Raw genomic sequence first — 56,854 nt, forward strand, 5'->3', positions numbered from 1 at the left:
CAGTCATCACCGGAAAGCCTCAACGAGTAGCTGACCGGATAGACGTCGCCATTGGTGGCCACTACCTCCATGTCGACGCTGGCCTGATCCTCGTAGCGCTGGGCACTCTGCGCATCGAGAACCCGCAACTCGCGGTAGTCGAAGGTCACGAGTCCTTTGCTGTAGGTATCGATCAGTGTCTTGCGAAACACATCGACGAACCGCGAGCGCTGCTGGGGAGAGGCATTCTGGAAGTAGCGCCCCATCACACTGGCGCCGATATAGCGAAAATCGGCGATCTCATCGAGATTCTCATCGACCAGCGCCTCGAGCTCGTCGATGTTCTCGGCAAAATAATCGCGGCGACCCTCGATCTTGCCGGTCAGCTCATCGACGCTGTCACGAATCATCTGCTCCGGGCTGCGTTCCGGATTGGCCTGGGCCGTGAGGCTGAACAGCGCCAGGCAAAGGCCGACCACCAACGCACGCAGGATGGCCGCCTTCTGATACAAGGGCTTGAAAGTCATGTCGGTTATCTCCTTGTCACAAGGACGTTGCGCCGCCGTGAAGCGACGCGGCAAGTCATTCATTGACCATATTGGACACGAATTGCTGGATCAGTTCTTCGAGCACCACGGCCGATTGGGTGTCGCGGATGGTATCACCGGCTTGCAATGTCTCCGGGTCGCCCCCCACCGAGAGTCCGATGTACTGTTCACCGAGCAGCCCCGAGGTGAGGATCGCCGCCGTGGTATCACGTGACAGCTTGCCCTCGAGCTCGCCATCCAGCTCAAGCACCACTCTGGCATCGTACCATTCGGTATCCAGCTCGATCTCCGAGACACGGCCAACCGTGACACCCGCCATGGTCACCCGCGCACGCGGACTGAGCCCGCCAATGTTGCCGAAATTGGCTTGCAGCCGGAAGGTATCGCTCGGCGGCTGAAGTGTCAGCCCACTGACACGTAAACCAAGGAATACCAGGCCAAGGATGCCGACCAGCATGAACAGGCCAACCCCGAGTTCCATCGTCTTGCTGCGCTTCATCGCGTGTCTCCGTACATCAACGCTGTGTTGCCGACCATCAGGAAAGCCCACCGAACATGATCGCGGTCAGCACGAAATCGAGCCCCAGCACCGCCAGGGAGGAGTACACCACGGTGCGGGTCGTGGCTCGGGAGATGCCCTCGGATGTCGGGATCAAGTCATAGCCCTGGAATACCGCGATCCAGGTCACCACGACGGCGAATACCAGGCTCTTGAGCATGCCGTTGCCGATGTCATTCACGAACTCCACACTGGCCTGCATGTTGCTCCAGTATGAGCCTTCGAACACGCCCAACCACTCCACGCCGACCAGATAACCGCCGTAGATACCCACCACACTGAACCCGATGGTCAGCACGGGCAGGGCCACGAACCCCGCCCACAGGCGCGGTGCCACCACCCGGCGCAGTGGATCGACACCGATCATCTCCATGCTGGTGAGCTGTTCGGTGGCCTTCATCAAGCCAATCTCGGCAGTCAATGCGGAGCCGGCCCGGCCGGCAAAAAGCAGGGCGGCCACGACTGGGGCCAACTCCCGCAGCAGCGACAATGCCACCATCTGGCCAAGCGCCTGCTCCGCGCCGAAATCGACCAGGATGGTATATCCCTGCAGCGCCAGCACCATGCCGATGAACAACCCCGACACCAGCACGATGGCCAGGGACAGCACCCCGACGAAATGCATCTGGCGCAGCCACAAGGTCCATCCTTCCTTGGACGGAACACCCACCGCCGACTGAGCAAGGAAGATACCGGCGCGGCCCATGGCCTCGAGCAGGTTGCAGCCACGTCGCCCAAGCGCCGTTACGTGGTGGATCATCGCACTCCTCCCTCACGGAGAATATCGGAGAAGTAATCCTCGGCCGGGTAGTGAAATGGCACTGGCCCATCGGGTTCACCGTGAACGAACTGGTTGACGCGGGGATCCTGATCGACATCGAGGGTCTTCGGAGTGCCATGGGCCATTACCTGGCCATCGGCGATCACATAGACATAGTCGGCGATCGACAGGGTCTCCCCGATGTCATGGGAAACCACCACGGCGGTGAGACCCAAGGCATCGTTGAGCCGCTTGATCAACTGCACCAGCACCCCTTTGGAAATCGGATCCTGACCCACGAATGGCTCGTCATAAAGAATCAATTCCGGGTCGAGGGCAATGGCACGGGCCAACGCCACTCGCCTGGCCATGCCACCTGACAGCTCCGATGACATCAGCTCGCGGGCACCGCGCAGTCCGACGGCCTCGAGCTTCATCAGCACCAGGTCGCGAATCATCGCATCGGGCAGATCGGTGTGCACGCGAAGCGGAAAGGCAACGTTTTCAAAAACATTCAAATCCGAGAACAACGCTCCACTTTGAAACAGCATGCCCATGCGTCGACGCACCGCGAACAACGCCTTGCGAGATAGCCGATGCACATCCTCGCCATCGATCAGCACCCGCCCGGCATCCGGTGTCAACTGGCCGCCGATCAGCTTGAGCAGGGTCGTCTTGCCGGTGCCGCTGGGGCCCATGATGGCGGTAATCTTGCCACGCGGGATCTGCAACGCCACGCCACGAAAGATATCCTTGTCGCCACGTGAGAAATGCAGCCCTTCAACCACCACGAAGGGAGATTCACTCATCGCCTGTGCGCCCCTTGAATAGTTATCGAACATTGTATCCTAACCACTGGATTGGGTACTAGCCTGCAATGTGCATCAGCTTGCACTTGGTGCCTCGAGTTCGTTTAATGTGCCGCTGGTTCTGCATGCCCCAACCCCAAGGACGGTTCCATGTTCCTTCCCCTGCTCTCCGTACTACTGGGTTTCGTTGCCCTGCTGTGGAGCGCCGACCGTTTCGTGGGCGCCGCCGCCGCCACGGCATATCGAGCCGGCATGAGCCCGATGCTGGTCGGCATGACCATCGTGGCACTGGGCACATCGGCGCCAGAGATCGTGGTCTCTCTGATGGCGTCTCTCGATGGCCTGCCTAACCTTGCCATCGGGAACGCCCTGGGCTCCAACATCGCCAACATCGGCCTCGTGCTGGGCGTCACCGCACTGGTGGTACCCATTCCCGTGCGCTTTTCCATGGTTCGCCGTGAACTGCCATTACTAATGGGCGCCACTGGCCTTGCCGGGTACGCGCTGACAAACGGGGTTCTCGGGCGCTTCGATGCCGCATTCCTGGTGGCCTTGCTGGTGTTCAGCCTGTGGTGGCTGTTTCGCGCCGATACTCCGGACGCCAGTGAGCAGTCGCAAGGAGCGATTCCCGACATGCGCCTGCCCAAGGCCCTGGCCTGGCTTGCCTTGACCCTGCTGCTGATGATCATCGGCTCGCGTGCCCTGGTGTGGGGCGGCAGCGAAATCGCCCGGGGGCTCGGCGTCAGCGAGTTGGTGATCGGGCTTACCATCGTGGCCATCGGCACCAGCCTGCCGGAACTCGCCGCTTGCGTTGCAAGCGCCCTGAAACGCCATCATGACCTGGCGGTTGGCAACGTGATCGGCTCCAACCTGTTCAACCTGCTCGCGGTCCTGCCGGTGCCAGGCCTGCTGGCCCCTGGCGCCGTCGACCCCGCTGCCGCCAGTCGCGACTACCCTGTGATGCTGGGCATGACCCTGGCGCTCGGCTGCCTGCTGCTGTGGTATCGACACGGCAACCTCGGCCGCCTGCCTGGCGCTGCGCTGGCGCTTGCCTATGCGGCATACCTGACCTGGGTTGGCCTTGGCAGCTTGTGAGTGCGGCGGTGAATGCGCGAAGCCGCTTGAGTGAAACCAACTGACAGGCAACAATCACCGCCATGACCAGAGATTCTACAGCAAGCACTGCCTCGTCCGCCCTGCGTGATAGCGCGCGGCGCACGCTGCTGCTCGAGCAACAGGCCATTGCCGGCCTTGCCAAGCACCTCGACGATGCCTTCGACCACGCCTGCCAACTGATGCTCCAGTGTCGGGGCCGCGTAGTGGTGACCGGCATGGGGAAGTCGGGGCATATCGCCGGCAAGATCGCCGCGACCCTAGCCAGCACCGGCACGCCGGCGTTCTTCGTGCACCCCGGAGAGGCCAGTCATGGCGACCTTGGCATGATCACACCCGGTGACGTGGTGCTGGCCCTGTCCAACTCCGGCGAAACCGCCGAGGTCACCGCCCTGTTGCCACTGCTCAAGCGCATGGGCGTGCCATTGATCAGCATGACAGGGCGCCCGGGATCGACCCTGGCGCGGCATGCCGAGGCACACCTTGATGCTGGCGTCGAGCGCGAGGCTTGTCCGCTCGACCTGGCCCCGACCTCCTCCACCACCGCCGCCTTGGCGCTGGGGGATGCCCTGGCCGTGGCGTTACTCGAGTATCGCGGCTTCACCGCCGAGGACTTCGCGCTTTCCCACCCAGGCGGCAGTCTCGGTAAGCGCCTGCTGCTGCGCGTCGGCGACCTGATGCATGGGGGCGCGCGGCTACCCCAGGTTCCCCTGGGCAGCCCACTGCGCGATGCCCTGCTCGAGATCACCCGGCAGGGACTCGGCTTCACTTGCGTGGTCGATGAACAGGGCCTGCTTGCCGGGGTCTACACCGACGGTGACCTGCGCCGCACCCTCGACCATCATAGCGACCTTCGAGACCTCAAGGTCGACGATGTCATGACCCGTCAAGGCAAGCGCGCCCACCCCGAGATGCTGGCCGCCGAGGCGGTCAAGCTGATGGAGGATCATCGCATCTCGGCACTGGCCGTGGTCGATGACCAGGGCCGCCCTGTCGGCGCACTGCACATGCACGACCTTCTCGCCAGTGGCGTGATCTGATGATCTCGCCCACCTCCACTTCCCGACCCGGAGCCACCATGACCCTGACCCACCCGCAGCAAGATACCCGACTGGTCGACCGGCTGCGCCGGATCCGCCTGCTGGCACTGGACGTCGATGGCGTGCTTACCGATGGCCAACTGTACTTCCAGGCCGATGGCATCGAAATCAAGGCGTTCAATGTCATGGACGGCCACGGACTCAAGCTGCTCAAGCGCGCCGGCATCGAGGTCGCCTTGATCACCGGGCGCGACTCGCCCACCGTCAGCAGGCGTGCGGCGGCACTGGGCATACAGCATGTCTTCCAGGGCGTGGAGAGAAAGCTTCCCGTACTGCGCGACCTGTGCACGAGGCTTGGCATCGAACTCGACCAGGCCGCCTATTGCGGCGATGACATGCCCGATGTCGGTGCCATGCGTCGTGCTGGGATCGGTATCAGCGTGCCCTCGGCGCCCGACTACATACAGAAGTACGCCGACTGGGTGACCGAACGCCCCGGCGGCCATGGTGCCGTGCGTGAGATCTGTGACACGCTGCTCCAGGTCCAGGGTCACTGGGACGCGGTGCTCGACACCTACCTGCACGGAACCCACTGACCCCATGAAGTGGCGGCTTCCCCGACCCGGATACCGGCTCTGGCTGGCGCTGATGCTGCTGTTGCTTGGCGGGGTGCTGGTGCTGATCGACCAGCGCGACATCCGCGAGCCGGGCGAAGTGCCTAGGGATGCCGCGGGGGAACCCGACTACTACCTGGAAGGCGCCAGACTGACACGCTTCGACGCCGCCGGGCTCGCCCATCAGCGCCTTGAAACGCCTCGCCTGGTGCATACGCCCCATGATGACGTCACGCGCCTTGAAATGCCCGAGGCCAGGCTGTTCGACAACGCCGGGCGTACCTGGTACGCCGAGGCCCGAAATGGCCTGCTCGGCGCCGGCGGCAACCCCTTGACGCTCACCGGGGACGCTCGCCTTTACGCTCCGCAGGAGCGCTGGCAGCTCGATACCGAGGTGCTGCGTTTCGATGCCGACAGCGGCCACGCCTGGAGCGAGACGCCCGCCGTGTTGCGCCAGCCCCCCCAACGCATGAGTGGCGAGCGATTCGACGCCTGGATCCATGACAATCGAGCCCGGCTGACAGACAATGTGCGCGGCTACCACCCGCCGGAGACGCCCACCGCCAATAGCGAGGACCCCGCTCAATGATGCCAACATCCCCTGCCACCCCACTTCCCCGCTCCTCGCTGCTGCGTAGACTGCTGATCCTGATGGTAAGCCTGTCGCTTGGCATCACGGCGACGCAGGCCCAGCAGAACGATGCCGAAGCCCCCATTGAGGTCGAGGCAGACAACCTGGAACTCGACGACCGCGCCGGCACCGCCGTATACACCGGCGAGGTCGACATACGCCAGGGCAGCATGCGCCTGACCGGCAATCGCGTCGAGATCCAGCGCAATGACCAGGGCCAGCTCTCGCTTGCCACTGCCACCGGCGAACGCGCCTATATCGAGCAGCAACCCGACCCGTCCGAACCCATCATTCGCGGCTGGGGGCGCACCATCGTCTACCATGTCGCCGAGCGACGGGTGGAATTGATCGACCGCGCCGAGCTGCACCAGGGTGGCGACACCTTCGACGGCGGCTATCTCGAATACTTTCTCGATAGCCGTGTGGTCCAGGCACAAGCGGAAGGTGAAGGCGTCGAAGGGCGCCAGCGCATTCGCATGACCCTGCAACCCGAACAGTGAGACCACCGATGAAGACGCTCCACGCCCGTCACCTGGCCAAGAGCTACAAGCGCCGCCGCGTGGTGCAGGACATCAGCCTGGCTATCGAACAGGGCCACATCGTCGGCCTGCTGGGCCCCAACGGTGCCGGGAAGACCACCTCCTTCTACATGATCGTGGGCCTGGTCCGTGCCGATGCCGGGCAGGTGATGATCAATGACCACGACCTGACACGCGCCGCCATGCACGAGCGCGCCCAGGCCGGCATCGGTTATCTGCCGCAGGAGGCCTCGATCTTTCGCAAGCTGTCGGTGGCCGACAACATCATGGCGATCCTCGAGACCCGCAAGGATCTTGATCGCGCCGGGCGCCACGACCGCCTCGAGCAACTCCTCGAAGACTTCCATGTCACCCATATCCGCGACAACCTCGGCATGAGCCTGTCGGGTGGCGAACGACGCCGCGTCGAGATCGCGCGCGCGCTGGCCACCGAACCCGCCTTCATCCTGCTCGATGAACCCTTCGCCGGTGTCGACCCCATCTCGGTGGGTGAAATCAAGGGCATCATCCGTCAGCTGAAGGCACGTGACATCGGTGTATTGATCACCGATCACAACGTCCGCGAAACCCTCGACATCTGTGATTCCGCCTACATAGTCGGCGACGGCCAGATCATCGCCGAGGGCAACGCCCAGGCCATTCTCACCAACCAGCGGGTCCGCGAAGTCTACCTGGGAGAGGACTTTCGCCTGTAGTCTGCCGACACCACCGAAAGCACCAGCGGGCCAACCTGTCAAGAGTACCTGCGACGCCTGCGTGAATAATCTCGACTTCAACCATCTGATACGCATGTCGTTATATGATAACGGCATGATGTTTGCGCCTGGCACGCATATTGCCTTGTTTTTCGACCAAGCAGGGTTGCAACCCTACCCGCCGCGGACTAGGGTGGAGCTTTTCGGCACAAGCAGACTACGTAGATGGCCATGAAAGCCTCCTTGCAGCTTCGCGTCGGTACCCACCTCACCATGACGCCTCAGCTCCAGCAGGCCATCGCCCTGTTGCAGCTTTCCACCCTCGACCTGCGCCAGGAGATCCAGCAAGCACTGGAATCCAACCCGATGCTCGAACTCGACGACGAGTTTGGCGAACTGGCGGTCAGCGAGGCGCCGGAGGAAGACTGGGCAAGCGAGATTCCCGATGAACTGTCAACCGACAGCGAATGGTCGGACACCTATCAGGACCTGGGCGGCCCGGCAGGCGGTTCGGAGGGCCCCGACTTCGAGCGCCAGGCCAGCGGCGAGAGCCTGCAAGGGCATCTCAGCTGGCAGCTGGCGATGCTCGAGCTCGACGACCGCGACAGGCAGATCGCCGAAAGCCTGATCGATGCGGTGGACAACGCCGGCTACCTGACTCAGCCGCTTGACGACCTGCGTGACGGCCTCAAGGCCCAGGGGCTCGATGGCCTGCGCACCCGTGAAGTGGAACAGGTGCTGCTGCGTCTGCAGCAGTTCGAGCCCACCGGCGTCTTCGCCCGAGACCTTCGCGAATGCCTGATGCTGCAGCTCGCAAGCCTGCCCGACGACACCCCGCTGCTGCCCCAGGCGCGGCGGCTGGTGCGACAGTTTCTCGAAGCGCTCGCCGGCGACGACCGACGTCTGCTCAAACGCCGCCTGGGGCTCGATGACCAAGCGCTCGACACGGTGATCGGCCTGATTCGCAGCCTGGACCCGCGCCCCGGCAGCGACTTTTCCAGCAGCGACAACGACTACGTGATTCCAGACTTGCTGGCCTACCACAACTCGCGTGGCTGGCATGTGGAACTCAATCAGCAAGCCCTGCCACGCCTGCGGATCCAGCCCGACTACGCCGCCCTGATCCGCCGCGCCGACAAGAGCCAGGATAACCAGTTCCTCAAGGACAACCTGCAGGAGGCGCGCTGGCTGATGAAGAGCCTGTCGAGCCGCAACGACACCCTTTTGCGAGTCGGCCGTGAGATCATGGCGCGACAGATCGACTTCCTGGAAGCCGGCGAGGAGGCCATGAAACCGCTGATACTCGCCGACATTGCCCAAACGGTGGAGATGCATGAATCGACCATCTCGCGAGTCACCACCCAGAAGTACATTCATACGCCTCGCGGTGTCTTCGAGCTGAAATTCTTCTTCTCGAGCCAGGTCGGCGGCAACGAGGGCAATGGCGATGCGCACTCAAGCACCGCCATCCGCGCACGCTTGCGCAAGTTGATTCAGGAGGAGCCCCCCCGCAAGCCCCTTTCCGACAGCAAGCTTGTCTCACTGCTGGATGAAGCCGGCATCAGCGTCGCCCGGCGTACCGTAGCCAAGTACCGAGAGGCCATGGGAATTCCCGCATCGAGCGAACGCAAGCGGTTGCGTTGAAGACACTTTTCCAAGCGACGCGGCAAGGGGTATGCAAGGCAGCAAAAAGGGTTACAATCGATCTACAACCCGTACGAGCAAGGAGCGTGTCATGCAAGTCAACATCACCGGCCATCATGTGGATCTGACCGACGCCCTGCGTGACTATGTGCACGAAAAGCTCACCCGAGTGGAACGCCACTACGACAACATCACCAACGTGCAAGTCACCCTGTCCGTCGAAAAGGAGCGTCAGCTCGCTACCTGTACCCTGCATGCCGCCGGCGCCGACCTGCACGCCGAAGCCCGTGAAAATGACATGTACGCCGCCATCGATGCGCTGGCCGACAAGCTCGATCGCCAGCTGGTCAAACACAAGGAAAAGGCTCAGGCCCGCGCCCAGGGCGCTGGCGCTCGCTGATCGATCATGACACTGGACGCCATCCTGCCCCCCGAGCGCACGCTTTTCGATGTACCCGGGGGGAGCAAGAAACGCGTGCTGGAGTTCTTCAGCACTTTCATCGCCCAGAACACCCCGAGCCTCGACAGCCAGGAAGTGTTCAGCCGGCTGATAGGACGTGAACGACTGGGGAGTACCGGCATCGGTAATGGTGTCGCCATACCCCACGCCCGCAGCCCGCACTGCAAGAGCCCTATCGCCAGTTTCCTGAAGCTTTCCGAACCGGTGGATTTCGACGCCATCGACGGCGACCCGGTGGATCTGGTGTTCGTGCTGCTGGTGCCTGAAGAGGCCGACGATGCCCACCTGGCGCTACTGGCCCAGGTGGCCGGACTGCTGAACGACACCAACACACGCACGAGCCTTCGCAAGTGCGAGAGTCAGCGCGAACTGCACGAACGACTCATCGACGCGATCCGACGACAGGCCTGAACGTCTCGGGCCGCCGGGGGTACCGCATTCATAACGACCAGGAGACCCGCATGCAGCTCGTGATCATCAGTGGCCGTTCAGGCTCAGGCAAGTCGATCGCGCTGCAAGCGCTGGAGGATCTTGGCTACTACGCCATCGACAACCTCCCGGCGATGCTGCTCGGCTCCCTGGTTGACGAACTCCAGAACCCCGAATCAAAGCGCTCGTCGATCGCTGTGAGCGTCGATGCGCGCAACCTTCCCGAGGCGCTGGAGCGCTTTCCCAGCCTGCTTGCCGAAGTCCGCGAACGCGGCATCGATTGCCAGGTCATCTACCTGACCACCGATGCGCGTATCCTGCTGGAGCGCTATTCCGAGACCCGCCGACGCCATCCGCTGACCCGCGAGAGCGAGATGACGCTGGCCGAGGCCATCGACTCCGAGGAGGCCTCGCTTGGCGAGATTCGCGACATGGCCGACCTGGTCATCGATACATCGCGCCTCTCGGTGCACGAACTGCGCCGGAGAATCAGCGACCAGGTTGCCAGTCATCGCCCGGACCAATTGACGCTGACAGTGGAGTCTTTCGGCTTCAAGCGCGGCGTCCCGCTAGACGCGGATATCGTCTTCGATGCCCGCTGCCTGCCCAACCCCTACTGGGACCCAAGATTGCGTGACGCGACCGGCCGCGACGCCGCGATCATCGAGTTCCTGTCGGGCTATCCGATCGTCGGCGAGATGCACGATGACATCCTGGCCTGGGTTCAGCGCTGGATGCCCGCCTACCGAGCAAGCCACCGCAGCTATCTCACCGTGGCAATCGGTTGTACGGGCGGGCAACACCGTTCGGTCTATCTTGCCGAACGACTGGCCCACCAGATGGCCGTTCATCACCCCAGCGTACGCCTGCGACACCGAGAGCTGGGCATCCATAGCTCTCTGCCTCGTCAGCATGGCCCCACCACCCCCGTGGAGTTGGCAAGCGCTGCGCCGGAGTCACCGAATCAAGGAAATTGACGCGTGCCGCAACGCCAGCTGACACTGACCAACAAGCGAGGCCTGCACGCCCGCGCCGCTACCAAGCTGGTACAGTGCTGCCAGCCATTCACAGCGAGGGTCACCGTCAAGCGCGGCGGCCAGGAAGCGGACGCCGCCAATATCATGTCACTGCTGATGCTGGCAGCCCCCTGCGGCACGGAACTTTGCGTGATCGCCGAAGGCGAAGACGCCGACGCAGCACTCGAAGCCATCGAGGCGCTGTTCGACGCCCGCTTCGACGAAGATGGGTGAAGGCGAAGCCGGGGCGGCTTCACCCCCCGGCGATGGTCATTTCGTCGATCAGCCAGCTGCCGGTATGGATACTGCCACGGGTATCGGTATCACTGCCCACACCGACAAGTCCCTTGAGCATCGCCTCGAGATTGCCGGCGATGGTGAACTCCTCCACCGGGTACTGGATCTTGCCATCCTCGACCCAGAACCCCGCCGCCCCACGCGAATAATCACCGGTCACCGCATTGACGCCCTGTCCCATCAGCTCGGTGACCAGCACACCCCGCCCCATCCGGGCGAGCAGTTCGTCACGTGAAGCAAGCGGGGCATCGATGCGCAGGTTTCTCGCCCCACCGGCGTTGCCGGTGCTCTGCATGCCCAGGCGACGGGCACTGTAGGCCGAGAGCATGTAGCTTGCCAGGCGGCCGTTTTCGATGAACACATTGTCGCGGGTCTGCACGCCATCGTTATCGAATGGTGAGCTGGCCATAGCACCGACCTCCATGGGCCGCTCGAAGAGCGAGAACCACTCGGGAAACAGCGCATCGCCGAGCCGGTCGCACAGAAACGAGGCCTGACGGTAGAGCGCACCACCGGCGATGGCCCCCATCAGCGAGCCAACCAGGCCACTGGCGAGGCTCGGGTCGAACAGCACCGGTAAACGACCGGTGGCCGGCCGCCCGGCGCCCAGCCGGCGCAGCGTGCGTTCGGCAGCACTCGCGCCGACTTGCTCAGGCGCCAGCAGGTGACGAGGATCTCGGGCGGTCGTGTAGTCATAATCGCGCTGCATGCCACTGCCATCCTCGGCGATCAGCATGCACGAGAGCGAGTGACGGCTGCCGCGCTGGCTGCCGAGAAAACCGTGGCTGTTGGCGTATACCCGCACACCCTCGCCACTCGACAGCGACGCGCCATCGGAGCTTTTGATACCCGCTACCTCACGCCCCGCAGCCTCGCAGGCCAACGCCATGTCGATGGCCGCCTCGGTGGTCAATTCCCAGGGATGGTGAACATCCAGGTCAGGCAGTTCGCTTGCCATCAGCTCGGCATCGGCAAGCCCCGAGGCCGGGTCCTCGCCGGTATGCCGAGCGATGGCCAGGGCCTTCTCGACCACCACGCGTATCGAGGCGTCACTGGCATCCGTGGAGGACGCGCTACCCTTGCGCGCACCGATATAGACGGTCACGGCAATGCCCTGATCGCGTGACAACTCCACCGTTTCCACTTCGCCCTCGCGCACGCTGACGCCGACCCCCTGGTCGACACTGGCGCCCACCTCGCAGGCATCGGCGCCAAGCGAACGGGCAAGCGCAAGTGCGGTGTTGGCACGTGTTTCCAGCAACGCTTGCTGATGGAAGGCATCGAATGCCTGTGTCATGCAATTCTCCTCGTCGACCGGCCAGTCGGCCGCAGATTCATGGGTTCATTGGTCAGCCCGCCATCACAGGCTGATATACTGTGCACTTTACTCAGTCTCAAGCGATGGAAGCGGCATGTCCCAGGAATCACCCCGTGAGTTGCTGGCCCAGATCAGCCAGCAGGATGACGAACCCGTCAGCAAGTCCCAGCTCAAGCGCGAAATGCATGCGCTACAACAGCTGGGCGAGGCGATCATCGCCATGACACCTGCCGAGCGCGCGCGCTTTCCGCTCTCCGACGACATGCTCGCCGCCGTGGAGGAGACCTCCCGCATCCGCTCCCACGAAGGGCGCAGGCGCCATATGCAGTATGTCGGCAAGGTCATGCGCCGCGAGGACCTCGCCGCCATCCAGGCCGTCTATGACGAGATCGCCCAGGAAACCCTGCGTCGTGACCATGCCTTCCACCGTCTCGAGAAATGGCGCGACCGGCTGCTGGACGAGGGCGACTCGGCTGTCGAAGCGTTCATCGATGAATTTCCCGAGGTCGACCGTCAGGCGCTGCGCCAACTGATCCGCAATGCCCACCGCGAGCGCGAGCAGGGCAAGCCGCCCACCAACGCCCGCCGGCTTTTTAAGCTGATTCGCGAGACCGCCGGGGTCTAGCGCTTCAGGACTGTGTGCCGCCGATGGTCAGCTCATCGAGCTTGAGCGTCGGTTGGCCGACCCCCACCGGGACGCCCTGCCCTTCCTTTCCGCAGACCCCGATGCCGGTATCGAGCTCCATGTCGTGGCCGATCATCGACACCCGGCCCATTGCCTCGGGGCCGTTGCCGATCAGCGTCGCCCCCTTCACCGGGGCGGTGATACGACCATCCTCGATCAGATAGGCCTCGCTTGCCGAGAACACGAACTTGCCCGAGGTGATATCGACCTGGCCACCGCCAAAGCTGACCGCATAGAGGCCGCGCTTGACGCTCTTCAGGATGTCGGCGGGGTCGTCCTGGCCGGCCAGCATGCAGGTATTGGTCATGCGTGGCATCGGCAGATGGGCGAACGACTCGCGGCGCGCATTGCCGGTCGGCGCCATGCCCATCAACCGGGCGTTGAGCTTGTCCTGCATGTAACCGGTGAGGATGCCATCCTCGATCAGCGGCGTGTACTGGCCAGGCGTGCCTTCGTCATCGATGCTCATCGAGCCGCGGCGGTCGGCAAGGGTGGCATCATCGACCACGGTGACGCCGGGTGCGGCGACCCGCTGGCCCATGCGTCCGGCGAAGGCCGAGCTGCCCTTGCGATTGAAGTCGCCCTCCAGGCCATGGCCAACCGCTTCATGCAGCAGAATACCGGGCCAGCCCGGGCCGAGTACCACCGGCAACTGACCCGCCGGCGCATCCACCGCCTCGAGGTTGACCAGTGCCTGACGAACCGCCTCGCGGGCATACGTCTCGGCGACGTTCTCGTCGCGCAGCCTCGCCATCGCAAAGCGACCACCGCCACCGGCGCTGCCGCGCTCACGCCGACCATTCCTGACCGCGATGACGCTGACATTGAAGCGCACCAGAGGGCGAATGTCCGCCGCCAGCGTGCCGTCGCTGGCGCGCACCAGCACCACTTCATGCACACCGGAAAGCGACGCGCTGACCTGGGATACCGAGGGATCCGCCGCACGCGCTACCCGGTCGGCCAGCTTGAGCATGGCGATCTTGTCCTCGGCGGAAAGTCCCGACAACGGGTCGATACCGCCATAGCGACTGTCACTGGTCACCACCAGCCGCGGGGCCACACCCAGTTGCTTGCCGGTGCGCACGATACCTGACGCGGTCCGCCCGGTCTCGGCCAGAGCCTCGCCGGATATCTGGTTGGAATAGGCGAAGCCAGTCTTCTCACCCGCCATGGAGCGCACACCGACGCCTCCGTCGATGTTGTAGCTGGCTTCCTTTACTTCGCCGTCCTCGAGCACCCAGCCCTCATGCCAGCTGCGCTGGAAATACAGATCGGCGTAATCGATGCCTGGACCCAGCGCGTGGGCAAGACCGGCATCCAGGTCATCGATGCCAAGCCCACCAGGGGAGAGCAGGATCTCGCTGGCTTGGCCCAGCAGGTCATGATCGCGCGCAGATGATTGGCTTTGTACTTGGCTTGGTAAATGGGGAGCAGTTGATGTCATTCGGCACTTTCCACTGAGATATCAGGCGAGGTCCAGGGACCACGCACGCGATAATGAATTCGGGTCACGCTGTCGATGGCATCACCGAACAGCTTGTCGGCGATGAACAGTGCGCCGCCAACCACTGGTGCCCCGGCAATTACCGCTGCCAGCGGCAGGTTGCGGCTGATAGGCACTGTGACGCCCAGCCGCTGATCGAGTTCCCGCCGCGCCAGGTCGACCTGCCCTTCCAGGGTGAAGAAAGTGGCGGGGCCTTCGACCTCGATGGGTCCACGGGTTTCCAGAATCCCACCATACAGGGTGGCGGCACCGGTGACACTGTCAAAGGCGGTGCCTTGGCCTGTGACGTCAGAGAAATCGAGCCGCAGACGCCTCAACAGGTTGTCGACGTTGAGCAACCCGATGACCCGCGCCGAAGGCGAGGCGATGTTGACGAAGCGACCATCGCGAAGTGTCGCCTCGATGCTGCCGCGCGAGCGCTCCAAGGCGAACTGCCAGGGCGCGCCGGGCCATGCCAATTGGCTCTTCACACGTGTCTCGCCGCTACGGATCGCGGCCGTCTGGCCGAGTCGCTCCATTGCCGTACCGAGGTCACGGCCATCCAGATCCAGGCGTGCGCGGGTCAGGCTGCCCTGCGCCCCGGTGGCTTCCCAGACGAGCTCACCACGTGCCGAGATCTCACCCAGCGTCAAGCCGAGCGGGGCGATGGTCAAGCGCTCGGGGGTAGAACGCCAGCTCGCGGTCAACGGGCCAAAGCGCTGCCCAGCACGCTCGATATCGGCAATCCGCAGGCGCCCACCGGGCAGCTGATTCACCCAGCCAGGCAGCGGCTCGGGCTCTGGTGGCGTGGCCAGTTCATCGAAGAGCGACCGACTATTTTCCACCGCTTGATCAGGCACCAGGGCATCGAATGACAGCCTGGAAAGCGCAATATCCAAGGGCTCGTCAAGCGTAGGCCGATAGTCGAGCTGGCCCTGCAGCAGGCTACCATCCAGCGCCAGCCGCCAGCCTCCGCCAGCCTGTGGGCCACCTTCCACCGCCAGCGACCCCAGGCAACGCCCGTCGCTCACCAGGCAATTGGTCTCGAGCCTGACATCCCGCAATACCCCCGCCAGTCCGTCACCCGGGGCCGGGCTTGCGCCACTCTCCGAGAGCTCTCTCAGCGCCGCGCCCCAGGCACCAATATCGAGCCTCGGTTGATAGGCATTCACCACCCAGCCATCGCCCCCGTGCCATGCATTCCCTGCGGGACGCCCCAGCCATACCTGCCCTTGGCCGATGTCCGAACCGTCACGATCACGCCAGCGCACACTCAGCTCATCACCCAGGCGCCCGTCCACCCGGCCTTCGCCCAGGTCGACATCCACATGCAGCTCGCGTGGGGTAGCGGCTTGCTTGCCCAACGGCGAGGGCAAGGCGATGGCCAGACCCTCGAGATCGCTGTGTAGGCTCAGTCGTGTGCCCTGCGCATCCATCGCCAAGCTTCCCTGCCAGGCAAAGCCGCCGGTGAGCAACGACTCGACGGCGCCTGCTCCGGAGAGATCGGCCACCTGGGACGCTTCGAGCCGCCCGGACATGTCCACCGTTCCCCCCAGGGTGTCGATATCGGCGCGAATCGGCCCACCCAGTGCCCGGCCCGAGAGCTCACCACGCAAGCCACCCTGGCGATCACGCTGCTGCCAGGACAGCGCGCCCTGCAGGTTGGTCAGAGAGAATTCGCTGGGCAGGTGGGTGATCCGCGCAACGTCCACCTCGGTGTCCAGATCGACCTCGAGCGCCTCCGGTTCATCCAGCGGCAATGAGAGCGCAAGCTCCCCTTCCACCCGGCCCTCGCCACGCCACGCCTCGAGCGCCTCGACCCCAGGAACCGGTATGGCCAGCAGGTAGCTCCTCAGCGCGTCACTGGTGGCACTGAGCTGGCTCTCGACTTCGAGGCGGTCATCCACCAGGGTGACGCGCCCTTGGCGGGCTTCTACACCCTGGCTTTCGGCGTGATCGACCAGCACTTCGAGGTTGGAATCCTCGAGAGCGAGCCTGCCCTGTACGGCCTCAAGCGCAGGCCAGCCCTCGGCGAACGGCAAGCGCCCTTGTTCGAACGCCAGATCCAGCCCGAACGAGGTCTGGATCCGCTCGGCGCCGCCAGCCAGGGGCACATGCAATCTCAGGCTGCCCTGCGGCACGCGCCCCTGGGCACCATTACCAAGCCATGCCAACAGTTCATCGCCCATGATGCCGACCGGCAGCCAATCGACCAGGGGGGTATCAATGGCATCCACCCCGCTGAAGTCCAGCGACAGGCCGAAGCCACCGCGCTGGCCCTTGCCCGCCGACAGCCCGAATTGGCCCGCCACATCCGCCCCCTGCCACTCGGCAGAGAGTTCACGGCCACTGACAACGGTTCGCGGGCCATCGTAGGACCACGTGACCTCGCCGCTGGCCCTGGTCAGCGTCATCGGCTCAGCAAAGACATTCGGAAAGTTAAGCTGGCTACCCTGGCTCCCCTGGAAGCGCACGCGACCGGTGAAATCCCTGGCCTCGACCCACATGTCGAAAGGCCCACCGCCAGGTGCTTGTTGCCAGGGAGAGGCCTTGACATCGTGCAGGGCAACGCGAGCCAGCCACTGCCCCTCATCCAAGCCAAGCCCGAACCCTTCCACGCGGCCTTGTGGATCCAGGGTTGCGACCACGCGATCCAGTGCCTCGGGCAGCGGCACACGGCTTCGCCATGCGGCAAGCGAGCCGAGGTCGAACCCGCTGGTATTGAGCCACCACCCGCTGCCATCTCCACTGGCGTGCCAGCGCCGCGGCAGAGGGGGGCCCGATCGCCAATCCAGTTCATCGGGAGCCTGGCCTGCCGGTGTCCTGGCATCACCCTCAAGCCAGGCTTCCCAGCCGTTTTCAGCACGTAGCCATTGGCCACGCGCCTCAAGATCCTCCAGTTCCAGACGGCGCCTCTCCCCCCGTGCATTGTCATGGCTGAGTGCCAGCGCCGAGACGTCAAGGTCGAGGCGCGCATCGGCAAGTTCGCCCTGCTGCCAACGCCCCCATAGCCGCACATCACCACTCGCTTCATCAAGGCGAATCGGCTCATTGCGCGACAATACCTCCACCAGGGTGACCAGGCTGTCGAGGTGCATGTCGGCCTTCAGCGCGGCATTGAAATCGCGCAAGCCGCCATCACCGGGCAATACCTCGAGCGCTACCTGCATGGCGGCTTGAGACTGACCAGCAAGCCATACCTCGCCTTCCAGGTGGGCACGGCGTTGATCTCCCGTCATCAAAAGCCTGGGCGCCTCCAGCACCACCTCACGATCCCGGCCATGCAGCACCAGGCGCATGTCATCGACGAAGGCACGCTGGCGCAGCAGTACACCTACCCAGAAATCAAGGCGTTCCAGGTCCAACTCGCCCGCGGGGGTAAACTCAGGCGGCAGGCGGGCGGGATCGGGCCAGCGCCAGTTGAGGTTCTCATCCTGATAGAGATGTACGGTCACACCAGACAACCTGGCGTCCCCCACCACCGGAATGGCCGACCTCAGGCTTTGACGTGTATCCAGGCGCAGGTAGCCACTCTCGACCTCGAGCAGCGGTAGCGCATCGACACCTTCACGTGAATCGATGGTAAGACCATCAAGGACCAACTGTGGATCGAACCTGGCAAGGCGCGTGTCCAGATCGGCAATGGTCACCAATGCACCGAAACGCGCCGACAACAGCGATTCAAGCCGCGGTGCAAGGCCGTCGGCAAGCCCAAAAGCCAGACGCACTGCCAGCAGCAGTAACGCCACAAGCCCAAGCAGCAGAGCCAGCAGCGTCAGTGTCCAGCGAGTCACCAAACGGGTCGGAGACATGGGCTCACATCAGCACGATGTCGTACTGCTCCTGGGAGTAGTGGGCCTCGACCTGGAAACGAATGGGCTTACCGATGAACTCCTCGAGGTCGGCCACCGCCGCGGATTCCTCGTCGAGCAGGCGGTCGACCACCGCCTGGGCGGCCAGCACCACGTAGGTTTCGGCGTTGTAGGCACGCTCCTCGCGCAGAATCTCCCGAAATATTTCGTAGCAGACGGTTTCCGGGGTCTTCAGAGTGCCGCGCCCCGAGCAGGTGGGGCAGGCCTCGCACAGCGTCTGCTCGAGGCTTTCGCGGGTGCGCTTGCGGGTCAGCTGTACCAGGCCAAGCTCGGTCACCCCGGTACACTTGGTCTTGGCGTGGTCTCGCTCCAACGACTTCTCGAGCATGCGCAACACCTGGCGCTGGTGCTCGGGATCGTCCATGTCGATGAAGTCGATGATGATGATGCCACCGAGGTTGCGCAGGCGTAGTTGCCTGGCAATGGCGGTGGCGGCCTCGAGGTTGGTCTTGAAGATGGTTTCCTCGAGGTTGCGATGCCCCACGTAACCACCGGTATTGACGTCGATGGTGGTCATCGCCTCGGTAGGATCGATCACCAGGTAGCCACCCGACTTGAGCTGGACCTTGCGCCCGAGTGCTTTCTGGATCTCGTCCTCGACGCTGTAGAGGTCGAAGATCGGGCGTTCGCCCGCATAGTGTTCGATGCGTTCGGCGGCACCCGGCATGAACTCCTCGGAGAATTCCAGCAACTTGACGTAATTCTCGCGCGAGTCGATGCGCACCTTCTCGATTTCGTCGCGCATCACGTCACGCAGGATACGCATGAACAGCGGCAGGTCGTCGTAGATGACACTGGGCGCCGGGGCCGTGACCTTGCGCTCGCCAACCTTGCGCCACAAGCGCAGCAGGAAGTGCATGTCGCCATGGAGCTCATCGAGGCCCACGCCTTCGGCGGCGGTGCGCACGATGAAGCCCCCGGACACCTCCAGGGTCTGCTGCTGCTGGGCGGTATCGATCAAGGCACGCAGGCGTTCGCGCTCTGCATCGTCCTCGATGCGCTGGGAGACACCATGATGAGGCGCATCGGGCATGTAGACCAGATAGCGGGAAGGGACCGACAGGTGGGTGGTCAAGCGCGCGCCCTTGGTACCAATCGGGTCCTTGGTGACCTGCACCACCAGCGCCTGTCCTTCATGAAGCAGATGGCCGATGGAGAGCTGCTCATCGGTCGGCGTACCGGGCGGCATCACCTCATGGGCGTGAATGAACGCGGCCCGGTCGAGGCCAATGTCGACGAACGCCGCCTGCATGCCCGGCAGCACACGCACCACCTTGCCCTTGTAGATATTGCCGACGATGCCACGCCGTCGGCTGCGTTCGATGAAGGCTTCCTGCAGCACACCGTTCTCGACCACCGCCACCCGGGTTTCCATCGGCGTCAGGTTGATGAGTACTTCACCGCTCATGCAGAAATCCTTGTCCAGAATCGTCTTGAATCATTATGTCATAGCGCAGCCGGCCATGGACCGGTGTTGGCTCTGGCTCAGCGAGGCGGCACCCGACGCCCCTGCCAGATGGGCACACCCTGACGCGACAATAGCGCGGCTGTCTCGAACAACGGTAGCCCGACCACCGCTGAATGGCTGCCTTCGATACGCTCGACGAACACTGCGGCAAAACCCTGGATCGCGTAGCCGCCCGCCTTGCCTTCTGGCTCTCCCGTCACCCAGTAGGCACTGATCTCGTCAGCCGAGATGGCACGCATCCACACCCGGGTGGTCACGCAGATGTCGAGTACGCCACAAGGGCCAGTCACGGCGACCGCGGTCAACACCTGGTGCTCACGGCCAGCCAGCCGTGCCAGCATGCGCGCTGCGTGCTCTCGCCCCGCAGGCTTGCCGAGTATTTCGCCCTCACACACTACTGCGGTGTCTGAGCCAAGCGTAGGTAGCTCGCTTGCCGGGGCACCTGCCAAGGCCTTTTCGCGCGCCAGTCGTGTGACATAGGCCATGGGGCATTCATCGGCCAGCGGCGACTCATCGATATCGACAGGATTCACCGCCACCGACACCCCGATCGATGCCAGCAGGTCTCGGCGGCGAGGCGATGCGGAGGCGAGGCAAAGCACTGCCGAGGAGGGGTCGGTGGTCATCAAGGACTCCGGTTCAATCACGGGCAAGTCGGCGACCAAGCGCCTCGAACAGCGTGGCAAGCCATGGCCACAGGACAGCGCCGATCAGCGAAGGTAGCAGGAACGACAAATGGATCGAAAATGGCCCCAGCAGGGTACGCAGCCACTGCTCGACGAGCTGAACGGTGCCGAGCAGCACCAGGATCAGCACCGCCTGCTGCACCAGGGAGTAGGCACGGAAGCGCGGATAGACAAGCGCACACAGAAACGCCAGCAGCGACAGCGTCAAGGCATTCTGGCCAAGGGTGGAGCCTTCGATCAGATCCACCAGGATGCCCAGCACGAACCCATGGAAGACCCCGACGCGGTGCGGCGCCTTCATGCACCAATAAATCAGCATCAGGCCGAGCCAATCGGGTCGCCAGATCTGCCAGCCATCCGCCAGCGGCATGACCTGAAGGCACAGCGCCATCAACAGGCAGAACCATATCCACGGCAGGCTTGCGGGAGAAGTCGTGGCCATCAACGCGTCTCCTCGTTCACCGGCAGACCGATCAGTGCGCGAGCGGCATCGATGGCCTCGCGTGACAACTCGAGATCCCAACCCTCATCATCCACCTCGGGCACGGGGGGCGGAAACAGCAACAGGAAATGGCGAGAGCGCTGCAGCTGCGCAATCGGCGTCGCGGTCACGCGGGCGAAGGGCTGGCCAGGATCATGCACCACCTCCGCGACGCGAGCCACCGGATAACCTGCAGGGAAGCGCCCCGCCATACCGGACGTCACCAGCAGATCGCCCTCGCGGATATCGGCGGTATCGGGGACATGCATGACCGTCAGTGCATCGTAGCTCCCGCCGCCCTGGGCGATGAAACGCAATCCGTTGCGGTTGACCTGCACCGGTAGCGCATGGCTGGCATCGGCCAGCAGCAACACACGACTGGAGTAGGCCGAGACCGCCGTGATCTGCCCGACAAGTCCCGAGGCATCCATCACCGGCTGCCCGACATAGGCGCCATCGCGGCGGCCACGATCAATGACCATCTGGTGAGCGAACGGGTCAGGATCCAGCGACAGCAACTCGGCGGTGATGAACGGCACGTCGCGCTGGTCAGCCGCGGAGAGCAACTCGCGCAGACGCACATTCTCGGCGGTGAGACTGGCCATGCGCTGCACGCGGTGAGAAAGCGTCAGAATCTGTTCTCGCAGGCGTCGATTCTCATCGACCAGCGCCCGCTGGTCGGAAAGGGCCAGCGATCCCCAGTTGAGGACATCGCTGGGCACGCTGACCAAGCGTTGGATCGGTGCCACCACCGTGGAGAGTTGGGCACGGACACTCTCCATGCGCGTGAAGCGCGATTCGGCAAACATCAGCGCCACGGCGGCCAGCGCACACAACAGCATGCGGTAGCCTGGCAGCGGTCCATGCGAGAAAAGCGGTTTAATGATCGACCCCCTGCATCAGGCGAGCGGTGCCGTCAGTCGCTGGACAGCAGCTCGAACGTATGCTGGTCGATCATCTCCAGGGCCTTGCCACCGCCACGCGCCACGCAGGTCAGCGGGTCCTCGGCGACGATCACCGGCAGTCCGGTTTCCTCGGCAATCAGCTTGTCCAGGTCGCGCAGCAACGCGCCACCACCGGTCAGCACCAGTCCGCGCTCGGCGATGTCGGAAGCGAGTTCCGGGGGCGATTGCTCCAGGGCGTTCTTGACCGCGGTGACGATGGAGGCCAGCGTCTCCTGCAGGGCATCGAGGATCTCGTGAGAGTTCAGCGTGAAGCTGCGCGGAATACCTTCCGCCAGGTTGCGGCCACGCACATCGATCTCGCGCAGCTCGCCGCCTGGATAGGCACAGCCTATCTCCTCCTTGATGCGCTCCGCCGTGGCCTCGCCTATCAGGCTGCCATAGTGGCGACGCACATAGGCGATGATCGCCTCGTCGAAACGGTCACCGCCGACGCGGATGGATTCGGAATAGACAATGCCGTTGAGCGAAATGATGGCGATCTCGCTGGTACCGCCACCGATATCCACCACCATCGAGCCCTGCGCTTCCTCCACGGGAAGCCCGGCACCGATGGCGGCGGCCATTGGCTCCTCGATCAGGAACACCTCGCGGGCACCCGCCCCCTCGGCGGACTCCTTGATCGCGCGGCGCTCGACCTGAGTCGACATGCACGGCACACACACCAGCACCCGCGGGCTAGGCGTCAGAAAGGTGCTCTGATGGACCTTGCGAATGAAGTGCTGGAGCATCTGCTCGGTGACGGTGAAGTCGGCGATCACGCCATCCTTCATCGGGCGAATGGCAGTGATGTTGCCAGGCGTACGACCCAGCATGCGCTTGGCATCGGAACCCACCGCGGCCACGCTGCGCATGTTGCCGGACTGGCGAATTGCCACCACCGACGGCTCATCGAGCACGATCCCGCGACCGCGCACGTAAATCAGCGTATTGGCCGTCCCCAGGTCGATCGATAGATCGCTGGAAAACAGCCCCCTCAAGCGTTTGAACATGGAAGTCGTTACCTAGTGCAGTCCGGGAACCCTGTGCGGATGCAAACGGTATCACCGTGCCCCCCCAGCAGCAAGCAGAAGCCATGCGAGAGACACACCCGGCGGGCCTGCCAGCCCGGCACCGGATGTGGTACCTTTTGCGTTTTGCTTCCTCTTCCTAGGACATTCGATCATGGCGATTGAACACGCTGACGTTCTCAGGGCCGCCCACCTCGCCAGGCTCGGCCTCTCCGATGGCGACGCCGCCCACTACCTGGACGACCTCGGCCGCATTCTCGAGATGGTCGACCAACTGCAGGGGCTGGACACCGAAGGGGTCGCCCCGCTCGCCCACCCGCTCGATGCCACCCAGCGGCTGCGCGCTGACGAAGTCACCGAGAGCAACCAGCGCGAGCGTTTCCAGCGCTGCGCCCCGGCAGTCGAACAGGGCCTCTACCTGGTACCCCGCGTCGTCGAATGACCGACGCGCCGGGCATGCCGTCCCCGCGACCGACCCGATGGAATCAACGCCTAATGGAGCCCCCGGCCCATGCATGACAAGACACTGAGCGAACTCGCCGGCGCCATGGCCAACGGCGAGTTTTCAAGCCGCGAGCTGACCGATCACCTGCTCGCCCGCATCGAGCGACTGGATGGCGACCTCAACAGCCTGATCACCGTCACCTCCGATCAAGCGCGCACCGCCGCCGATGCCGCCGACGCCGCCCGCTCTCGCGGAGAGACCGGCCCGCTGACCGGCCTGCCGCTAGCCATCAAGGATCTGTTCTGCACTGAAGGCGTGCGCACCACGGCAGGCTCCAGGATGCTCGGCGATTTCGTCGCCCCCTATGACGCCACCGTGGTCGCAAAGCTCAAGGCCAGCGGCACCGTGAGCCTTGGCAAGGCCAATATGGATGAGTTCGCCATGGGCTCCTCCAACGAGAACAGCCACTTCGGCGCGGTGAAGAACCCCTGGGACCAAAACGCCGTACCCGGCGGCTCCTCGGGCGGCAGCGCCGCCGCGGTGGCTGCCGGCCTGGTACCCGCGGCCATGGGCACCGACACCGGCGGCTCGATTCGTCAGCCGGCGGCGTTCTGCGGCATCACCGGCCTCAAGCCCACCTACGGACGCGTGTCGCGCTACGGCATCATCGCCTACGCCTCGAGCCTCGACCAGGCCGGCCCCATGGCGCGCACCGCCGAGGACTGCGCCCTGCTGCTCAACGCCATCGCCGGCCACGACCCGCGCGACTCAACATCGGTCTCGCGCGGCGTACCCAACTACACCGAGGAACTCGCCGCACCGCTTGCCGGGCTCAAGATCGGCCTGCCCCGGGAATATTTCGGCGATGGCCTGGACCCGGCGGTGGAAGCCGCCACCCGCGACGCGATCAAGGTGTTCGAATCGCTCGGTGCCAGCGTGCGCGAGGTCAGCCTGCCGCATACCCACTACGCGATACCGGCCTATTACGTGATCGCCCCGGCGGAGGCTTCCTCGAACCTGTCACGCTATGACGGCGTGCGCTTCGGTCACCGCTGCGAGGCCCCGAGCGATCTCATCGACCTCTACAAGCGCAGCCGGGCGGAAGGTTTCGGCGAAGAGGTCAAGCGGCGCATTCTGATCGGCACCCACACGCTCTCGGAAGGCTTCTTCGACGCCTACTACACCAAGGCCCAGCAGGTTCGCCGGCTGATACGACAAGATTTCCTGGATGCCTTCGAGGAAGTCGACGTGCTGATGGGGCCGACATCGCCCACCCCGGCCTTCGACCTTGGCGCCAACAAGGATCCAGTCTCGATGTACCTGCAGGACATCTACACCATTGCCGTCAACCTGGCGGGAATTCCCGGCATCAGCGTGCCGGCTGGCTTCGTCTCGGGTCGCCCGGTGGGCCTGCAGATCCTCGGCACCCATTTCGCCGAGGCCCGGCTTCTCAACGTCGCCCACCAGTTCCAGCAGGCCACCGACTGGCACCAACGTCGGCCGGCCATCGCCGAGGAGACACGCTGATGCAATGGGAAACCGTGATCGGGCTTGAAGTCCACGTCCAGCTTGCCACCCGTTCGAAGATCTTCTCGGGCGCTTCCACCGCCTTCGGTGCCGAGCCCAACACCCAGGCCTGCGCCGTCGACCTGGGCATGCCCGGCGTGCTGCCGGTGCTCAACGAGTCTGCCGTGGCCATGGCGGTGCAGTTCGGCCTGGCGATCCACGCCGATATCCCGGAAGTCTCGGTGTTCGACCGCAAGAACTACTTCTACCCCGACCTGCCCAAGGGCTACCAGACCAGCCAGATGTACCACCCTATCGTCGGCGCGGGCGAGGTGGAGATCACCCTGGAAGACGGCGACACCAAGCGCATCCGCGTGCATCACGCGCATCTCGAGGAGGACGCCGGCAAGTCGCTGCATGAATCGTTCTCCGATGGCATGGGGCACGCCATGACCGGCATCGACCTGAACCGTGCCGGTACTCCGCTGCTGGAGATCGTCTCCGAACCCGACATGCGCTCGGCCAAGGAAGCCGCTGCTTATCTCAAGGCGATCCATTCCATCGTCACTTACCTCGGCATCAGCGACGGCAACATGGCCGAGGGCTCGATGCGCTGTGACGTCAACGTCTCGGTGCGCCCCCGCGGGCAGGAGCGCCTGGGCACACGCGCCGAGATCAAGAACGTCAACTCCTTCCGTTTCGTCGAGCGCGCCATCGCCTTCGAGGTCGAGCGCCAGATCGAGCTGCTCGAGGATGGCGCGGAAGTGGTGCAGGAGACCCGCCTGTTTGACCCCGAGCGCGACGAGACCCGTAGCATGCGCACCAAGGAGGAAGCCAACGACTACCGCTACTTCCCCTGCCCCGACCTGCTGCCGGTGGTGCTCGACGACGCTTATGTCGACCACCTGCGCGACAACCTGCCGGAGCTGCCAGCCGACAAGCGTGCGCGCTTCGAGCACGAGCTTGGCCTCTCCACCTATGATGCCAGCGTGCTCTCGGCCAGCCGCGACATGGCCGAGTACTTCGAGCAGGTCAAGGCGGTGTGTGGTGATGCCAAGCAGGCCGCCAACTGGGTGCAGGGCGAGTTGTCCGGCGCGCTGAACCGCGAGGGGCTGTCGATCGCCAACAGCCCGGTGTCCGCCAAGCAGCTCGGCGAGCTGATCAGCCGGGTGATCGATGACACCATCAACGGCAAGGCCGCCAAGCAGGTCTTCCAGGCGCTGTGGAATGGTGAGGGCGACAGCGCCGATGCGGTGATCGAGACCAAGGGTCTCAAGCAGGTCACCGACAGTGGCGCGATCGAGGCGATGATCGACCAGGTGATTGCCGAAAGCCCCGGACAGGTCGCCCAGTACCGCGATGCCGAGCCCGACAAGCGTGGCAAGATGATCGGCTATTTCGTCGGCCAGGTGATGAAAGCCTCACGCGGCACCGCCAACCCCCAGCAGGTCAACGCCCTGCTGAAGGAAAAGCTCGACGCGCTGTGCTGAGCCTGCATGCACGAAAACGGCGCCACACGCATCGGGAGGAACGCGGAAATGTCGGATGATGTCGGCGCGCGGCTGCGCGCCCTGCGCACGCTACGCGGCATTTCCCAGCGCGAGCTCGCCAAGCGCTGTGGCGTCACTCACTCGAGCCTGTCGCTGATCGAACAGGGCAAGGTAAGCCCCTCGGTCAGCTCGCTGAAGAAGATCCTCGACGCCATTCCGATGAGTGTCGGGGACTTCTTCACCATGGATCTTGAAAGCGGCCGCCAGGTGTTCTATACCGGCGACGATCTCGCCGATGTCGGCTCGGGTGATGTCATCTACAAATTGGTGGGGGCGGATCGTCGCGACCGCGCGCTCGGCTTCATGATCGAGACCTACCCTCCCGGCGCCGACACCGGCCGCGAGATGATCACCCACCAGGGTGAGGAAGCCGGCGTGGTGCTGGAAGGCCAGATCGAGATCACCATCGGCGCCGAATCGCGCCTGCTCGGCCCCGGCGAGGCCTATTACTTCGAGACCAACATTCCCCACCGCTTCCGTAATCCAGGCGACACCCCGTGCCGCCTGGTCAGTTGCGCCACGCCCGCTAGGGCATTCTGAGGCCACCATGCTCGAGCTGCTCGCCCGCGCCGACAGCCTTGCCTGGCATCAGCGCCTGGCCCGGTTGTTGCGCGCTTCCGCGGCGGCGGACTTCCCCCTCCAGCTCGACCGCTGCCTGCGCGAGCTGGTGCCCTACGACACCGTGCTGGTGAATGCCTACCGTGGCCGGCGCCGGCCGTTGCTGATCCACGACGACTACCCTCCCCAGCGTCGCGTGCAGGGAATCGAGCGCTACCTGAGCGAAGCCTACCTGCTCGACCCCTTTTTCACCGCGGTGAGCGAAGGACTCGATCAGGGGGCCCACCGACTGCATGAGCTGGCCCCGGACCGCTTCGAGGCCAGCGACTACTACCAGCGCTACTATCGCGACCTGGGCCTGCATGACGAGGTGGTGTTCTTCACCCGGGTCGACCCGGAGGTGGTGATCGCCGTCTCGCTGGGCTTCGGCACTCAGTCACCGCCCCTGACCCGCCGCGCCACCCAGGCGCTGCGGCATCTAGCACCGCTGGTGGAAGTGCTGCTCGCGGACTACTGGAAGTGGCAGGGAGGTCAGTTCCAGCAGCGCCTGGAAGAACAGGAACCGGTGGAGGCGGCCTTCGCCAGCTTCGGTGCCGGGGTGCTCACCGCCCGGGAGCAGGACATCGTCCGCCTGCTGCTGGCGGGCCACTCGACGAAATCGGCGGCCCGCGAGCTGGATATCAGCGATGGCACGGTCAAGGTCCACCGCAAGCACCTCTATCAGCGCCTCGCGGTGTCCAGTCAATCGCAGCTGTTCCGGCTGTTCCTCGACCATGTGGCGCTGGTTTCGAGGCAGCGCGGCTAGCACCTGCCTGGCGGCCAGTGCCACCCACTAGGGCGCCAGCGCCATCCACACGGTCTTTAGCTCGGTGTACTCCTCCAGCGCGTGCAGGGACTTGTCGCGGCCATTGCCGGACTGCTTGACGCCGCCGAAGGGCACCGTCATGTCCGGGCCGGCCCAGTTGTTGACGAACACCTGGCCGGAGTGAAGCTTGCGCGAGACGCGCATGATGCGATCGATATCCTGGCTCCACAGCCCCGCGGCCAGGCCGTAGTCGCTGTCATTGGCCATCGCCACGGCCTCCTCCTCGCTATCGAAGCCGAACACCGAGAGCACCGGGCCGAAGATCTCCTCGCGACCGATGGTCATCGCCGGAGTCACGCCGTCGAACACGGTAGGCGGAATGAAGTACCCGGGGCCGTCGATCGCCACACCGCCAACGCGCAGCCGGGCGCCCTCCTCACGGCCCTTGGCGATATAGTCGAGCACACGCCGATACTGCGTTTCATCGACCATCGCCCCCATGAAACTCTCGGGATCGAGCGGGTCGCCGGGCTGCATGGCCTTGGCAGCCTCCACCACCTTGTCGACGAAGACCCCGCGGATCGCGTTATCCACCAATAGGCGCGAGCCGGCGATGCACACCTCGCCCTGGTTATGGAAGATGGCCGCGGCGGCGTTCCAGGCCACCTGGTCGAGGTTCTTGCAGTCGGCGAACACCAGGTTGGGCGACTTGCCGCCGCACTCCAGGTAGACCCGCTTGAGGTTCGACTGGCCGGCATACTGCATCAACTGCTTGCCCACCCCGGTGGAGCCGGTGAAGGCCAGGCAATCGACTTCCATGGAGAGCGCCAGGGCGCGGCCCACGGTGTGGCCGAAGCCTGGCAGGACCTGGAAGACACCGCGCGGCAGGCCCGCCTCCCTGGCCAGTTGCGTCAGGCGCAACGCCGACAGCGGCGACTTCTCAGAGGGCTTCAGGATCACGCTGTTGCCGGCGGCCAGCGCCGGGGCGATCTTCCAGGCGGTCATCATCAGCGGGAAGTTCCACGGCACGATGGAGGCCACCACGCCCAGCGGCTCGCGCAGCACCAGGCCCAGGCTGTCATCGCCGGTGGGCGCCACCTCGCCGTAGACCTTGTCGATGCCCTCGGCGGTATAGCGAAGGCAACCGATGGCGCCATCGATATCGCCAAGCGCGCTCGAGACCGGCTTGCCCATGTCCAGGGTATCCAGCAGCGCCAACTCATGCTGATGCGCCTCCATCAGCGCAGCCAGCCGCAGCAGCGTCTGCTTGCGCCTGGCAGGAGATAATCGCGACCAATCACCCCGGGCATAAGCGGCCCGAGCCGCAGCCACCGCGAGATCGGCGTCGGCGGCGTCGCAACTGGCGACGTGAGCCAGTGTCTCGCCGGTAGCCGGGTTGATGGTGGCCAGCGTCTCGCCACTCACGGCATCGACAAAGGTGTCGTCGATAAAGGCGCGGGTCTCCAGGCGGGCGGTCAACGCTTGGGCCAGGGCCTGCCAATCGGCCCTGGTGGTGGGAATCGCTGTCGGTGTGGCTGTCATTCGCTTGCCTCCCCTAGGCTGGCGCGTTCCAGCATGGCATCGAACAGCACCTGAGCCCCCAGCGCGCAGTGCTCCGGGCTTGCGTACTCCGCCTCGTTATGACTGATGCCATCGCGACAGGGAATGAAAATCATCGAGGTGGGGGCAACCCGGGAGACATAAACGGCATCGTGGCCGGCACCGCTCATCATGCGCCGGTAGGCCACACCCTGGGCCTGGGTGGCCCTCTCCACTGCATCGATGCAGCCGGCATCGAAGTTCACCACCGGCGAGGCCCAGATCCGCTCGCTGGCGGTCTCGATGCCGAAGCCCTCGGCAAGCTCGGCCAGCTCACGCTGGAAACGCGCCTCGAGGGCGTCCAGTTCAGTTTCCACCACATGGCGCAGATCCACGGTCAGGCGCACCTCTCCGGGGATCACGTTGCGCGACGGGCTGTCGATCTCCAGGCAACCGAAGGTGACCTTGGTGCCACCGCTGATATCCGCCAGGGCATGGCCCTGCAGGCGATCGATCAGGCGAGCGCAGGCCGCCAGGGCATCACGGCGGTAGGCCATGGGAGTGGGGCCGGCATGGGCCGACTGGCCGCGCAGGGTGACGTCGAACCAGCGCATGCCCTGCACGCCGGTGACCACACCGATGGCTTCGCGCTCCTCCTCCAGCACCGGGCCCTGCTCGATATGCAGCTCGAAGAAGCTTGCCAGGCACGGTTCGCCAACCGGCATCTCGCCGGCGAAGCCGGTGACCTCCAGGGACTCACCCAGGGTCACGCCATCCCGATCTTCCCGCGCCAGCGTGTACGCCTCGCTGAACTCACCGGCATAAGTACCGGAAGCCACCATGGCCGGGGCGAAACGGCTGCCCTCCTCGTTGGTCCACACGATCAGCTCCAACGGCCGCTCGGTGACGATGCCCTGGTCATGCAGGGTGCGAAACACCTCCAGGCCCGCCAGCACCCCGAGGATGCCATCGAAGCGCCCCCCCTTGGGCTGGGTGTCCAGGTGGCTGCCACACGCCACCGGGTCGAGATCGTCACGCCTGCCGGCGCGACGGAAAAAGAGGTTGCCGACGCGGTCGACACGCAGCGTACAGCCGAGCGCCTCGCACCACTCGATCAGCAGGTGCCGCCCGGCGGCGTCCTCCTCGGTGAGTGCCAGGCGGCAGCTGCCGCCGTTCGCGGTGGGGCCGATCTCGGCCATGGCCAGCAGGCTCGACCAGAACCGCTGACCATCGATGGAAACCGTCATGGGGTGCCTCCCCTGTTTTTGTGAATGGTGCTTGTTGCTTGCTGCGGAATGGCTACACCTTAGGCGGCCCTTCGAGCGCACCGATATACCCCAATCGGGATATGTTCCCGGCGCATCGCCCCTCGCTAGTCTGCTTCTGACCTCAACGTTTCATTCCAACGTTTCATTCCAACAATGACGACATCACCTGCGAGGGCGAGACCATGAGCACCGAGACCCGCACACTTGACGCCCAGGCGCTGTGGCAGAAGGACAAGGATCATTTCATCCACCCCTTCACCGACTACAGCCTCTTCCACGAGGAGGGCTGCGACCTGATCACCGACAGTGATGGCATCTACGTCGAGGATGTCCACGGCAACCGCTTCATCGACGGCATCGCTGGCTTGTGGTGCGTGAACGTGGGCCATGGCCGCGCCGAGATCGGTCAGGTCATGGCGGAACAGGCCACCCGCATGGCCTACTTCTCCACCTTCAACAATCTCTCCAACGCCCCGGCAACGGAGCTGGCGGCCAAGCTCGCCGAGCTGGCCCCGGCTCACCTCAACCATGTCTTCTACAGCTGCGGCGGCTCGGCGGCCAACGACGCCACCATTCGTCTGGTTCACTACTACTTCAACCGCCTGGGCAAGCCCGAGAAGAAGCGCATCCTGTCGCGCAAGAACGCCTATCACGGCACCACCTACCTCGCCGCGAGTCTGACCGGCATCGAGAGCAACAACTGGGATTTCGACACCCTGGACCACCTGGTGACCCACCTGAGCGAGGCCAACCTCTACCGCCGTCCGGAAGGCATGAGCGAAGCGGCGTACTGCGACCACCTGGTGACCGAACTCGAGGACACCATCGACGAGATCGGCGCCGACAACATCGCCGCCTTCATCGCCGAGCCGGTCATGGGCGCCGGCGGCGTGCTGATGCCCCCGCAGGGCTACCACGCCCGCATGCAGGCAGTGTGTCGCGCCAACGAGATCCTCTACATCGCCGACGAGGTGGTCACCGGCTTCGGCCGCCTGGGCCATTTCTTCGCCTCCGAGGCGGTCTTCGATACCCAACCGGACATCATCAACTGCGCCAAGGGGCTGTCATCGGGCTACGCCCCCCTGGGCGCCACCCTGATCTCAGACGAACTCTTCGAGGTCCTGGGCACCCCCCAGCGCAAGGGCGGCGTGCTGAGCACCGGCTTCACCTATTCGGGCCACCCGGTGAGTTGCGCCGCGGCACTCAAGAACATCGAAATCATCGAGCGCGAGCGAATCTGCGATAACGTCCGCGAGGTGGGCCCCTATCTGGAGCAGAAGCTCAAGACACTTTCGCACCATGCAACCGTGGGCGACGTACGCGGTAGCCACTTTATGCTGGCCATCGAAAATGTCGCCGACAAGGCCACCAAGAAGCCCCTGCCGGTGGAGGCGCGGGTCGGCGACCGGGTCGCCGCCGAGGCCCAGAAGCGCGGCCTGATTATTCGCCCGGTGGGGCACCTGAACATCCTCTCGCCGCCGTTAATCTGGGATCGCGAGGTGGTCGACCGGGTGGTGGCGATCCTCGACGAGGCCTTCGCCGCCACCACGGTGTCCCTCAAGACCGACGGCTTCCTCTGATAAGAGCCGAGCAAGAATCGAATAGCGACCACAACGATAAAAGAGAGTCTTGTTATGGATACTTTTGGTGCCTGGAGCCTGCTCCCCACCCTGGTGGTGCTGGTCATGGCCATTCTCACCCGCCGTACCATCGAGTCGCTGATGACCGGTGCCCTGGTGGGCCTGTTGATGATCGATCCCACCACCGTCGTCAGCCAGGGCTCGGATATCCTGCTCACTGTTCTCGGCAACGACACCGTGACCTGGATCATCCTGGTCTGCGGCTTGTTTGGTAGCCTGATCGCCCTGCTGGTCAAGACCGGTGGCGTGCTCAGCTTCGGCGACGCCGTCACCAAGCGCATCCACGGTCGCCGACAAAGCCTGCTGGCCACATGGGTGCTGGGGCTGGTGATCTTCGTCGACGACTACCTGAATGCGCTGACCATCAGCGCCTCCATGAAGAAGATAACCGATCGTTTCGGCATCTCCCGGGAGAAGCTCGCCTATGTCGTGGACTCCACCGCGGCGCCAATCTGCATTCTGGTGCCCTTCTCCACCTGGGCGGTGTTCTTCGCCGGCCTGCTCGAGGAGAACGGCGTGGCCGGAAGCGGCATGGGCCTGTATATCGAATCCATTCCCTTCATGTTCTACGCCTGGGTGGCCGCCGCCGTGGTGCCTCTGGTGGCCCTGGGCTGGATTCCCGACCTCGGCCCGATGAAGGCCGCCGAAGCCCGTGCCGCTGGCGGTCAACCGATGCCGTCAGGCGTCGACGACAACGCCCTGGAGGTGGAGGACACCGGCAAGAAGCGTCCGCACCTGCTCAACTTTCTGCTGCCCATCATCACCCTGATCTTCTTCACCTGGTACTACGACATCGACATCCTGCGCGGTGTGATCGTGGCCCTGGCCGTGACGTTATTGCTGATCGCCGGCCAGCGTCTGTTGAGCTTCCACGACACCTTCGACACCGCCCTGGATGGCTTCAAGGCGATGATCATGCCGCTGGGCACGCTGGTGGCTGGCTTCACCCTCAAGGAGGTCAACGATGTGCTGGGGCTCACCGATTACGTGATCGCCACGGTGCAGCCACTGATGACCCCGGGAATGCTGCCGGCGGTGGTCTTCGTCACCATGGCCTTCCTGGCCTTCGCCACCGGTTCCTTCTGGGGACTCTTTGCCGTGGCCATCCCCATCGTGCTGCCCCTGGCGGCGAGCGTGGATAGCCACATGCCGCTGGTGATCGGCGCACTGATCTCGGCCAGCGCCTTCGGTAGCCACGCCTGTTTCTATGGCGACTCCACAGTGCTCTCGGCACAGGGCAGCGGCTGTACTCCAATGGCCCATGCCCTGACCCAACTGCCCTACGTGCTGATCGCCGCCGCCATCGCCACCGGCATCTTCCTCGTCGCCGGCCACCTGTGAGACCTCCCATGAACGAGACCAGCCTCGATACCGCCCGCCCCGAGACCACGCCCAGGGCTCAGGGATTCAGCATGCCCGCGGAGTTCGCCCCCCACGACGCCTGCTGGATGCTGTGGCCGCAGCGTCCCGACACCTGGCGCTACGGCGCCAAGCCCGCCCAGCGGGCCTTCGCCGAGGTGGCCTGTGCCATCGCCGAAAGCGAGACGGTGTTCGTCGGCGTCAACGACGACCAGTACGAGAACGCCCGCCACCAGTTACCCGCCCACATTCGCGTGGTGGAACTCTCCAGCAACGATGCCTGGATGCGTGACGTGGGGCCCACCTTCCTCACCCACCCCGACGGCCGCCTGGCCATGGTCGACTGGGAGTTCAACGCCTGGGGCGGCCTGGAGGGCGGGTTGTACTTCCCCTGGGACAAGGATCGCCGCATCCGCACCAAGATCGCCGAGATGCTCGGCATCCCGCGTTTCGCGGCGCCGGTGGTGCTGGAAGGAGGCGCCCTGCACGTGGATGGCCAGGGTACGCTGATCACCACCGAGGAGTGCCTGCTGAATGCCAACCGCAACCCGGACCGTGATCGCGACCAGATGGAGCGGGTGCTACACGACACTCTGGGTGTCGATCACGTGATCTGGCTGCCCCGCGGCTGTCATCTCGACGAGACCGACGGCCACGTGGACAACCTCTGCTGCTTCGTGGCCCCGGGCGAGGTGGTGCTGACCTGGTGCGACGACGAGAGCGACCCCCAGTACGCCATCTCCCGGGAGGCCCTCGAGGTGCTCGAGACCAGCCACGATGCCAAGGGCAGGCGCCTGAACGTGCATAAGCTGCCCCAGCCCGGCCCGCTCCATATCGCCGAGGACGAGGCCAGTGGCATCGACCGTCTCAGTCACTCCCACCCACGTCGGCCCGGCGATCGCATGGCGGCCTCCTACGTCAACTTCTATATCGGCAACTCGGTGGTGGTCATGCCGCTGCTGGACCCTGCCCATGACGAGGCAGCCCAGGGGATCGTCCAGGGTCTGTTCCCCGACAAGCGGGTGATTGGCGTGCCCGCCAGGGAGATCCTGCTGGGGGGCGGCAACATCCACTGCATCACCCAGCAGCAACCGCGGCCCTGACGACGAGCCCAGCAAGTTGACGCCGGCCCTGGAGGCCGGCGTCGTCGTTTTCCGGGTTTCTTGTACAAATATTGTGAATCAATTATGTCTTGTATAATAACTGTACAAGACATATTCTCCTTGCAGGCTGAACGCCCAATAACACTGACAAGGAATCACCATGAGCTCATTGATGGCCGGATTCGCCCAACTTGGTATTCGCACCCGACTGATGGCCGGCTTTTCCGCGGTACTCGCGCTGATGGTGATCCTCACCGCAGTGGGCGTCACCCAGGTCAGCCGCATCGATAGCGGCCTCACCCAGATCAACGACGTCAATGGCGACAAGTCCCGGCAGGCCATCGACTGGCGCGGCAGCGTGCACGACCGCGCCATACTCCTGCGCGACATCACCCTGGTCGAGGCGCCAGCCGCACTGGACAACCTTCTTGGCGATTACCAGGCACTTGCCGACGACTACCGGCAAGCCAGCCAGCAAATGACGGCAGTGATGGCCGAGAATGCTCAGCCCAACGCCACGGAAGATACCCTGCTCAGCACCATCGAATCGCAGGAAAACCAGACCAATGCCCTCGCCGAGGCAGTCATCGAGAGGCGTCTTTCGGGCGATCTCGAAGGGGCTCGCGAGCTGCTGCTGAATCAGGCAGGTCCGGCCTTTTTCCAGTGGCTTGCCGACATCAATGCGTTCCTCGACTTCCAGGAAGCGCAAAGCGACACGTCAACGGCGCTGGCCCGTGACACCGCCTCCGGTTTCCAGATGCTGATGGTCGGGCTATGTCTGATGGCACTCTTGGCGGGTGGCTTGATTGCCTTCCTGCTGTCTCGCCAGTTGCTCGGTGAACTGGGGGCGGAGCCCAGCGAGGTACGCGCCTTCGCCCATGCCATCGGGCGGGGCAAACTCACCACGCATGGGCGCCTGCGCAAGGGAGACACCCGCAGCATCATGGCCGCCCAGGTGGAAATGGCCCGCCATCTTCAAGGGATTGTCGCCCAGGTTCGTGCGGCATCAGAGGCCGTTGCCAGCAACAGCGAACAGATCGCCGAAGGCAGCAATGAACTGGCCACACGTAGCGAACAGCAAGCCAGCTCACTGACCGAAACCGCCGCGGCCATGGAGCAACTGACGGGCACCGTGGCCCAGAACGCCGACAATGCCCAACGCGCCAGTCACGAGGCCAATAGCACGGCGATGACTGCCGAACGTGGTGGCATCGCGGTTCGCGGCGTTGCGGACGCCATGAACGGCCTGGACAAGAGCTCGAGGGAGATCGCCAGCATCATCTCGACCATTGACAGCATCGCCTTCCAGACCAACATCCTGGCACTGAACGCTTCAGTTGAGGCGGCCCGTGCCGGTGAACATGGCCGTGGATTCGCCGTGGTCGCCGCCGAGGTTCGCAAACTCGCCCAGAGCAGCGCCTCGGCGGCCAAGGAGATCACAGCCCTGGTCACTACCAATGCCCAACGCGTCAAGGATGGCAATGATCAGGCAAGCCAGGCCGACCAGGCCACCCAGGATGTACTGGCGGCGATCGGCCGGGTCAACGAGATCATGCAACAGATCAGCCAAGCCAGCGCCGAGCAGCGCCAGGGAGTCCAGGAGGCGGGGCAAGCTGTGGCCGAAATGGATCAGGTGACCCAGCAGAATGTCAGCGTGGTCGGTGAAAGCCGCAACGCAGCCGGCAACCTCCGCCACCACGCACGGCAGTTGTTGAGCGCGATGTCGGCCTTCGAGCTTCCCGACAACCACTTTCCAGACGGTACCCATCAGACAAGTGCAGGCGTCGTCGCCATGGCCGAGAGCGAACAAAGGCGAGCTACCGAGCCGTCGGGCAAATCAGCCCGCCAACTAGGCTGGCAGTCAGCCTGACGATATCGACCGCCAGCCAGCCGGTTGAGCACGTCCGCAACACCAAGCGATGAGTGAGTGAAAAGCCATCAAAAGGGCGAGGCCAATGGCCTCGCCCTTTGCATTGTCGTAGAGGCTCAGTTCGACTTGTGTGCCTCGATCTCGGCACGCAGCTTCTCCGCCTCTTCGGTCAGGGTGGCATTGGCGCGCATATCGCCGTTGCGGGCCGCCTGCATGGCCTGCTCGAGCTTGCGCTCATAGGCCTTCTGCAGCTTCTTGGTGGGGTCTTGGTTGAAGAGTCCGAACATGCTCGTCGCTCCTGCGGGAATGGTCATGTCAGGCTACGCGTATCGTCACCACAAAGCTATGCAAGAGCTGTACAAAAATATCTATCCGTAAATGAAAATGACGAGACCGGCATCATGGCGCCGGCCTCGTCATTGCCTGACAACAAGCGGTTCTCAGGTGGCAAGCGACATCCATACGCTCTTGAGTTCGGAATACTCCTCGAGCGAGTGGTGCGACTTATCGCGGCCATTGCCCGACTGCTTGACCCCACCGAACGGCATGGTCTGGTCGCCACCGGCCCAGTTGTTGACGAATACCTGGCCGGATTGCAGCCGCCGGGTCACCCGCATGATGCGGTCGATATCCTGGCTCCACAGCCCGGCCGCCAGGCCATAGGGGCTGTCGTTGGCCATGGCCACGGCCTCCTCTTCGCTGTCAAAGCCGAATACCGCCAGCACCGGGCCGAAAATCTCCTCGCGACCGATAGTCATCGAAGGCAGAACCCCATCGAACACCGTCGGCGGGATGAACAATCCCGGGCCTTCCATGGGGGTGCCGCCGACCCGCAACCGCGCGCCCTCCTCGGCGCCCTGGCGGATGAAATCGAGCACGCGGCGATACTGTGTCTCGTCGACCATGGCGCCCATGAAGCTTTCCGGGTCGAGCGGGTCACCTGGCTGCATGGCCTTGGCGGCGTCGACCACCTTCTCGACGAAGGCCTCGCGGATCGAGTTTTCCACCAGCAGCCGCGAGCCTGCGATGCACACCTCCCCCTGATTATGGAAAATCGCCGCGGCGGCATGCTTGGCGACCTGATCCAGGTTCTTGCAGTCGGCAAATACCAGGTTGGGCGACTTGCCGCCGCACTCCAGGTAGACCCGCTTGAGGTTGGACTGGCCGGCATACTGCATCAACTGCTTGCCAACCCCGGTGGAGCCGGTGAAGGCCAGGCAGTCGACATCCATCGACAGCGCAAGTGCCTTGCCTACGGTGTGGCCAAAGCCCGGCAGTACCTGGAACACGCCTTGCGGCAGGCCGGCTTCCTTGGCTAGCTGGGCCAGACGCAATGCCGACAGCGGCGATTTCTCCGAGGGCTTCAAGATCACGCTGTTACCGGCCGCCAGTGCCGGGGCGACTTTCCACGCGGTCATCATCAGCGGAAAGTTCCATGGCACGATGGCGGCGACCACGCCAAGTGGCTCACGCAGCACCATGGCCAGGGTGTCATCGCCAGTCGGTGCCACCTCACCGTAGAGCTTGTCGATGGACTCTGCCTGATAACGAAAACAGGCGATGGCGCCATTGATGTCACCCAGCGAACTGCCCACCGGCTTACCCATGTCGAGGGTGTCGATCAGCGCCAGTTGGTACTTGTTGGCTTCCATCAGCTCGGCAAGCGCCAACAGGGTCCGCTTGCGCTTGCCCGGCGCCAGCCGCGACCACTCCCCCTGGTTGAAGGCCTCGCGGGCATGACCCACGGCACGCTCGCCATCCACGGCATCACAGCTTGCCACTTCGGCAAGGGTGTCGCCGGTGGCCGGGTTGAGGGAGGCAAAGGTTTCACCGCTTGCGGCATCAACGAATTCATTGGCGATGAAGGCGCGGCTCTCGATGGATAACGACGAAGCCAGCGCCTGCCAGTCGGCTTTGGTGCGCGGCGCACTCTCGGATGAACGGCTCATGCGGAAGCCTCCTCGCTTGGGGTTGCACGATGCTCCGCCAGGCGGCGGGCGGTTTCGTCGAGCGCCTGACGGGCCAGGCGCACCAGGTCGTCGATCTGCTCCCGGGTAATCACCAGCGGTGGGGAGATAATCATGGTATCACCTACCGATCGCATCACCAGGCCTTGCGCGAAGCACAAATCGCGACACAGGTTACCGGCGCCAAGCGACTTGGCGAAGCGTGCTCCAGTGGTCTTGTCGGCGACCAGTTCCAGCGCGCCGATCAGGCCAAGCGAACGCGCCTCACCGACCAGCGGATGGTCGGCCAGGCTCGCCCAGCGCTCGGCAAGGTAGGGGCCGAGGTCATCACGCACGCGCTCGACGATGCCTTCGGACTGCATCAGCTCGAGGTTGGCAAGCGCCACGGCGGCGCATACCGGATGCCCCGAATAGGTGAAGCCATGGAAGAACTCACCGCCTTCCTCGATCAGGGTATCCGCCACCCGGTCGCCGACCAGCACCCCGCCGATCGGCAGGTAACCGGACGACAACCCCTTGGCGATCGGCATCAGATCGGGTTCGAGATCGTAATGGACACTGCCGAACCATTCGCCGAGCCGGCCGAAACCGCAGATGACTTCATCGACCACCAGCAGGATGTCGTACTTCGCCAGCACCTCCTTGACCGCCGGCCAGTAGCTCTCCGGCGGGATGATGGCGCCACCGGCGCCCTGCACCGGCTCGGCGATGAACGCCGCGACGTTCTCTTCGCCAAGTGCCAGGATCTTCGCCTCGATGGCGTCGGCGCACAGACGCCCGAAGGCCTCGGGTGATGGGTCGCGCCCTTCTCCAAGCCGCCCTTCTCCAAACCAGTAGGGCTGACGCACATGGGTGATACCGGGCACCAACGGGCCACCCTGCTCGTGCATCGGCGCCATGCCACCCAGGCTCAAGCCTGCCACGGTGGAGCCGTGGTAGGCATTCTCGCGAGCAATGATCCACTGCTTGTCGGGCTTGCCCTTGAGTGCCCAGTAGCGCCTGACCATGCGCAGCACGGTATCGTTGGCCTCGGAACCGGAGCCGGTGAAGAACACCCGATTGAGATGCGCCGGCGCCAGTCGGCAAAGCGCCTCGGCAAGCTTGACTGCCGGTGGATGGGTGGTCTTGAAGAAGTTGTTGTAATAGGGCAAGGCCTGCAACTGGTGTGTCGCGGCGTCCACCAGTTCGCGGCGACCGTAGCCGAGATTCACGCACCACAGCCCCGCCATGCCATCCAGGATGCGATTGCCCTCGCTGTCATGGATGTAGACGCCTTCGGCATGAGTGATGATGCGACTGCCCTCTTTGCCGAGCGCCTTGAAATCGGTAAAAGGGTGCAGGTGATGGTCGCGGTCCAGCCGCTGATAGTCAGCCGTAAGCATGCTCGACCTCTTCAAGGATGGACTGCTGGGCGCGATACCCACGGCATGCGCCGGCAAACGCCTCGAACAACGCGTCGTAGAGCGGGTGTTCGCGGGGCCGCCATTCGGGATGCCATTGAACGGCGAGCGAGAATCCCGGCGCATCGCGAACCGAAATGGCCTCGATCAGGCCATCATGGGCCACGGCCTCGGCACAAAGCCCCATGCCGAGTTCGGCAATACCCTGCTGGTGAAGCGAATTGACCCGCGAGGCTGGCTCGGGAGCCAGCGCCGCCAGCCGACCGCCAGGCAGAATCGTCACGTCATGGGCCGGGGCATAGCGCAAGGCCAGTTCGACATCGGGCTCGCGATGGTCATCAAGACCCGGCACATTCTGCACCGCCTGGTGCAGCGAGCCGCCAAACGCGACGTTGAGCTCCTGAAAGCCGCGGCAGATACCGAACAACGGCAGGCCGAGGTCCAGTGCGGCGGGAATCCAGCCGAAGGCCGCGGCATCGCGATGGTGATCGGCGCGGGTATTCTGTGGCGCAAGCTCGGCGCCGTAGCGCTCGGGGGCCACATTGGTATGACTGCCGGTAAGCAGCAGGCCATCGAGATGACCGAGCAGGTCGCGCTCGTCGCCGTTTTCCCACACCGGCAGGATAACCGGCGCCAGGCCGTACTCGCGCAACGCCGCAAGATACTTGTCTGTCACCACATGGGCGGGATGGCCCTCGACATCACGGCGACAGGCGATCACCCCCACCAGGGGTCGGCTGGACATGACACTCTCCTCGATTCATGCAAACAGCAATTGTTATGCTTTGCTCAACATACCTTTCAAAAAGGCATCTGCCAAGTCGCCAGGTAATGTGCAAAAACACTCAAGGAATCGCAGAAAACTCCGGAATCGTTGCGCCAGCCGGTGCGTAGCAGCAGGGGAAAGCGTAAAATATTTGACAACACTGACGACAGGATTCAAAGATACCTCACTAGCGTGACGAGCTTGCACGCTATCTCCCACACTACGTCACGACACACTGACTCGAGACCTCCGACCCAATAACAAGGTGCGCCATGCCCTCACGCCCCGCCGACGAAGCCCGCGAGTTCCTCGACCGACACCCAGAAATCGACAGTATCGACCTGTTGATCAGCGACCTGAATGGCGTGTTGCGCGGCAAGCGCGTGGGGCGCGGTAACCTGGAAAAGGCCTTCCAGGAAGGCATCAACCTGCCGGCCTCGGTGTTTGCTCTCGACATCCTCGGGAACACCATCGAGGAGACTGGCCTCGGTCTCTCCACCGGCGACGGGGACCGCGTCTGCTGGCCGATACCCGACACGCTGATGCCGAGCCCCTGGCTCAAGCAGGGTCGACAGGCGCAACTGTTGATGAGCATGTACGAACCCGATGGCAAGCCCTTCTTCGCCGACCCCCGCCACGTGCTGGAAAACCTCGTCGCACGCTTCCGGCAGCGCGGCCTGACACCAGTGGTCGCCGTGGAAATGGAGTTCTATCTGGTCGACCGCAAGCGCGACGCCCACGGCCTGATTCAGCCGCCCTGCTCACCCGCCACCGGTGAACGCGCCACCCAGAGCCAGCTCTACTCCATCAACGAGCTCGACGAGTATGCCGAGTTGCTGGAGGCGATCCAGGCGGCCGCCGACATCCAGGGCCTGCCGCTGGACACCACCCTCAAGGAGTGCGCACCCGGGCAGTTCGAGATCAACCTGAAGCATGGCGACGATGTGCTGGCCGCCTGCGACAGCGCCGTGCTGCTCAAGCGATTGATCAAGGGCATGGCGCTCAATCACGGCTTCGAGGCCACCTTCATGGCCAAGCCCTACGGCCAGGAAGCCGGGAACGGCACTCACGTGCATATCAGCCTGCTCGACGAACGCGACCACAACGTCTTCGCCGCCGAGGATGAAGACCCCCTCGGCACGCCGCAACTCAAGCAGGCCATTGCCGGACTGCTCTCGCTGATGCCGGCCTCCATGGCGCTGTTCGCCCCCAACCTCAACTCGTTTCGTCGCTTCCAGCCCGGGCTTTATGTGCCCATGGCACCGACCTGGGGCTACGACAACCGCTCGGTGGCGCTGCGCATCCCCTCCGGCGCCAATGCGGCACGCCGCATCGAGCATCGCGTGGCCGGCGCCGACGTCAATCCTTACCTGCTGCTGGCCGCCTTGCTGGCGGGTATCGAGCATGGCCTCGAGCACCAGTTGACACCGCCGCCGGCGGTCACCGGCAATGCCTACCAGCAGTACCCGCCCAGTCTGACCAACAGCTGGCTGCAGGCACTGGCGCTGCTCGACGCAAGCGAACCGCTGCGCCAGGCGCTCGGCGACCCCTTCATGGACGTCTACCTGGCCAACCGTCGCGCCGAACGCGACCAGGCCATGCAGAGCATCAGCCGGCTCGAGTACGACTGGTACCTGCGCAACGCCTGATGCGTCAAGCATGCGCCCCGAACGTACTGCGCCCGGACCAAGGCCCGGGCGCGTTGCGTTGGTGATTCAGCTATTTCTGGTGGCTCAGCTCTCGTCGGTGACCACGCTATCCCAGCGTGGGCGGCCCTCTTCAAGCAGCACCCGGTCGCCTTTGGGCGGCGAATCCAGGCGGGTGGTTTGCACCTGCTCAGCGTGGCGCCAGGAGACCTCGTAGCCTTCGGTCTCCTGATGGGTATCCACCACCGTATGGCACTGGGTCTGGGTGGTCTGGGTGCCCTGGTTGGCTTCCACCCGCTCCTGCACCTCGCGCCCGGCCAGGCCGCCACCCACGGCACCTGCCACGGTGGCGATCTTCTTGCCACTGCCACCGCCAACCTGATTGCCAAGCAGCCCACCGACGATGGCCCCGGCGGCCGTGCCGACGATCCGGTTGGGGTCGCGGCTTTGGCCCGGCTGGTTGACCACCACCTCCTCGCACACCTCACGCGGGGTCTCGACGGTGCGCGTCAGCGTCTCGACACCCACGATCTCGGCATACTGAGGTTGCGGCTCCTGCTGGACCTGCCAGGCGCCATACCCCAGGCCACCCAGGCCCAGCACGGAAAGCGCGGTACCGACCACGATCGACTTGCTCATCTGTCACCTCCAGCAGGACGCTGCGGCGCCCCTGATTCAATTGCGAACTTGATGCCCGGAACGAGCATGACATTGGCGCAGGCATCGACAGCGGATGATGGTGCCTTGCCGAGAGGAAACGATGAATGTGGCGGCGCATCCTGCGCCGCCTGATGTGTGCCCAGTATAGGGCAGCAGACGACCGGCGTTCAGCCTGTGGGCATGACTTCCGCATTTTCTGACCAGCCGTCGCCACACAGCGACAGCTCAGTTGGTGTCACACCCCCAGCCGATCACGGGTGGCGTAGTACCAGGCGCCCAGTGCCGAAAGCGGCACGCGCAGCAGCCGCCCGCCCGGGAACGGCAGGTGAGGGAGCCCGGCGAAGGCGTCGAAGCGCTCGCCCTGGCCATGCATCACCTCGGCGATCAACTTGCCGGCCAGGTGCGTGCAGGTGACTCCATGACCGGAGTAGCCCTGGGCGTAATAGACATTGCCGTTGAGCACCCCGAACTGCGGCAGCCGGTTGAGCGTCATCAGGAAGGTGCCGCTCCAGGCGTAGTCGATCTTCACATCGGCAAGGCCTGGAAAGGTCTTGGCGAGCTTGGGGCGAATCACCTTGGTGATGTCACCGGGGTCGTCGCCGCCATAGTTGACTCCGCCGCCGTACAGCAGCCGGTTGTCGGCGGTCAGCCGGTAGTAGTCGAGCAGGTAATTGCAGTCCTCCACGGCCATGCCGTTGGGCAGCAGCTCACGCGCACGGGCCTCACCCAGTGGCTCGGTGGTGACGATCTGGGTCCCGCAGGGCATCGACTTGCCCTCGAGCTCGGGCAATACCCCCTGCAGGTAGGCGTTACCGGCCATCACCACGCGTTGGGCACGCACCTCGCCACGTGGCGTCTTCAACACCACGGGCTCGCCATGCCGAAGCTCGACCACCGGGGTCTGTTCGAAGATTCGCCCCCCCAGCGATTCGACCGCCGCGGCCTGGCCCAGCACCAGGTTGAGCGGATGCAGGTGGCCACCCGAGTGATCGACAAGTCCCCCTACATAGCGATCGGAGTTGACCTCGCGCTTGAGCGCCTTGCCCTCAAGCAGTTCGAGTTCGCGGTGGCCGTAACGCTCCCACAGCGCCTTGTGCTCGACCAGCCCCTCGTACTGCCGTTCATTGCAGGCGGCGAACAGGTTGCCGTCGCGCAGGTCGCAGTCGATCGCGTAGCGCTCGATGCGCTCGCGAATGATGCGATTGCCTTCGAAGGCCATGTCGCCCAGCGCCTGGGCGGTGAGTTCGCCATACTTGGCCTCGATGACGTCCATGTCGCGGCTGTAGCTGTTGACGATCTGCCCACCGTTGCGGCCCGATGCCCCGAACCCGACGCGCGAGGCCTCCAGCACCACCACCGACACGCCACGCTCGGCCAGGTGCAGTGCCGAGGAGATGCCGGTGAACCCGGCACCCACCACGCACACGTCGCACGTCACGTCGCCCTCGAGGGCCGGACGCGCCGGTGACGGATTGGCCGTGGCGGAATACCAGGAGGCCACGTGTTCGCGGGACTGGGTTTGGCTCATCGATGACTCCTTGAAGGAACGGACATGGGGTGAGTGCTCACTGCTCGGCCGCCGCCGCCTCGAGGCGGCGGGCCTCGCCGCGGCGCATGAAGTACCAGGCCAGGAAGGTGGCAAGCGACACCGCAAGGATGATCAGGGTGGCCAGGGCATTGATCATCGGCGAGACCCCCATGCGTACCGAGGAGAACACCACCATCGGCAGCGTGGTGGCCCCGGGGCCCGAGACGAAGCTGGCGATCACCAGGTCGTCGAGGGACAGGGTGAAGGCCAGCAACCAGCCCGCCGCCAGCGCCGGGGAGATCACCGGCAGGGTGATCAGGAAGAAGGTCTTGACCGGTGGTGCACCGAGGTCCAGGGCGGCCTCCTCGATGGAGCGGTCGACCTCACGCAGCCGCGATGACACCACCACCGCCACATAGGCGCTGCAGAAGGTGGTATGGGCGATCCAGATCGTCATCATGCCACGGTCGCCGGGCCAGCCGGTGATCTGCGCCAGTTGCACGAACAGCAGCAGCAGCGACAGGCCGGTAATCACCTCGGGCATCACCAGCGGGGCCGTGACCATGCTGGACAACGCCGTCTTGCCGCGAAAGCGGGCGAAGCGGGTCATCACGAAGGCCGCCAGCGTCCCCAGGCACACCGCCATGCAGGCGGCGAAGAAGGCGATGCGCAGGCTGGTCCACACCGCCGAGAGGATCTGGCGGTCCTGCAGCAATTCCAGGTACCAGCGCCCCGAAAAGCCAGCCCACACCGTCACCAGTCGTGACGAATTGAAGGAGTAGATCACCAGCACCAGCATCGGCAGGTAAAGGAACAGCAGTCCCGCGATCAACATCACGGTCGTGAATGAAGGGCGTTGTCTCATGTCACTCCTCCAGTTCACGGGACTGATAGCGATGGAACAGCGCAATGGGGATCAGCAGCAGTGCCAGCATCACCATGGCGAGCGCCGAGGCCACCGGCCAGTCGCGGTTGTTGAAGAACTCTTCCCACAGCACCTTGCCGATCATCAGCGTGTTGGGCCCGCCGAGCAGCTCGGGGATCACGTACTCCCCCACCGCCGGGATGAACACCAGCATGGAACCGGCGATGATGCCGCCCTTCGACAACGGCAGGGTCACCTTCAGGAAGGTGTTGAACTTGCGTGAGCCGAGGTCCGAGGCGGCCTCCAGCAACGAGTTGTCGAGCCGCGTCAGATTGGCGTAGAGCGGCAGGATCATGAACGGCAGGTAGGCATAGACGATACCCAGCATCACCGCGAAATTGGTATTCATCATGCGGATCGGTGAATCGATCAGGCCGAGCCACAGCAGAGTGTTATTGAGCAGGCCGTTGTTGCTGAGTATGCCCATCCAGGCGTAGACCCGGATCAGGAACGAGGTCCAGGACGGCAGCATCACCAGCAGCAGCAGCACCAATTGCCAGCGCGCAGGCGCCCTGGCCATGGCATAGGCCATGGGGTAGCCGATCAGCAGGCAGAACAGCGTCGAGAAGAAGGCGATCTTCACCGAGCCCCAGTACGCCGAGACATACAGTGAATCGGAGAACAGGAACAGGTAGTTGCCAAAGTTCAGCGCGATGTTCAGCGTTTCGGCGCTGTAGTCGACGATGGCGCCGTAGGGAGGCAGGGAAATGGCCGCCTCGGAGAGGCTGATCTTCAACACGATGGCGAACGGCGCCAGGAAGAACAGGGTCAGCCACAGCAGCGGCACGGCAATCACCCAGCCGCGGCGCGGGCGCAACCAGCGTTTGGCCCGTTGGGAAGGAGAAGGCGTCATGGCGGGCTCTCCCTAGTCGCGAAGGACGACGGCACTGCGGTCGTCCCAATGGATGAACACCGGGTCGTCCCAGCTCGGCCGGTCGCCACGGCGTTCGGTGTTGGCCATGCTGACCTTGACCAGTTGCCCTTGCTCGGTGCGCACGTAGTAGACCGATTGTCCGCCAAGATAGGCGATGTCCTCGACCTTGCCGGCCGCCCAGTTGGTGTCACCCTCGGGCCGGGTGCGGGTCAGCCAGGTCTTCTCCGGGCGTACCGCGACCCACACCTTGCGATCATCGGCCTGGGTACTCACGCCATGGCTGATGTAGATCTGCCGGCCGAGCTCGGGGCTGTCGATCACGCAATGGTCGGGCTCGTCGGCGACGATCTCGCCGGCGAACAGGTTCACCGTACCGACGAACTCGGCCACCATGCGGCTCGCCGGGCTCTCGTAGACATCCATGGGCGAACCGACCTGGGCGATCCAGCCATCGGCCATGATCGCCACTCGGTCGGCCATGGTCATGGCCTCTTCCTGGTCATGGGTGACCATGATGCACGTCACCCCGACCCGCTCGAGGATCTGCACCACCTCGAGCTGCATTTCGGTGCGCAGTTTCTTGTCGAGTGCGCCCATGGGTTCATCGAGCAGCAACAGCTTGGGCCGCTTGGCGAGAGAGCGAGCCAGGGCCACGCGCTGACGCTGGCCACCCGAAAGCTGGTGAGGCTTGCGCTTGGCGAAGGCCTCCATGTGCACCAGCTTGAGCATCTCGGCGACCCGCGTCTCGATCTCCTGCTTGTCGAGCTTGTCCTGCTTGAGCCCGAAGGCGATGTTCTGAGCCACCGTCATGTGCGGAAACAGCGCATAGGACTGGAACATCATGTTGATGGGCCGCTCATAGGGCGGCATGGTGGTGATGTCCTGACCGTCGAGCAGCACCTGCCCTTCGCTCGGCTTTTCGAAGCCCGCGAGTATGCGCAGCAGGGTCGACTTGCCCGATCCCGACCCCCCCAGCAGCGCGAATATCTCGCCACGGCGGATAGACAGGTTCACATCATCCACCGCAAGCGCCCCGTCGAAGCGCTTGCTGATACGGCGGATCTCGACCAGCGACTCGTCGCTGGTACGTTTTCCAGGCTCACGACTCGATCGGGCCTGACTCGACTCGGACTCTGAAGTCTCCCGGTCGCTGACCGAAGGCTGGGATGGCGCCATCGTGGGGTCTCCCGACTGTCTGCATGGCGGGGTACCAGGCGGCGACACCTCAGGTGCACCGCCTGGAACAGATAAGCCGACCCGTGGGCCGGCCAACCGGCATCACATGCCGGACTTCACGCGATTCCAAACACGGGTGCGAATGCGCTGGACCGCCAGCGGCTTTTCTTCCGCCACGTAGAGGTTGTCCATGACCTCCTGGTTGGGATAGACCTCTGGGTCGTTGAGGATCTCAGGGTCCAGGAACTCGTTGGATGCCAGGTTGGGGTTGGCGTAGACCACGTACTCGGTGATGTCGGCGGCGATTTCGGGCTCGAGGATGAAGTTGATGAAGGCGTGGGCGTTGTCCGGGTTGGGGGCGTCAGCCGGGATCGCCATCATGTCGAACCACAGCGCCGCGCCCTCCTTGGGGATGGTGTAGGCGATGGAGAAGTCACGCTCGGCCTCCTCGGCACGCGCGGCAGCCTGGAACATGTCGCCGGAATAGCCCGCTGCCACGCAGATGTCGCCGTTGGCCAGATCCGAGATGTAGCGCGAGGAGTGGAAGTAGGTGATGTTGTCACGCACCCCGGCGATCAAGTCGCCGGCGGCCTCGAGATCCTCACGCTCCTCGGAGAGCGGTGACAGGCCGAGGTAGGCCATGGCCGGCGACAGCATTTCATCACCGGAATCGAGCATCGAGATACCGCAACCGCCCTCTTCCAGGGCCGCAGTGATCTCGGGATCGAAGATCAGCGCCCAGGAATCGAGCGGTGCGTCATCGCCCAGGATCTCGGTGACCCGCTCGACGTTGTAACCGATGCCGTTGGTCCCCCACATGTAGGGCACCGAGTAGCGGCTGCCGGGGTCGATCGACTCCACGTCATCCATCAGGTCGGGGTTGAGGTTTTTCATGTTGGGAAGCTTGTCGTGGTCGAGCTCCTGATAGACCCCGGCGCTGATCTGGCGGGTCAGGTAGTGATTGGAGGGAATCACCACGTCATAGCCGGAGCGCCCGGCGAGCAGCGCGGCGTCGAGCACCTCGTTGCTGTCGTAGACGTCATACACCACCTCGATGCCGGTGGCCTCGGTGAACTTCTCGAGGGTGTCCTCGGCAATGTAGTCCGACCAGTTGTACACGCGGACCTCTTCGGCCTGCGCCGCACTCGCCGCCAGGGCAAGCGTTGCAGTGGATACGGCCAGGGCCATTGGCTTGCTTATCATCATCCTGCCACCTCATCTGTCGATTATTGTTATCGGCGGTGCCATGACACGGCCGACAGACTCAAGCGTAACCGTCGCCTTCCCTGACGGTGTCAACGCTGAACAAGGGGTGCCTTCCCGGGCACCGACTGACACGCCAAAAAACACTCATTCTGCAGATTCTTTCTGCAAACACTGTCTGCATCGCCCGTCGATCCAGGCCCTCGATCTACACACTCAACAACAGGAATTCACGCTCCCAGGAGCTGATCACCCGCTTGAAATTCTCGTTCTCGACACGCTTCACGGCCACGAAACCAGTGACGAACTTGCTGCCCATGTAGCGCGTCAGTTCATCGCAATGCTCCATGCGCTCCAGCGCCATTTCCAGGGTAAAGGGCAGGCGCAGGTTGCGCCGTTCGAAGGCCCGCCCCTGCACAGGCGCCGAGGGATTGACCTTCTGCACCATCCCCAGGTATCCGCACAGAAGGCTCGCGGCGATGGCCAGGTAGGCATTGGCATCGGCACCCGGCAAACGATTCTCGACACGCCGGTTCTGCGGATTGGAGTCGGGCACGCGCAGCCCACAGGTGCGGTTCTCCTCGCCCCATTCGACGTTGACCGGTGCCGAGGTATCGGGCAAAAAGCGCCGGAAGGAGTTGACGTTAGGGGCCATCAGCGGCAGCGATTCGGGAATAAATTTCTGCAACCCGCCGATGTGGTGCAGAAACAGCTGGCTCATGGTGCCATCGTCGTTGGAGAAGATGCTCTTGCCGGTACGCGCGTCGAGAACGCTCTGATGGATATGCATGGCGCTACCCGGCTCGTTGGTCACCGGTTTGGCCATGAAGGTGGCGGCCACGTCATGCTTGAGTGCCGCCTCGCGCATGGTGCGCTTGAACAGGAACACCTGGTCGGCCAGCATCAGCGGGTCGCCGTGACGGAAATTGATCTCCATCTGCGCGGTGCCTTCCTCGTGGATCAGGGTGTCGATATCCAGCCCCTGGGCCTCGCACCAGTCGTACATATCCTCGAACAGCGGGTCGAATTCGTTGGCGGCGTCGATGGAGAACGACTGGCGGCCGGTCTCCTGGCGCCCGCTGCGGCCGATCGGTGGCTGCAGCGGCAGGTCCGGATCTTCACAGCGCTTGGTCAGGTAGAACTCCATCTCGGGCGCCACCACTGGCTTCCAGCCTTTCTCGGCATACAGCGCCAGCACCTTCTTGAGCTGGTTGCGCGCCGAGAGCTCGATGGGGTTGCCCATCTTGTCAAAGCAGTCGTGGATCACCTGAGCGGTGGGCTCCAGTGCCCAGGGCACCGGGTAGGCGGCGGTCGCGTCGGGCTTGCAGACCATGTCGATGTCGGCCGGGTCGAGCAGCGAATAGTAGATGTCATCCTCGACGTAATCGCCGGTCACCGATTGCAGCAGCACGCTTTCCGGAAGTCGCATGCCTTTCTCGGCAACGAACTTCGACACGGGCGTGATCTTGCCTCGGGCAATGCCGGTGATGTCGGAGACCAGACACTCCACCTCGGTGATGCGTCGCTCCTTCAACCAGCTTTCCAGGTCTTTCATGGGAACCTCATCTGTTGCCCGACGACGGGCGGATACGTGCCGTCCGATCGCTCAGAGGCGATCGCGCAGCTTGTAGAAGGTCGTGGCCAGCACCAGCAACGGCGTGCGCAACCGATCGCCTCCCGGAAAACGCCGATGCGGCATGGCGGAAAACACATCGAAACGCCGCTGCTGGCCGGTGATGGACTCGGCAATCAAACGACCGGCAAGCCCCGCCATTGCCATGCCATGGCCCGAATAACCTTGCGCGTAATAGAGAGTGTGGCCCACTCGGCCGAAATCCGGTGCGCGGTTGAAGGTGATGGCGACTTCGCCCCCCCAACGGTAGTCGATGGGCACGCCGCGCAGTACCGGAAACAGGCTGGCGATCTTGGCATCCATGCGTGATTGCAGTCCGCGTGGTTCGCGGCCGTTGTAGCTGACCTCGCCGCCGTAGATCAGCCGCCGGTCGGCGCTCAGCCGATAATAGTCGAGCACGAAGTTGGCGTCCGACAGCGCATCGTTCTTCGGCAACACCTGGGCGGCCTGTTCAGCGGTGAGTGGTGCGGTGGCGATGATGTAGTTGGCGGCGCGCATCACCCGCCCGCCGAGTTCCGGCACCAGTCCGCTCTGGAAGGCATTGGTCCCCATCACCACGAAGTCGGCGGTGACTCGGCCGTGGGGGGTGACGACCACATTAGGCGCGCCGCGGCGGATCTCGATGGCCGGGCTACCCTCGTGGATCACCACCCCGGCATCGCTTGCGGCACGCGCCAGGCCAAGGGTGTAGTTGAGCGGGTGCAGGTGTCCGCCTTCGCTCTCGTAAAGGGCGCCGGGATAGGCGTCGGTTGCCACGTGTTCACGCAGCGCATCGCCTTCGAGCCAGCTCAGCGCCGGGTAGTCATAGTCACGCGCCATGCGCTCACGAAAGGCCTTCAGTTCGCGCACATGGCGTGGCTTCACGGCAGCATGCAGATAGCCCCAGGAGAGATCGCAGGGAATGGCATGGCGCTCGACTCGCTCGGCGGTGAGGCGCACGGCTTCACGGCTCATTTCCCAGATATCCCGTGCCGAACCACGCCCAAGGGCCTGCTCAACCGTGGCAATATCGGTGCCCAGCCCCGGCAATATCTGCCCGCCACTGCGGCCGGAGGCGCCATGGCCAATCTCGCTGGCTTCCAGCAGCACTACCGAGAAACCCTGCTCGGCAAGATGCAGCGCCGCCGAGCAACCGGTGACCCCGCCGCCGATCACGCACACGTCGGCGCGCCGTTCACCGGAGAGCGGCACGCACGCAGGCGGCTCGACCGCGAGGGTGTCGCGGTAAAGGGATGCGGGGCGCTGATCGAGGTGATTCATGGGAAGGGCCTGTACATTCATGCGCATTGCGCTCTTTGTTATTCAGTGGGGCTTGTCACTTGATACTGGCTTCAGTTTGACACCATGGCGCCTTGATGTGTCAAGTATTCAATAACAATGATTACGGAAATACCACCCCAATGACACATTGGCATTACCGCCCAGAAGCTGAACAGCACGAGGATTCGATGACGTAAATCCAAGAGCATCATGCGTGTGGATGGCTCACGCAAGACAACGCCGTTCTGGCTGTATTGCCGGAACGGCGTCAAGTAATCACGATCAAACAATCAACGGGATCAGCCACCCCAGTGTCAGCTGCACACTGGGCAGGCGGGGTCGCGCGGCACGCGGAAATGCCGCCACTGCCCACTCAGGCCATCGAAGGTCGAAAGCCCCTGGTGCACGATGCCGGCACCACTGATCAGCTTGATCGCCTCCAGTGCCTGGAAGCTGCCTATCAGGCCGACCAACGGCGCCACCACACCGCTCTCGGCGCATGAGAGGGATTCGTCGCCACTGTCGTCCGGCGGATAGAGGCAGGCGTAGCAGGGACAGCCAGGGTCGCGCGGGTCGAACACCGCAAGCTGACCGGAGAAACGGATCGCTGCGCCGGATACCAGCGGCACGCCGGCACGCCGACACGCCGCGTTGATGGCATAGCGACTGGAGAATCGATCAGTGCAGTCGAGCACCACATCGGCGTCTCTCGCCCAGCGCTCGAGGGCCGCACCGGACAGAAACGTGGTAACCGCTTCGATGTCACAGCGCGGATTGAGCGCCAATGCCGCCTCCCGCGCCGACTGCGCCTTATTGCGCCCAAGGTCGGCCTGGCCATGAGCGATCTGGCGCTGAAGGTTCGAGAGATCAACCTCGTCGGCATCGGCAAGCGTCAGCCGCCCCACCCCCGCCGCCGCCAGATACAGGGCCACCGGCGAGCCCAGGCCGCCAGCGCCGATCACCAGCGCGTGTCCGCCAAGCAACCGTTCCTGCCCTTCGATATCAATCGCCTCCAGCATGATCTGGCGGCTGTAGCGCAGCAGGTCATCATCCTTCATGGGCGGACATCCGAGGCATCACTTGTCATCGAATTCCTCGACATCGGGGACATACAGCGAGAACTCCTCCTTGACCTCTTCCATCACCACGTAGCTCTTCGACTCCTTGACCCCGGGCAACGTCAGCACCACATCACCCAGCAGCTGACGATACGCGGACATTTCGGGAATCCGGCACTTGAGGATGTAGTCGAACTGCCCCGAGACCAGGTGGCACTCCTGAATCTGCGGCAGCTTGGCCACCGCACGCCGAAATTCGTCGAACACCGCCGGCGATTGGGTTTCAAGGCTGATCTCGACGAACACCAGCAGGTTGGCCTTGAGCGCCCGAGGATCGAGCACCGCCTTGTAGCCGCGAATGATACCCGCTCGTTCCAGGCGCTTGACGCGTTCAAGGCAAGGGGTAGTGGACAACCCCACTTCCGCGGCCAGGTCCACGTAGGAGATCCGTGCATTGTCCTGCAGGCAGCGCAGGATCTTGAGGTCGATGCGGTCGAGAGTGCGGGTTTTTGATTTCATTGTTTGTGAGATTGTCAGTGAGCATCTGAAGTGGCAGAGGTGCCGCGACAGGGATATCGTCTAAAAACACCACATCAAAGCGCCTGCGATGGTACTGAATCCCGAATCTGGAGCGGCGAGCGGTAATTCTTGCTGTGTATCCAGCGTGTTCAAGTTGTCACCAGATTTACCACAGCCCGCCCGAGGACTTCCAGTGCCGCACGCGCCGATGCGCTACATTCCCTATCCCTATCCCTATCCCTATCCCTATCCCTATCCCTATCCCGCCTCATTCCCTGGGCCTGCCTCACCCTGCGATGCGGCCCACGCTGACCCGCTCATGGCCGCCCAGGTCGGTGATGCTGGAAATCTCGCCAAATCCCGCGCGATGCAATGCCTCGCGTACCGCCGCCGCCTGCTGGTAGCCATGCTCCAGCAGCAACCAGCCACCGGCTGCCAGGTGGCCGCGCGACTCGCTCACAAGGTGGCAAAGGTCGGCCAGCCCCTCATCGGCGGCCACCAGCGCACTGCGTGGCTCGAAGCGCACGTCACCCATCGTCAGGTGAGGGTCGTGTTCGGCGATATAGGGCGGGTTGGAGACAATCATCTGGAAGCGCTCGCCGGCCAGCGCCGCAAACCAGTCACTTTCGTGGAAGGCCACGTTGGTGATCGCCAGCCGCTCGGCATTGCGCTGCGCCAGCGCCACCGCGGCGGGTGCCCGGTCGACCCCGACGACCCCCCAGCCCGGCCGTTCGCTGGCAAAGGCCAGCGCGATGGCGCCACTGCCGGTACCGAGGTCCAGCAGGCGGCCATGTGGCTGAGCCGCACGCTCGATCGCCGCCGCGACCAGAGTTTCAGTATCGGGACGCGGGATCAGAGTACTGGCATCGGTGGCAAGCCCGAGCCCCCAGAACTCGCGTTCGCCAGTCAGATACGCCACCGGCTGGCCTGACGCCCGTGCAGCCACCAGCGCCTCGAATCTGGCGCGTTGAAACGGCTCGGCAAGCCGATCACCCCAGGTGTAGAGCCAGGTGCGGTCCACCTCCATCACATGACACATCAGCACCTCGGCATCGAGCCGGGCACTCGGCGAGCCAGCGTCCTGCAGGCGCGACGCGGCGCGGCTCACCAGGACATCTAGACGCATCACGCCTCCTGCTGCAGGGCGGAGAGCTGCTCGGCCTGGTACTCGTGAATCAGCGGTTCGATCACATCGTCGAGCTGCTCACCGCTGACCACCTCGGTCAACTTGTAGAGGGTGAGATTGATGCGGTGGTCGGTGACGCGCCCCTGGGGAAAATTGTACGTGCGAATGCGCTCGCTGCGATCCCCGGAGCCCACCAGGCTCTTGCGCGTGTCGGCCTGTGCCTGTCGCTGCCCTTCCACGGCACTCTGCTTGAGCCGCGCGGCCAGCAGCGACATCGCCTTGGCGCGGTTCTTGTGCTGGCTACGCTCCTCCTGGCACTCGACCACTACCCCACTCGGCAGGTGAGTGATGCGGATCGCCGAATCGGTGGTATTGACGTGCTGGCCACCCGCACCGCTGGAGCGAAAGGTGTCGACCCGCAGGTCGTTGGGGTTGATATCGACGTCACCCACCGCGTCGGCTTCCGGCATCACCGCCACGGTACAGGCCGAGGTGTGGATACGTCCCTGGGATTCGGTGGCGGGCACTCGCTGCACCCGGTGGGCACCGGACTCGAACTTCAGCCGGGCATAGACACCATCACCCTTGACCCGCGAAATGATCTCCTTGTAGCCGCCCTGCTCGCCATGGCTGGCACTGACCACCTCGACCCGCCAGCCGTGCTTCTCGGCATAGCGCGAATACATGCGGAACAGGTCACCGGCGAACAGCGCCGCCTCGTCGCCACCCGTGCCGGCACGCACCTCGAGGAACACGCTACGCCGATCATCGGGATCCTTGGGCACCAGCAATTGCTTGAGCCGAACCTCCATGGACTCGAGCCGCTCACCACCATCGGCCACCTCGAGCTCGGCCAGTTCACGCATCTCGGCATCGCTGTCGGAGGTCAATTGCTCGGCAGATGCGATCTCGGCCTCGATGTCGCGAAATTCCCGCCAGGCCGCAACGAGTGGCTCGAGCTCTGAGTATTCTCGCGAATAATCGCGAAAGCGGGCCTGGTCGCCAATCACATCGGGTTCGGCCAGCAGGGCCGAGAGTTCCTCGAAGCGCTCAACGAAGGTATCCAGGCGCTGTCGCAGCGAAGCTTTCATGGGTCGGTCCTGTTCATGGTTCGAGCTTATCGGGTCTTGTCGGTAGGGGCATCGAGCAGCACCGAAGCCGCGGCCTCGAGAATGTCGTGACGCTCGGCGGACGCCGCATCACGCAACGCCACAGTGGGGCGATGCAACAAGCGATTGGTGAGTTGATGCGCCAGCCGGCGAATCACTTCTTCAGGGTCCTCGCCACGCGCCAGGCGCTCGAGTGCCTGCTGTTCAGACTGCGCACGAAGTTCCTCGGCGCCAGCCCGGTAATCGCGAATCAACTCGCCGCCACCGCGAATACGCCGGTCATGCAACCAGGCACCAACACCGTGCTCGATCAATGATTCGGCCTGGTCGGCGGCGACCTGGCGGTGGCGGCGGTTCTCCTCGATGACCTCCTGCAAGTCATCGACGGTATACAGGAAGATATCGGAAAGCTGGCCTACCTCGGGCTCGATATCGCGCGGCACGGCGATATCGACCATGAAGATCGGACGATGACGACGCTTCTTCAGTGCCCGCTCCACCATGCCCTTGCCGAGGATCGGCAAGGGGGCGGCGGTCGAGGAAATCACGATATCGGCATCGACCAGCGCGTCAGGAATCTCATCCAGGGTCACCGCACGCCCGGCTAGCGGGCCCGCCAGGATCTCGGCACGTTCGCGCGTGCGGTTGGCCACCGTCAACTGGCGCACACCGGCTTCATGAAGGTGGCGAGCCACCAGTTCGATGGTCTCGCCGGCACCGATCAACAGCGCCTTGGCGCGGCCGAAGTCATCGAAGATTCGGCTGGCAAGACTGACCGCCGCGTAGGCCACCGACACCGGATTACGGCCGATGCCGGTTTCGGTGCGCACCTGCTTGGCGACCGCAAAAGTATGCTGGAACAGGCACTCCAGTTCACGCCCCAACCCCTTGGCGCGACGGCTGGCCTGGTAGGCCTCCTTGAGCTGACCGAGGATCTGCGGCTCGCCAAGCACCATGGAGTCGAGCCCCACGGCCACTCTCATCAGGTGCCGTGCGGCATCGTTTTCCAGATAATGGTAGGCACAGTGCGAAAGATCCTCGACCGCCAGGCCATGAAAGCGCCCGAGCCAGTCGAGTATCTCGTACTCGCCCTGCGACTCGGTGACGCAGTAGAGCTCGGTGCGGTTGCAGGTCGACAACAGCGCCGCCTCCTTGACGGCGGGCAGCGCACGCAGCTCGACCAGTGCGGCGTCAAGCTGGGTCGGGGTGAAAGCCACCTGCTCGCGCACCTCCACGGTCGCGGTGCGATGATTGATTCCAAGG

General features: G+C 64.1%; 53 protein-coding genes (2 of these 53 only partly in view). 22 read left to right on the top strand and 31 right to left on the bottom strand.

Annotated elements, in window-relative coordinates:
- The 4 genes in view from C6V82_RS15300 to C6V82_RS15315 are tightly spaced (at most 55 nt apart) and all read right to left on the bottom strand, a layout consistent with a single transcriptional unit that may run on beyond the window.
- A protein-coding gene (locus tag C6V82_RS15300; protein ID WP_102588561.1) for an MlaC/ttg2D family ABC transporter substrate-binding protein crosses the window boundary here: on the bottom strand, positions 1-506 show its 5' portion. 163 nt of this gene lie to the left of the window's left edge; 506 of the gene's 669 nt are visible here — the first part of the coding sequence; the start codon lies at positions 504-506; its stop codon lies off the left edge, out of view.
- Between the two features lie 55 nt (positions 507-561).
- Positions 562-1,026 (bottom strand): outer membrane lipid asymmetry maintenance protein MlaD, encoded by a 465-nt coding sequence (mlaD, locus tag C6V82_RS15305; RefSeq protein WP_102588560.1) that lies wholly within the window; start codon positions 1,024-1,026, stop codon positions 562-564.
- Positions 1,027-1,063: 37 nt separating this feature from the next.
- Positions 1,064-1,846 carry a lipid asymmetry maintenance ABC transporter permease subunit MlaE gene (mlaE, locus tag C6V82_RS15310; protein WP_102588559.1) on the bottom strand — a complete coding sequence of 261 codons (783 nt, stop codon included), beginning with the start codon at positions 1,844-1,846 and terminating at the stop codon, positions 1,064-1,066.
- A complete protein-coding gene (locus C6V82_RS15315) occupies positions 1,843-2,655 on the bottom strand; it encodes an ATP-binding cassette domain-containing protein (RefSeq protein ID WP_102588632.1) in 813 nt (270 codons plus the stop codon). The genes mlaE and C6V82_RS15315 overlap by 4 nt, the downstream gene beginning before the upstream one ends.
- Positions 2,656-2,805: 150 nt before the next feature.
- Here C6V82_RS15315 and C6V82_RS15320 point away from each other — a divergent pair, with 150 nt between their 5' ends.
- From C6V82_RS15320 to C6V82_RS15370, 11 genes are all read left to right on the top strand, one after another.
- On the top strand, positions 2,806-3,750 hold the full coding sequence (locus C6V82_RS15320) for a calcium/sodium antiporter (protein WP_102588558.1): 945 nt from the start codon (positions 2,806-2,808) through the stop codon (positions 3,748-3,750).
- A gap of 62 nt (positions 3,751-3,812) precedes the next feature.
- The gene (locus C6V82_RS15325) at positions 3,813-4,808 is read left to right on the top strand and encodes a KpsF/GutQ family sugar-phosphate isomerase (RefSeq protein ID WP_102588557.1); all 996 of its coding nucleotides are present in this window, start codon (positions 3,813-3,815) and stop codon (positions 4,806-4,808) included.
- Positions 4,809-4,846: 38 nt separating this feature from the next.
- Positions 4,847-5,404 carry a KdsC family phosphatase gene (locus C6V82_RS15330; RefSeq protein ID WP_102588556.1) on the top strand — a complete coding sequence of 186 codons (558 nt, stop codon included), beginning with the start codon at positions 4,847-4,849 and terminating at the stop codon, positions 5,402-5,404.
- Between the two features lie 4 nt (positions 5,405-5,408).
- Complete coding sequence (lptC, locus tag C6V82_RS15335; RefSeq protein ID WP_102588555.1) at positions 5,409-6,011, top strand: LPS export ABC transporter periplasmic protein LptC; 603 nt, start codon at positions 5,409-5,411, stop codon at positions 6,009-6,011.
- A 62-nt stretch (positions 6,012-6,073) separates the two neighbouring features.
- Positions 6,074-6,553, top strand: a complete 480-nt coding sequence (gene lptA, locus C6V82_RS15340) for a lipopolysaccharide transport periplasmic protein LptA (RefSeq protein ID WP_102588631.1) — start codon at positions 6,074-6,076, stop codon at positions 6,551-6,553.
- Between the two features lie 8 nt (positions 6,554-6,561).
- Complete coding sequence (gene lptB / locus C6V82_RS15345) at positions 6,562-7,287, top strand: LPS export ABC transporter ATP-binding protein (protein ID WP_102588554.1); 726 nt, start codon at positions 6,562-6,564, stop codon at positions 7,285-7,287.
- A gap of 225 nt (positions 7,288-7,512) precedes the next feature.
- Complete coding sequence (locus C6V82_RS15350; protein WP_102588553.1) at positions 7,513-8,931, top strand: RNA polymerase factor sigma-54; 1,419 nt, start codon at positions 7,513-7,515, stop codon at positions 8,929-8,931.
- Between the two features lie 91 nt (positions 8,932-9,022).
- Complete coding sequence (gene hpf / locus C6V82_RS15355; protein WP_102588552.1) at positions 9,023-9,331, top strand: ribosome hibernation-promoting factor, HPF/YfiA family; 309 nt, start codon at positions 9,023-9,025, stop codon at positions 9,329-9,331.
- Between the two features lie 6 nt (positions 9,332-9,337).
- Positions 9,338-9,802, top strand: a complete 465-nt coding sequence (gene ptsN, locus C6V82_RS15360; protein ID WP_102588551.1) for a PTS IIA-like nitrogen regulatory protein PtsN — start codon at positions 9,338-9,340, stop codon at positions 9,800-9,802.
- Positions 9,803-9,852: 50 nt separating this feature from the next.
- On the top strand, positions 9,853-10,797 hold the full coding sequence (rapZ, locus tag C6V82_RS15365; protein ID WP_102588550.1) for an RNase adapter RapZ: 945 nt from the start codon (positions 9,853-9,855) through the stop codon (positions 10,795-10,797).
- A 3-nt stretch (positions 10,798-10,800) separates the two neighbouring features.
- Positions 10,801-11,070, top strand: coding sequence for an HPr family phosphocarrier protein (locus tag C6V82_RS15370; RefSeq protein WP_102588549.1), 270 nt, complete (start codon positions 10,801-10,803; stop codon positions 11,068-11,070).
- A gap of 19 nt (positions 11,071-11,089) precedes the next feature.
- Here the strand turns inward: C6V82_RS15370 and pmbA are convergent, their stop codons facing one another.
- Positions 11,090-12,430: a metalloprotease PmbA gene (gene pmbA, locus C6V82_RS15375; RefSeq protein WP_102588548.1), complete on the bottom strand. Its 1,341-nt coding sequence runs from the start codon at positions 12,428-12,430 to the stop codon at positions 11,090-11,092.
- A gap of 115 nt (positions 12,431-12,545) precedes the next feature.
- Here pmbA and yjgA point away from each other — a divergent pair, with 115 nt between their 5' ends.
- A complete protein-coding gene (gene yjgA / locus C6V82_RS15380) occupies positions 12,546-13,076 on the top strand; it encodes a ribosome biogenesis factor YjgA (RefSeq protein WP_102588547.1) in 531 nt (176 codons plus the stop codon).
- A 4-nt stretch (positions 13,077-13,080) separates the two neighbouring features.
- Here the strand turns inward: yjgA and tldD are convergent, their stop codons facing one another.
- The 7 genes from tldD to C6V82_RS15415 form a co-directional block, all read right to left on the bottom strand.
- A complete protein-coding gene (gene tldD, locus C6V82_RS15385; RefSeq protein ID WP_102588546.1) occupies positions 13,081-14,580 on the bottom strand; it encodes a metalloprotease TldD in 1,500 nt (499 codons plus the stop codon).
- Positions 14,577-18,431 (bottom strand): YhdP family protein, encoded by a 3,855-nt coding sequence (locus tag C6V82_RS15390; protein ID WP_102588545.1) that lies wholly within the window; start codon positions 18,429-18,431, stop codon positions 14,577-14,579. Before C6V82_RS15390 ends, tldD begins: the two co-directional genes overlap by 4 nt.
- Positions 18,432-18,435: 4 nt before the next feature.
- Positions 18,436-19,899 carry a ribonuclease G gene (gene rng, locus C6V82_RS15395; RefSeq protein ID WP_102588544.1) on the bottom strand — a complete coding sequence of 488 codons (1,464 nt, stop codon included), beginning with the start codon at positions 19,897-19,899 and terminating at the stop codon, positions 18,436-18,438.
- Positions 19,900-19,976: 77 nt separating this feature from the next.
- On the bottom strand, positions 19,977-20,585 hold the full coding sequence (locus C6V82_RS15400; RefSeq protein ID WP_102588543.1) for a Maf family protein: 609 nt from the start codon (positions 20,583-20,585) through the stop codon (positions 19,977-19,979).
- Positions 20,586-20,598: 13 nt separating this feature from the next.
- Positions 20,599-21,087: a rod shape-determining protein MreD gene (mreD, locus tag C6V82_RS15405; RefSeq protein ID WP_102588542.1), complete on the bottom strand. Its 489-nt coding sequence runs from the start codon at positions 21,085-21,087 to the stop codon at positions 20,599-20,601.
- Positions 21,087-21,968 (bottom strand): rod shape-determining protein MreC, encoded by an 882-nt coding sequence (gene mreC, locus C6V82_RS15410; RefSeq protein WP_102588541.1) that lies wholly within the window; start codon positions 21,966-21,968, stop codon positions 21,087-21,089. Before mreC ends, mreD begins: the two co-directional genes overlap by 1 nt.
- Before the next feature lie 74 nt (positions 21,969-22,042).
- Entirely contained in the window at positions 22,043-23,080 is a 1,038-nt protein-coding gene (locus C6V82_RS15415) for a rod shape-determining protein (protein WP_102588540.1), read from the bottom strand.
- A 172-nt stretch (positions 23,081-23,252) separates the two neighbouring features.
- On the opposite strand from C6V82_RS15415, the gene gatC reads away from it, so the two are divergent.
- The 5 genes from gatC to C6V82_RS15440 all read left to right on the top strand — a co-directional run bounded on the left by gatC (position 23,253) and on the right by C6V82_RS15440 (position 27,962).
- The gene (gene gatC, locus C6V82_RS15420) at positions 23,253-23,540 is read left to right on the top strand and encodes an Asp-tRNA(Asn)/Glu-tRNA(Gln) amidotransferase subunit GatC (RefSeq protein WP_102588539.1); all 288 of its coding nucleotides are present in this window, start codon (positions 23,253-23,255) and stop codon (positions 23,538-23,540) included.
- Positions 23,541-23,609: 69 nt separating this feature from the next.
- Positions 23,610-25,070, top strand: a complete 1,461-nt coding sequence (gene gatA / locus C6V82_RS15425) for an Asp-tRNA(Asn)/Glu-tRNA(Gln) amidotransferase subunit GatA (protein ID WP_102588538.1) — start codon at positions 23,610-23,612, stop codon at positions 25,068-25,070.
- Positions 25,070-26,539 (top strand): Asp-tRNA(Asn)/Glu-tRNA(Gln) amidotransferase subunit GatB, encoded by a 1,470-nt coding sequence (gene gatB, locus C6V82_RS15430; RefSeq protein WP_102588537.1) that lies wholly within the window; start codon positions 25,070-25,072, stop codon positions 26,537-26,539. The genes gatA and gatB overlap by 1 nt, the downstream gene beginning before the upstream one ends.
- A gap of 48 nt (positions 26,540-26,587) precedes the next feature.
- A complete protein-coding gene (locus C6V82_RS15435; RefSeq protein ID WP_102588536.1) occupies positions 26,588-27,139 on the top strand; it encodes a cupin domain-containing protein in 552 nt (183 codons plus the stop codon).
- A gap of 7 nt (positions 27,140-27,146) precedes the next feature.
- Entirely contained in the window at positions 27,147-27,962 is an 816-nt protein-coding gene (locus C6V82_RS15440) for a response regulator transcription factor (protein WP_102588535.1), read from the top strand.
- A 27-nt stretch (positions 27,963-27,989) separates the two neighbouring features.
- Here the strand turns inward: C6V82_RS15440 and C6V82_RS15445 are convergent, their stop codons facing one another.
- Positions 27,990-29,504: an aldehyde dehydrogenase gene (locus C6V82_RS15445; RefSeq protein WP_102588534.1), complete on the bottom strand. Its 1,515-nt coding sequence runs from the start codon at positions 29,502-29,504 to the stop codon at positions 27,990-27,992.
- On the bottom strand, positions 29,501-30,748 hold the full coding sequence (locus C6V82_RS15450; RefSeq protein WP_102588533.1) for a M20 family metallo-hydrolase: 1,248 nt from the start codon (positions 30,746-30,748) through the stop codon (positions 29,501-29,503). The genes C6V82_RS15445 and C6V82_RS15450 overlap by 4 nt, the downstream gene beginning before the upstream one ends.
- A gap of 203 nt (positions 30,749-30,951) precedes the next feature.
- Between C6V82_RS15450 and C6V82_RS15455 the strand changes: the two genes are divergently transcribed.
- From C6V82_RS15455 to C6V82_RS15470, 4 genes are all read left to right on the top strand, one after another.
- Entirely contained in the window at positions 30,952-32,349 is a 1,398-nt protein-coding gene (locus C6V82_RS15455) for an aminotransferase (RefSeq protein WP_102588532.1), read from the top strand.
- A 54-nt stretch (positions 32,350-32,403) separates the two neighbouring features.
- Positions 32,404-33,750, top strand: a complete 1,347-nt coding sequence (locus tag C6V82_RS15460; protein ID WP_102588531.1) for a Na+/H+ antiporter NhaC family protein — start codon at positions 32,404-32,406, stop codon at positions 33,748-33,750.
- 8 nt (positions 33,751-33,758) lie between these two features.
- Positions 33,759-34,871 (top strand): agmatine deiminase, encoded by a 1,113-nt coding sequence (aguA, locus tag C6V82_RS15465; RefSeq protein ID WP_102588530.1) that lies wholly within the window; start codon positions 33,759-33,761, stop codon positions 34,869-34,871.
- 160 nt (positions 34,872-35,031) lie between these two features.
- Positions 35,032-36,741: a methyl-accepting chemotaxis protein gene (locus tag C6V82_RS15470; RefSeq protein WP_102588529.1), complete on the top strand. Its 1,710-nt coding sequence runs from the start codon at positions 35,032-35,034 to the stop codon at positions 36,739-36,741.
- Positions 36,742-36,857: 116 nt separating this feature from the next.
- Here C6V82_RS15470 and C6V82_RS15475 read toward each other — a convergent pair whose 3' ends face one another.
- From C6V82_RS15475 to C6V82_RS15490, 4 genes are all read right to left on the bottom strand, one after another.
- A complete protein-coding gene (locus C6V82_RS15475; RefSeq protein ID WP_107164746.1) occupies positions 36,858-37,028 on the bottom strand; it encodes a DUF6435 family protein in 171 nt (56 codons plus the stop codon).
- A 153-nt stretch (positions 37,029-37,181) separates the two neighbouring features.
- Positions 37,182-38,690, bottom strand: a complete 1,509-nt coding sequence (locus C6V82_RS15480; protein ID WP_102588528.1) for an aldehyde dehydrogenase — start codon at positions 38,688-38,690, stop codon at positions 37,182-37,184.
- Positions 38,687-40,090 (bottom strand): aspartate aminotransferase family protein, encoded by a 1,404-nt coding sequence (locus C6V82_RS15485; protein WP_102588527.1) that lies wholly within the window; start codon positions 40,088-40,090, stop codon positions 38,687-38,689. Before C6V82_RS15485 ends, C6V82_RS15480 begins: the two co-directional genes overlap by 4 nt.
- Entirely contained in the window at positions 40,077-40,853 is a 777-nt protein-coding gene (locus C6V82_RS15490) for a gamma-glutamyl-gamma-aminobutyrate hydrolase family protein (RefSeq protein WP_102588526.1), read from the bottom strand. The genes C6V82_RS15485 and C6V82_RS15490 overlap by 14 nt, the downstream gene beginning before the upstream one ends.
- 293 nt (positions 40,854-41,146) lie before the next feature.
- Here C6V82_RS15490 and C6V82_RS15495 point away from each other — a divergent pair, with 293 nt between their 5' ends.
- Entirely contained in the window at positions 41,147-42,523 is a 1,377-nt protein-coding gene (locus C6V82_RS15495) for a glutamine synthetase family protein (RefSeq protein WP_102588525.1), read from the top strand.
- Positions 42,524-42,607: 84 nt separating this feature from the next.
- Here the strand turns inward: C6V82_RS15495 and C6V82_RS15500 are convergent, their stop codons facing one another.
- The 13 genes from C6V82_RS15500 to hemA all read right to left on the bottom strand — a co-directional run.
- The gene (locus C6V82_RS15500; RefSeq protein WP_102588524.1) at positions 42,608-43,159 is read right to left on the bottom strand and encodes a glycine zipper 2TM domain-containing protein; all 552 of its coding nucleotides are present in this window, start codon (positions 43,157-43,159) and stop codon (positions 42,608-42,610) included.
- A 256-nt stretch (positions 43,160-43,415) separates the two neighbouring features.
- Complete coding sequence (locus C6V82_RS15505) at positions 43,416-44,708, bottom strand: NAD(P)/FAD-dependent oxidoreductase (RefSeq protein ID WP_102588523.1); 1,293 nt, start codon at positions 44,706-44,708, stop codon at positions 43,416-43,418.
- Positions 44,709-44,745: 37 nt separating this feature from the next.
- On the bottom strand, positions 44,746-45,573 hold the full coding sequence (locus tag C6V82_RS15510) for an ABC transporter permease subunit (RefSeq protein ID WP_102588522.1): 828 nt from the start codon (positions 45,571-45,573) through the stop codon (positions 44,746-44,748).
- Between the two features lies 1 nt (position 45,574).
- Positions 45,575-46,486 (bottom strand): ABC transporter permease subunit, encoded by a 912-nt coding sequence (locus C6V82_RS15515; RefSeq protein ID WP_102588521.1) that lies wholly within the window; start codon positions 46,484-46,486, stop codon positions 45,575-45,577.
- A 12-nt stretch (positions 46,487-46,498) separates the two neighbouring features.
- Entirely contained in the window at positions 46,499-47,683 is a 1,185-nt protein-coding gene (locus C6V82_RS15520) for an ABC transporter ATP-binding protein (protein ID WP_102588520.1), read from the bottom strand.
- A gap of 102 nt (positions 47,684-47,785) precedes the next feature.
- The gene (locus C6V82_RS15525) at positions 47,786-48,889 is read right to left on the bottom strand and encodes a polyamine ABC transporter substrate-binding protein (protein WP_102588519.1); all 1,104 of its coding nucleotides are present in this window, start codon (positions 48,887-48,889) and stop codon (positions 47,786-47,788) included.
- Between the two features lie 205 nt (positions 48,890-49,094).
- Positions 49,095-50,441 carry a glutamine synthetase family protein gene (locus C6V82_RS15530; RefSeq protein ID WP_102588518.1) on the bottom strand — a complete coding sequence of 449 codons (1,347 nt, stop codon included), beginning with the start codon at positions 50,439-50,441 and terminating at the stop codon, positions 49,095-49,097.
- A gap of 51 nt (positions 50,442-50,492) precedes the next feature.
- Positions 50,493-51,800: an NAD(P)/FAD-dependent oxidoreductase gene (locus C6V82_RS15535; protein ID WP_229843223.1), complete on the bottom strand. Its 1,308-nt coding sequence runs from the start codon at positions 51,798-51,800 to the stop codon at positions 50,493-50,495.
- A gap of 293 nt (positions 51,801-52,093) precedes the next feature.
- On the bottom strand, positions 52,094-52,837 hold the full coding sequence (locus tag C6V82_RS15540; protein ID WP_102588517.1) for a HesA/MoeB/ThiF family protein: 744 nt from the start codon (positions 52,835-52,837) through the stop codon (positions 52,094-52,096).
- A gap of 18 nt (positions 52,838-52,855) precedes the next feature.
- Positions 52,856-53,356: an Lrp/AsnC ligand binding domain-containing protein gene (locus C6V82_RS15545; RefSeq protein WP_102588516.1), complete on the bottom strand. Its 501-nt coding sequence runs from the start codon at positions 53,354-53,356 to the stop codon at positions 52,856-52,858.
- Positions 53,357-53,642: 286 nt separating this feature from the next.
- Positions 53,643-54,482 (bottom strand): peptide chain release factor N(5)-glutamine methyltransferase, encoded by an 840-nt coding sequence (prmC, locus tag C6V82_RS15550; RefSeq protein WP_102588515.1) that lies wholly within the window; start codon positions 54,480-54,482, stop codon positions 53,643-53,645.
- Entirely contained in the window at positions 54,482-55,573 is a 1,092-nt protein-coding gene (prfA, locus tag C6V82_RS15555) for a peptide chain release factor 1 (RefSeq protein WP_102588514.1), read from the bottom strand. Before prfA ends, prmC begins: the two co-directional genes overlap by 1 nt.
- A gap of 26 nt (positions 55,574-55,599) precedes the next feature.
- On the bottom strand, positions 55,600-56,854 hold the 3' portion of the coding sequence (gene hemA, locus C6V82_RS15560; protein WP_102588513.1) for a glutamyl-tRNA reductase. It continues 14 nt past the right edge of the window; 1,255 of the gene's 1,269 nt are visible here — the last part of the coding sequence; the start codon falls outside the window, past its right edge; its stop codon occupies positions 55,600-55,602.

Source organism: Halomonas urumqiensis (genome assembly GCF_003028575.1).
Taxonomy (GTDB): domain Bacteria; phylum Pseudomonadota; class Gammaproteobacteria; order Pseudomonadales; family Halomonadaceae; genus Halomonas; species Halomonas urumqiensis.

Bases quoted from the DNA above. Each gene is read 5' to 3' on its own strand.
- mlaD (WP_102588560.1), bottom strand. From the start codon at position 1,026: ATGAAGCGCAGCAAGACGATGGAACTCGGGGTTGGCCTGTTCATGCTG.
- mlaE (WP_102588559.1), bottom strand. From the start codon at position 1,846: ATGATCCACCACGTAACGGCGCTTGGGCGACGTGGCTGCAACCTGCTC.
- C6V82_RS15315 (WP_102588632.1), bottom strand. From the start codon at position 2,655: ATGAGTGAATCTCCCTTCGTGGTGGTTGAAGGGCTGCATTTCTCACGT.
- C6V82_RS15320 (WP_102588558.1), top strand. From the start codon at position 2,806: ATGTTCCTTCCCCTGCTCTCCGTACTACTGGGTTTCGTTGCCCTGCTG.
- C6V82_RS15325 (WP_102588557.1), top strand. From the start codon at position 3,813: ATGACCAGAGATTCTACAGCAAGCACTGCCTCGTCCGCCCTGCGTGAT.
- C6V82_RS15330 (WP_102588556.1), top strand. From the start codon at position 4,847: ATGACCCTGACCCACCCGCAGCAAGATACCCGACTGGTCGACCGGCTG.
- lptC (WP_102588555.1), top strand. From the start codon at position 5,409: ATGAAGTGGCGGCTTCCCCGACCCGGATACCGGCTCTGGCTGGCGCTG.
- lptA (WP_102588631.1), top strand. From the start codon at position 6,074: ATGGTAAGCCTGTCGCTTGGCATCACGGCGACGCAGGCCCAGCAGAAC.
- lptB (WP_102588554.1), top strand. From the start codon at position 6,562: ATGAAGACGCTCCACGCCCGTCACCTGGCCAAGAGCTACAAGCGCCGC.
- C6V82_RS15350 (WP_102588553.1), top strand. From the start codon at position 7,513: ATGGCCATGAAAGCCTCCTTGCAGCTTCGCGTCGGTACCCACCTCACC.
- hpf (WP_102588552.1), top strand. From the start codon at position 9,023: ATGCAAGTCAACATCACCGGCCATCATGTGGATCTGACCGACGCCCTG.
- ptsN (WP_102588551.1), top strand. From the start codon at position 9,338: ATGACACTGGACGCCATCCTGCCCCCCGAGCGCACGCTTTTCGATGTA.
- rapZ (WP_102588550.1), top strand. From the start codon at position 9,853: ATGCAGCTCGTGATCATCAGTGGCCGTTCAGGCTCAGGCAAGTCGATC.
- pmbA (WP_102588548.1), bottom strand. From the start codon at position 12,430: ATGACACAGGCATTCGATGCCTTCCATCAGCAAGCGTTGCTGGAAACA.
- yjgA (WP_102588547.1), top strand. From the start codon at position 12,546: ATGTCCCAGGAATCACCCCGTGAGTTGCTGGCCCAGATCAGCCAGCAG.
- tldD (WP_102588546.1), bottom strand. From the start codon at position 14,580: ATGACATCAACTGCTCCCCATTTACCAAGCCAAGTACAAAGCCAATCA.
- C6V82_RS15390 (WP_102588545.1), bottom strand. From the start codon at position 18,431: ATGTCTCCGACCCGTTTGGTGACTCGCTGGACACTGACGCTGCTGGCT.
- rng (WP_102588544.1), bottom strand. From the start codon at position 19,899: ATGAGCGGTGAAGTACTCATCAACCTGACGCCGATGGAAACCCGGGTG.
- C6V82_RS15400 (WP_102588543.1), bottom strand. From the start codon at position 20,585: ATGACCACCGACCCCTCCTCGGCAGTGCTTTGCCTCGCCTCCGCATCG.
- mreD (WP_102588542.1), bottom strand. From the start codon at position 21,087: ATGGCCACGACTTCTCCCGCAAGCCTGCCGTGGATATGGTTCTGCCTG.
- mreC (WP_102588541.1), bottom strand. From the start codon at position 21,968: ATGCTGTTGTGTGCGCTGGCCGCCGTGGCGCTGATGTTTGCCGAATCG.
- C6V82_RS15415 (WP_102588540.1), bottom strand. From the start codon at position 23,080: ATGTTCAAACGCTTGAGGGGGCTGTTTTCCAGCGATCTATCGATCGAC.
- gatC (WP_102588539.1), top strand. From the start codon at position 23,253: ATGGCGATTGAACACGCTGACGTTCTCAGGGCCGCCCACCTCGCCAGG.
- gatA (WP_102588538.1), top strand. From the start codon at position 23,610: ATGCATGACAAGACACTGAGCGAACTCGCCGGCGCCATGGCCAACGGC.
- gatB (WP_102588537.1), top strand. From the start codon at position 25,070: ATGCAATGGGAAACCGTGATCGGGCTTGAAGTCCACGTCCAGCTTGCC.
- C6V82_RS15435 (WP_102588536.1), top strand. From the start codon at position 26,588: ATGTCGGATGATGTCGGCGCGCGGCTGCGCGCCCTGCGCACGCTACGC.
- C6V82_RS15440 (WP_102588535.1), top strand. From the start codon at position 27,147: ATGCTCGAGCTGCTCGCCCGCGCCGACAGCCTTGCCTGGCATCAGCGC.
- C6V82_RS15445 (WP_102588534.1), bottom strand. From the start codon at position 29,504: ATGACAGCCACACCGACAGCGATTCCCACCACCAGGGCCGATTGGCAG.
- C6V82_RS15450 (WP_102588533.1), bottom strand. From the start codon at position 30,748: ATGACGGTTTCCATCGATGGTCAGCGGTTCTGGTCGAGCCTGCTGGCC.
- C6V82_RS15455 (WP_102588532.1), top strand. From the start codon at position 30,952: ATGAGCACCGAGACCCGCACACTTGACGCCCAGGCGCTGTGGCAGAAG.
- C6V82_RS15460 (WP_102588531.1), top strand. From the start codon at position 32,404: ATGGATACTTTTGGTGCCTGGAGCCTGCTCCCCACCCTGGTGGTGCTG.
- aguA (WP_102588530.1), top strand. From the start codon at position 33,759: ATGAACGAGACCAGCCTCGATACCGCCCGCCCCGAGACCACGCCCAGG.
- C6V82_RS15470 (WP_102588529.1), top strand. From the start codon at position 35,032: ATGAGCTCATTGATGGCCGGATTCGCCCAACTTGGTATTCGCACCCGA.
- C6V82_RS15475 (WP_107164746.1), bottom strand. From the start codon at position 37,028: ATGTTCGGACTCTTCAACCAAGACCCCACCAAGAAGCTGCAGAAGGCC.
- C6V82_RS15480 (WP_102588528.1), bottom strand. From the start codon at position 38,690: ATGAGCCGTTCATCCGAGAGTGCGCCGCGCACCAAAGCCGACTGGCAG.
- C6V82_RS15485 (WP_102588527.1), bottom strand. From the start codon at position 40,090: ATGCTTACGGCTGACTATCAGCGGCTGGACCGCGACCATCACCTGCAC.
- C6V82_RS15490 (WP_102588526.1), bottom strand. From the start codon at position 40,853: ATGTCCAGCCGACCCCTGGTGGGGGTGATCGCCTGTCGCCGTGATGTC.
- C6V82_RS15495 (WP_102588525.1), top strand. From the start codon at position 41,147: ATGCCCTCACGCCCCGCCGACGAAGCCCGCGAGTTCCTCGACCGACAC.
- C6V82_RS15500 (WP_102588524.1), bottom strand. From the start codon at position 43,159: ATGAGCAAGTCGATCGTGGTCGGTACCGCGCTTTCCGTGCTGGGCCTG.
- C6V82_RS15505 (WP_102588523.1), bottom strand. From the start codon at position 44,708: ATGAGCCAAACCCAGTCCCGCGAACACGTGGCCTCCTGGTATTCCGCC.
- C6V82_RS15510 (WP_102588522.1), bottom strand. From the start codon at position 45,573: ATGAGACAACGCCCTTCATTCACGACCGTGATGTTGATCGCGGGACTG.
- C6V82_RS15515 (WP_102588521.1), bottom strand. From the start codon at position 46,486: ATGACGCCTTCTCCTTCCCAACGGGCCAAACGCTGGTTGCGCCCGCGC.
- C6V82_RS15520 (WP_102588520.1), bottom strand. From the start codon at position 47,683: ATGGCGCCATCCCAGCCTTCGGTCAGCGACCGGGAGACTTCAGAGTCC.
- C6V82_RS15525 (WP_102588519.1), bottom strand. From the start codon at position 48,889: ATGATGATAAGCAAGCCAATGGCCCTGGCCGTATCCACTGCAACGCTT.
- C6V82_RS15530 (WP_102588518.1), bottom strand. From the start codon at position 50,441: ATGAAAGACCTGGAAAGCTGGTTGAAGGAGCGACGCATCACCGAGGTG.
- C6V82_RS15535 (WP_229843223.1), bottom strand. From the start codon at position 51,800: ATGAATGTACAGGCCCTTCCCATGAATCACCTCGATCAGCGCCCCGCA.
- C6V82_RS15540 (WP_102588517.1), bottom strand. From the start codon at position 52,837: ATGAAGGATGATGACCTGCTGCGCTACAGCCGCCAGATCATGCTGGAG.
- C6V82_RS15545 (WP_102588516.1), bottom strand. From the start codon at position 53,356: ATGAAATCAAAAACCCGCACTCTCGACCGCATCGACCTCAAGATCCTG.
- prmC (WP_102588515.1), bottom strand. From the start codon at position 54,482: ATGCGTCTAGATGTCCTGGTGAGCCGCGCCGCGTCGCGCCTGCAGGAC.
- prfA (WP_102588514.1), bottom strand. From the start codon at position 55,573: ATGAAAGCTTCGCTGCGACAGCGCCTGGATACCTTCGTTGAGCGCTTC.